We start from the raw sequence: 57,671 nt of genomic DNA, 5'->3' as shown, positions 1-57,671 counted from the left end.
TGTTAATGGCCTGCAGATCGTTGAGTTTGGTGACGGTAAAGGTGGTGCCCGGCTCCGCATTGATATCGCTGACCAGCATGCTCACATCGCCGTGTTTTTCGAACTGCCCCACTTTGCCTTTGAACAGCTCATCGCCATCGGCAGAAACGGTATAGCTGTCTTTACCCGTAACCTCGAGCTTAACGCTGCGTTTTTCAATCGTACGGGGAATTTCCAGGCGGGATACCGCAACCTCGCCGGGCTTGTTGCCCATCAGACGCGACAGACCTTTGCCGATAACCGGGAAATAGTTCTGTGAAACCACCGCATCCAGGCCAAGATCCTGAACGGTTTTTCCCAGCACCATGCGTGATTCAAGAATCTGGATTTCGGTATCCGATGCCGGCGTCGTGGGCATCAGCGTCTGTAACTCATTCAGGACGGTGCTGGTATTCTTCTGCTCCACCTGAACCATGGCATCGGCGCTGTAAATAGGCGTCGCAAACAGTGTGTAGAGCGTTGCTACCAGCATGAAAAAAGCGGTGACAGCGACGATAACCCAGCGGTGATCAATAAGCTGTCCCACAAGATGCGCCAGATCCCACCCATTCGATTCCTCGCGCGGCGCGGTCATGACTTTGTTTTTTATATTCATGGATAATCCCAACTATCGGCTTAGTACGCTGACCCATTTCTGAGTGGCGTGTTCCAGTAACCCGTAAACCTCTTCAAAGGCCTCACGGCTTTTTCTGTACGGATCCGCAATTTCCTTCTGATTGAGCCAGTGCCCAAGCAGCATCGTTTTGCCGCGTGCAGCCGGATCGATGCGGTTTACCTGTTCAATGTGGCGCTTTTCCATCACCAGAATCAGGTCATACTCCCGGCACAGACTGGCCGTTAGCTGCTGAGCCTCATGACCTTCCAGCGATAAGCCTTTTTCGGCTGCCACCTCTGTCGCCGTTTTATCGGCCGCGTGCCCAACCAGGGCGCCGAGTCCGGCGGAGGCCACAGGAAAGTGCGGCAGCGCGCGTTTGAACAGGCGCTCTCCCGTAGGAGAGCGGCAGATGTTGCCTACGCAGACGACTAACACGGACTTAATCATGGCGAAACCTTAGTTCGACCAGTTGCGGATGCGCTGTGCAGCCTGCGTCGCATCGTTAACACCGGCTATGGTTGGTATCAACTGCGATATCACGCGGTTCCAACGCGTCAGCGGCGTCGATGTCACGTAGACGATATCGTAAGGTTCAAGTTGGAATTCGGTACCCATCACCATGGATGCCGCATCTTTGGTATTCAGCTGGTAGATATTGGCGATTTTGCTGCGATCGGAGCCGCGCGTCGGTCGGATAACAAAGACCCCGGTCGCGTCGGACGTGGTTTGATCCATGCCTGCCGCATTACCCAGTGCTTCAGCCAGGGTCATACCGCTGCGATCCATTTTCAGGGTGGCCTGCTGTTTTACTTCGCCCATGACAAACACTTTAAGGTCGTCGTTACGCGGCACATACAGGATGTCACCCGGATAAAGCAGGTGGTTCTGGCTCAGATCGCCGTTCTGCATCAGGGCCTGCAGTGACACACGCTGCTCACGGCCGTTGTGGGTCAGGATAACGTTGCGCCAGTCTGCGTCCGCCGCTAAGCCACCCGCTGCGTTAATCGCATCCAGGATAGTCAGCGGTACGTTGGTGATAGGCTGCTGGCCTGAGGTCGTTACGGCACCGGTCACGTAGGTCTTCTGTGACTTAAACGAGGCAATGCTGACGTCAACCTGTGGGCTTTCGATGTACTGCGCCAGACGACGCGCCACTTCATTACGCACGTCACCTACGGTACGACCGGCAACACGAACGCGGCCGATGTAAGGATAGAAAATCGTGCCGTCGGAATGCACCCAGTTACCGGTGTCACTGGCGCTACGGTACTGACCGGCAGGCGTGGTAAGTTCGGGGTGATCCCACACGGTGACGGTGAGAACATCACCAATGCCGATCCGGTATTCGTAGTTCTGAATTTCGGTTTGTAACGACGGGTTAGCCTGCGCCACAAGTGGCTTAGGACGCATTTTCTCCACCAGGCCTGGCGTTAACGGATAAACGTTAACGTACTTGTCGATGTCAAAGTTGCTGTCCTGCTGCTCAATGACATCTTTTCCCGAAGTGGATAAATTTTGCCCCGGCACGACGGTACACCCGGCCATAAAAGTTGCAGATACCAGAACAGGTATCATCTTCATTTTCATTGTAATCATTTAGATCTTCGCTATCAGTTAATGTTTGATAGAGGCGAATACGCCGCTGTGTAAGCGCTCGAAAAAAAGTAAGCTATCCTGACTCAGGCCCTGAACATGTCGTTCATTATTCTTAGCTCCTGTCTTGTACCCATCACGCGCTTTACCCGGAACGGAATAAAGCAAAGCAGAACATTTCGGTTTATCAATGCCGTACCGCTTTTTTTTAGAGAAATCTGCCCGCCACAACCTTAAGAGGCACTTTGGCGCGCGGCTGACAGAGGCTCTTTTGCGGCTAGTAAGCACCATCACGTTTCAAAACCACACCCACGGTTTTGAACAAAATCGCAATGTCGTTCCACAACGACCAGTTTTTTACATACCATGAGTCGAAGTAGACGCGCGTTTCATAATCCACATCGTTACGACCGCTCACCTGCCACAATCCGGTCATACCCGGTTTTGCCATCAGGTAGTAATCGACATCGCCCGCATAACGCGCCAGTTCGTCTTCAATAACCGGGCGCGGCCCGACCAGGCTCATGTCGCCGCGTACGACGTTCCACAACTGCGGCAGCTCATCAAGGCTGGTTTTACGAATAAAGTGACCGACTTTAGTAATACGGGGATCGTTTTTGAGTTTAAAATCTTTATCCCATTCAGCACGGGCAACCGGATCGGTTCGCAAGACTTCCTCAAGCACTTCTTTCGAGTTGATCACCATTGAACGGAACTTAAGGCATTTAAATTTACGCCCGTTCAGGCCGACGCGTTCGTGACCATAAATCGGCGGCCCGCCGTCACGTCCCACCAGGAATCCCAGCACCAGCAGCGCCGGTAACAGCATCAAAATGATGGAGAGTGCCCCGAAGATATCGAACGTGCGCTTCAGGAAGCGTGAGGTGCGTTTGGCCAGGTTATTCTGAACACGCAGGATCATGACTTCATGGCTGAAGATATAAGCCATGTCCGTGCCGTACAACGGCACCCCACGTAAGGTAGGAATCACGGAAACTGAGCGGCAGTTATGCATCGCCAGCGATTTCAGCCACATGTCACGATACTGACTTTGCTCAAACTCAACCGCCACAATGAACTGGGTTTCACTGTTAGTGAGGCTCCACAGCGCCTCCTCGTCACGCAGCACCGGAATGCCTGAAATCAGCTCTTGCGGGCACGATCCGTCCACGTCATAGAAGGCAATAACCTCAAAGCCCATCACCTCTTCGCTTTGCAGAGCCTCCCACGCTTCCTGAGCATTTTTATTGCTGCCAATAATGACGGTCTGTTTCTTCCACAGGCCGTATTTATTCAGCAGGCGTTTGGACAGTGCGCGGCACACCGGCATTGCCACCAGGGTGATAAGCCACGTCAACAGCCAGACAAAGCGCGACATCTGCCATTGAGACAGAGCCGTAATCGACAGTTCAATGACGGAAAAAATGAGAATGGTACGAAAAATTTCTTTTAATTCGAACCAAAAGGGTTTGCGGTAGGTGTAATGGCGCAGTCTGACCCAAAACCAGCCCACGCAAATTACTGACAGACAGATGTGTGTAGCAACTTTTAAATTAAATTCCCGATCAGACATATCCGATAACAGTGATGGAGATGTCATATTAATTAGCATCATCGCGATAAATAATGCCGCGTTGAAACATATTAAATCAGAACAAGCCAATAATAATTTGGTGATAAGACTTTTAAACGTAAATTCATTATCGCGCATATTTAACTCTTTATTTTATTTCCTTAACCCACCACACCAGACGCTTAAGTGACCAGCATTGTCTCTTAAGCCCGAGCGTTTCTGAGGGGAGCTCCTGCGGCATTTACGCCATTGTCATTGACTATGAAACCAATAATACCCTGCACAATACCAACAGATTACTCTGACTTTATCAGCAATGTGCTGATTAAATATCAAACCGAAGCGGTGATGCAGACACGCTACCGCCCTTGGCTGTCGCTGCCAATACCGCCCTGATAACCTCTGTTCATCCTGCGCCGCGCGCGATTGCGCACAAAGCGTCCTGGTGCAGAATGCGTTGACATTCTGCCGCGTACCGAGGTGGTTGATTGCGCAAATTACAGATTCGGGCGCAGGCGTTGTCTAACTCGTTGCTATACTAGTTATTACTGGCATGTTTACAAGTAGACCCCGCCATCCCCGGACTATTTTAGGAAAAAGACTACCAGTAATAAGTATTGAAACCGCTCATTTTCAGCTTTCAGGTAGGAAAAAATCAGATTTATTCCATGTTCGCACCAGGAATAATCGCATAAGAAATTCCTCTGAATCAGAAATACGGTGACATTAATCTGCAACCTTTATGCGCTACCTTCACCGCCGCATTAATCAATCTGCTGAGGAATTATCCTGCAATTAATGTATGGAATATTCAATTAAATCGTAAAGACCCTGTAAGCTCGCTATTTGTCCCAAGGCCATCTCTCCACTATCATCAGACAAAGCTTATTTTTAGACATTCAGGTGAATAAAGCATGCTGGAGGTATTGGCCGATCCCTCGCTATGGGCGGGATTAGTAACGCTAATCGTTCTTGAACTGGTACTGGGTATCGATAACCTGGTCTTTATTGCTATTCTGGTCGAGAAGCTGCCGGCAGCCGCCCGCGACCGCGCGCGGGTGATTGGCCTGCTGATGGCACTGGTGTGCCGACTGCTGCTGTTAGCCTCTCTGTCCTGGCTGGTCACGCTGACGCAGCCATTGATTACGCTGGCTAATCACGCCTTCAGCGCGCGCGACCTGCTGCTGCTGTTTGGCGGACTGTTTTTGCTGTTCAAAGCGACAACTGAATTGAACGAACGGCTCGAAGGGCAGGACGAGGAAAACACTCAACAAAAAGGCGGCGCTAAATTCTGGCCTGTCGTGGCGCAAATCGTGGTGCTGGACGCGATTTTTTCGCTGGATGCGGTGATTACTGCCGTCGGTATGGTAAACGACCTGCCGGTCATGATGGCGGCGGTTACCGTAGCGATTTTATTGATGCTGCTCGCCAGTAAACCCCTTACCCGTTTCGTCAACAGTCACCCCACCATCGTTATCCTGTGCCTGAGCTTTTTACTGATGATTGGCTTTAGTCTGGTGGCTGAAGGCTTTGGCTTTGTTATTCCTAAAGGCTATCTCTATGCGGCGATCGGTTTTTCCGTGCTAATCGAAGCCCTGAACCAGCTGGCACAGTTTAACCGGCGCAAGGTGCTGTCGGCCGGTCGTCCACTACGCCAGCGCACCGCCGAAGCAGTATTACGTCTGTTACGCGGCGAAGCCGAACAGGCGGAACTGGATGCAAAAACCTCGTCAATGATTGCCGATGGAGACGCTGTCGCGCTGTTTAATCGCCAGGAGCGCGTGATGATCGCCAGAGTAATGGGGCTTGGACAGCGACATGTCAACACCATCATGACGACGCGTCACGATGTTCAGCACATTGATTTAAGCGAGGATCCCGCGGAGATCATGGCTAACCTTGATCGTAACCAGCATACTCGCATCGTTATTACGGACAACAGCAAAGAGCCGCTCGGCATTGTGCATGTTAACGATCTGCTTCATCAGTCACTGCATCACCACGCCCTTGATTTACGCAGCCTGATTCGTCAGCCCCTGGTGTTCCACGAGCACATCACCTTGTTACAGGCGCTGGAGCTGTTTCGTCAGGGTCACACACATTTTGCATTTGTGGTCGATGAGTTTGGTTCGGTAGAGGGCGTGGTCACGTTGAGCGACTTAATGGAAACCATCGCGGGAAATCTGCCGAATGAGGCAGGCGAAACCGATGCCCGCTATGATATCCAGCCTAACGGGTCGGGTGGCTGGATTGCCAATGGCCAAATGCCGCTGGAGGATCTGGCGATGTACGTGACGTTACCGCTGGATGAGAAGCGTAACTATCATACGCTTGCCGGATTAGTGATGGATCGCCTGCAGAATATTCCCCAGGAAGGCGAAGAGATCCTCCTGGGGGATTACCGCTTACGTACTTTGCAGGTTGAACAGCACCGGGTTCAGAAGGTTGAAATTTTGCCGCAGCCTGACATGCAACAGCATGCCGCGCCTTAAGGGCGCGCCGAATCTGGCTGCGTGGCGTTATTTCCTTTTGATTGCTGACGATCAAGCCACTGATTCAGGCGCGATTTCGCCTCATTCTGCAGCTTCTCGCGCAGCATATCGTCCACCGGCAGCGTATATTGCGGATTCTCCCAGCTGCCGTAGAGGCGAAACGGGATCGCCTGATCGGATAACGCCGCAACCAGTTTTTCATCCCCGTGCCATCCGCTCAGCGTCAGGCCCAATGTAACGTCTAACTGCTGCTGCACGATGTTGACGCTCCCATCGCCACGTAACGTCAGCTGCTTGCTTTCGCCGCTGAGATGGTTAAAGGACAGGAGACCGTTCTTCAGGGCAAGCTGGCCGCTAATGTGGTCAATTCCCTGTCCCAAAACCTGATCGTCACTGCTGACGCGATCGCTCACGCGCGCCACCGCGCGACGGACCATCTGCTGTAAGTCAATTTGCGCCAGTTTCAGATGGCTCACACGGACATCCGCCTTGCCCTGCCAGCTCTGTTTCGCGTCCTCGAGGGTGAGGTTATCACCGGCCAACTCGCCGTTAAGATCAAGGGTTCCCTGCAGCGACTGAGGCAGGGCCAACGCCTTGAGTAATGGCTGAAGATCAACCTGACTCAACACGGGTTTGAAACTGACGTGCGTCACTGGCTGACGAATATCAATGCTGCCGGGAACAGAGAAACGCCCCTGCCCCACCGTTCCTGACAAGGTATTAAAGGTCATCAGTCCCTGTTGGTTAACCGCATCCACAGCCAGTTTTGAGAGCGCAAGACCTCGCCAGACCGCGCTGTCCGCCTGCAGTTTTATGTCCAGATCGATATCGTTGAGCGGCGAGTCCGCATTGGTGAGTTCGCGCTGGTCTGCAATCACCGGCGCAGGGGCAATCGGGCTGTTTTGCCCACTCACCTGCTGCGTTAACGAAGAGATAAAAAGCAGGTTATCCATATCCAGTGATGTCGCATGAAGATCCAGAGACAGCTTTTGCGGAGCCGTAAGATCGCCCTGCGCGCTGCCGCTGAGAACACTGTCGTTGGCGTTAAGCTTAAGATCGGACAGGGCAACGGTATTTCTGTCGCTATTCCAGTTTCCCTGGAAGCTCAGCGTACCTTTGATGCCCTGCGGTGGCAGGCTGGCCCCGGACAACGCGTAATCCAGTTGTTCGAGCTGACCACGGAGCTGATGGGGATACTGCGATTTATCAAATTGCCCCTTCAGATTGATCATCGCCGTGCGCTGGTTGCGCGTCAGGCTGGTGCTGATATTGATTGTTGCCAGGCTCGACTGATCCTGCTCCATATTCAGGTTGAGATTACGAAAGGTGAACGCATCGCCGCCAGGCTGTTGCCAGATAAACAGGCTGTCTATCAGCTGGAGTTTGCCGATATCGAAAGACCATCGGTCTGAAGACGCAGGCTCGCTGTTATGCGGACCGCGCGGGGCATTTTGCGGTACCTGCGCCTCGCTGTCTGGCGTGACCCGCACCACCGCGTTTTTCAGCATCACCTGGCTCACGCTCAGCTGATGTGATAGCAAGGGCAGAAGGTTCACATCCAGCCGCATGTTGTCTGCAGAGACCACGGGCTGGGCGGCACCGGGCGCGGTCAGGCTCATGCGCCCGGCCAGAATGCTGAGTTTAGGCCAGACATGCCAACGCAAATCGCCATTGATAGTGAGTTGATAACCGCTGCGCTGTTCGACCTGTTGCACCATATAGCTGCGAAAGTCGTTGGGGTTGACCAGCATAACCAGGGCTGTTAATCCCGCTACGACCACCACCAGTAGGATGGCCAGCGTGGTTATCACTCTTCTCATCACATCCTCATGAATTAATCTTTGTCGATACGACTGGCATCAGCACCCTGCTGGCCACGATATTTAGCATTTTCACGGCGATTATAAGGACGCGCGGCAGGTCCCGAAAGCGGTTCAAAGCTTAGCGCACCAATCAGCATTCCCGGGCGCAGTGCCAGAGGCAGTTTGCCCGAATTATAAAACTCCAGCACGATACGGCCCTGCCAGCCCGGATCAATACGATGCGCGGTCACGTGAACCATCAGGCCCAGGCGGGCAAGCGAGGAGCGCCCGTCCAGCCAGCCAACCAGATCGTCGGGAATGGTCACAGATTCCAGCGTTACCGCCAGGGCCAGCTCGCCGGGATGCAGAAAGAATGCCTCGCCCTCGGGGAGAACGATCTCATCACTCATCACGCGATCCAGGGCCGCGCTCACTTCGTGCTTCGGCCCGCTCAGATCAATAAACGCGGCGGTATGTCCACTGAATGTCCGGAACTGATTGCCTAAACGGACGTCGACCGTTGCACCGTTGATCCGTTCCACCGGTGGCCGTGGCGTGATCGCCAGTTTCCCGCTATCCAGCCAGGCTTCAATATCGCGGTCGCATAATCTCATTACGGTAACTCCATGAAGTAAGTGTAGCGAACAGGGGGCATCTGTGCTGTTAACCTGCTCGCGTCACGTCCTTTGAGACGTCATCTACTCGAAGAACTGGTTAATTTTGGCTTTAAGAATATCAATAGCAATACGGTTTTTACCACCGCGCGGCACAATGATATCTGCGTACTGTTTAGAGGGTTCAATGAACTGCAAAAACATTGGGCGGACCGTTTTCTGATACTGACTCATGACCGAATCCATTGAACGCCCCCGTTCATTGACATCACGTTTCATTCGTCGCATCAGGCAAATGTCGAGCGGCGTGTCCACGAAGATGGAGAAGTTCAGCTCCTGGCGTAGACGCGCATCGGTTAACAGGAGAATGCCTTCAAGAATAATGACTTTTTTAGGCTTAATTTGCAGCGTTTCCTGAGTACGCGTGTGCTCAACATAGCTGTAAACGGGCAACTCAATGTCCTGCCCTGCCTTTACCGCACGTAAGTGCTGCAATAACAAATCATGATCCATCGCGCTGGGATGGTCATAATTGGTTTTAACCCTCTCTTCCATGGTGAGGTGACTTTGATCTTTGTAATAGGCATCTTCAGGGATAACGCCGATGTGCTCATCGCCGACCTGGTCGCGAATTTCACGATAGAGCGTACTGGCGATTAAACTTTTACCGGATGCAGATGCACCTGCAATGCCAACGATCACGCACTGATGGGACTTGTCAGTCATACTTTTAAAAACCTGATACTGGAGCCAGAAACTGTACGCAAACTGCGCACCCAGTTAATGGGGCTGAACGGAGAGGGTGAGTTGGCGCTCAGTATAGGGATTTCGGCCTTTTGATGCCAGAGAAATGGCACCGCCCCCCTTTTCAGACTTTCCCCTTTTATCCTGAAAGGTTTCACCGATAAACTAGTCGCTTCACACAGAACAACGCCGCACAGCACCTGTCGGGCTCGGTATGGCCGATGAATAAGGGCATTTTGCCCAAGAAGAAGAAAGGAAGATTATGCTCTGGAAGACCCTCACCTATTTTGGTGACAGCATGTTATTGATTCCCACGGCGGTGATTATTGCCCTGATTTTACCGTGGAAAAGCGATAACCGTCGCGCCCTATGGTACTGGCTTCTGGCCTTTGGCCTGGCCGGGCTGGTGGTCAGCGTGTCAAAAATACTGTTTCTTGGCTTTGGTATTGGCAGCGCACGCTTTAACTTCACGGGATTTAGCGGCCACAGCGCGATGTCAGCGACCCTGTGGCCGGTTATGCTTTGGTTAATTTCAGGGCGATGCTCAAGCCTGTGGCGCGGCTTTGCGATTGGCGTGGGCTATGTCATTCCCTTAATGGTTGGCGTTTCGCGCCTGGTTATCCATGCACACTCCGTCAGCGAGGTCATTACCGGTCTGCTGCTGGGCTTTACGCTGAGTACCGCGTTTCTGGTTTCCCAGCGCGAGACGGCACTTAAAGGGTTCAGCTTGCCGCAAATCGCCGCTGCGCTGCTGGTGCCGGTTCTGCTACTGGGTCACGGTCGGATTGCCACCACCCAACAGTTCCTGGCACAGTTTTCTGCCCGTCTGGCTGGCATGGAAAAACCTTACACCCGGGCCGATCTTTTCCGGGAATGATGCAGATGGTGGCTCGGGCTTCCGCGAGCCATTTAATTCAACGAATAACGCAATTTAATGATTTCCCCCCTGTTTTTTCTAACAGATGTGCTAGCATTCTTCGAATGACAATGGCGATGCAGCGCATGCCATTGCACTATTTTGCCTCCTGCTGGATCGATTAATGATCGTTGAGACACTGGCCTCGTCAGATAAATCACCTAAAAAGTGGCTAAACGCCTGCTGGCTTGGCCTGGCGTCCTTCGTCCTGACGCTATTTTGCCTTGAGCTGATTGTGGTTAGCGGTAAAATTTCGCCGCTCTGGTTCTCGACGGCACTGATGACCATCGTGGTGTTTCGCAGCACGTCTCGCCAGCTCCCCCTGTTACTCACCGCCTGCCTTATCGGTACAGCACTGGCGAATGCATTCATTATCGGTCCCGCCCTCTCTAATTTAAAATTTGCCCTGCTTAATCTGCTGCAGGCCATGCTGGGCGGGCTATTATTGCGCGCGTTGCTTGACCGTGAGGCGCCGCTGGTTTCGCTCAATGACTGGATCCGCTTTGTTATCGCTACCGGCCTGATTTCGCCCCTGGTTGGCGGCGTACTCGCGCTGTGGATACTGCAGGTTGGAGAGCAGGCCTCATTTGCTTTCTTTTACACCTGGGTCATTTCGGAAATTATCGGCATGTTAGCGCTCGGGCCGGTTTTACTGTTGCTGACTTGGCCGCTGTCGCAGAATGACCTGAAACGCGCGTCTCTGGCGGAGACACTCATCACGCTGGCACTGACGCTCACCGCCAGCTACCTGTCGCTGCGGTTTTTACCCTGGCCTTTTACTTTTATTTTAGTGGTGCTGTTCTGGTGTGCAGTGCGGTTGCCGAAGGTGGAAGCCTTTGTGCTGTTTTTTGTTAACGCCAGCTTTATGGCATTGCTGCTGTCACTGGGCTGGATTAACGTCACGCCAACGGCCGCCATCACCTATGCAGTGATAAGCAGCTGGCTTCCGTTTTTAATGGTTTTGATTCCCTGTCATATCATGGCATTAGTGATGGATGTCTTTCGGCATGAGAAACGCTATATCAGCGAGAGCGAAACCCGTTTCCGTCATGCCATGGAGTATTCCGCGATTGGCATGGCGCTGGTCTCTGCTGAAGGCCGATGGCTTCAGGTGAATAAATCCCTGTGTGACACCTTAGGCTATCCCGAACACGAACTGACTCAACTGACCTTCCAGCAAATCACCCATCCGGATGATCTTTACGACGTCCAGGGCCGGCTGGAAAAGCTGCTGCAGGGCGAGATTGACGCTTACACGCTGGAAAAACGCTATTTCCGCAAAGACGGCGAAATCGTCTGGGTGCGGCTGACGGTTTCCCTGGTGCGCGATCAGGCGCAGCAACCGCTCTATTTCATTGCGCAAATTGTTGATATTTCTGAGCTCAAACAGAGTGAACAGGTGAATAAACGCCTGATGGAACGCATCACCCTTGCGAATGAGGCGGGCGGTATCGGCGTATGGGAATGGAACCTGACCAGCGGCGAAGTTCTGTGGGATAAACGCATGTATGCGCTGTTTGGCATGAAGCCCTATGAAGTGCCCAGCTTCGATCTGTGGGTCACGCTGGTTCATCCCGACGATCGCGAACGTTGTGTGCTCACCATTCAGGGTGCCATTGAGAAAAGCAGTTCCTTCCAGATGGAGTACCGGGTGGTACGGGAGGACGGGCAGCACTGGATCCGTTCTCAGGCAAACCGCCTGCTTAGCAAAGAAGGCCGTATCGAACGCATTTTGGGTGTCTCTCAGGACATCACCTCATTACGGAACCTGAATGAGGCGCTGTTCCAGGAAAAAGAGCGCATGATGATCACGCTCGACTCGATCGGAGAGGCCGTTATCAGTACCGATCAGGACATGTGCGTGACCTTTATGAACCCGGTCGCGGAAAAAATGACAGGCTGGTCACAAGAGGCGGCGGCGGGCAAACCGGTAAACGAACTGCTGCATATCACGCACGGTCGTCATGGCCCTGAGGTCGATAATCTGCTGCTGTGCCATGTGCCGTCTGAAAAAACCGCGCCCTACCTCTCTGAGGAGTGGGTGCTGCACACGCCAAATGGCGAGCATATTGATATTCATTACAGTCTAACGCCGCTGAAATCTGAGTCAGGTACCGAGCGTGGTGCGGTGATGGTGATTCAGGACGTCAGTGAGTCACGTAAAGTGATGAAGCGTCTGAGCTACAGCGCACTGCACGATACGCTGACCCGGTTACCTAATCGTGCCAGCTTTGAACTGCAGCTTAAGCGGCTACTGTCCGACGCCGTCGAGCATCAGAATCAGCACGTTCTGGTCTTTATCGACCTGGATAAATTTAAGGCGGTGAACGACAGCGCTGGCCACGCAGCCGGGGACGCCCTGTTGAGCGAACTGTCGGATTTAATGCGCCATCGCCTGCGCGGGAGCGATTTCCTGGCCCGCCTGGGCGGGGATGAATTTGCCGTGTTGATGCCCGAATGTTCGTTGGATCAGGCTCGGGACGTGGTGCAGGACATCGTTCGCGCGGTCGGTGACTACTGTTTTGAATGGTTGGGGCGCGCCTATCAGGTCGGTGCCAGCGCAGGTATCACCCAAATCACCGCACAAAACTGTCAGAGTAGCGATGTGCTGTCTCAGGCAGATATTGCCTGTTACAACGCCAAGCGTAGTGGTCGGGGTCGGTCTAAGGTGTATGAGCAGCATGCGCTGGCGCTCATGGGAAGCCATCACTCCGTGGATCTCGCGACGCTGGATGCCTTACAAGTGGACTTGCAGGTATGGGCCGTTGCGCCGCCTGGCAAGCCGCATTCCGCCAGCGTCTGGCTGGTTGAGGTTCAGCTATTTTCGCCAGAAGGGTTGCTCATTGATGAGCATCTGCTACGTAATAACATGACTGACGATATGCTGAAACGCCGACTTGAAGACAATATTGTTAACGCCTTCTTCCGCCAGCAGATTGCAACGATGAGCCAAAAAGGCATCGCACTGATTTTGCCTCTCGATGTGAACGCACTGTTCGATCCGGCTTTCGTTGACAATCTCTGCCTGCGCTTTGCCGAATCCGGTCTTGCCCGCAGCCATAGCGGGATTGCGCTTAACGCCTCCAGCGTGCTTTCCAGCGGCGATGGCCTGATCGCTGCATTGATAAAACTGCGCCAGGCGGGCTGCCGCATCGTGTTGCAGCATTTCGGCCGCAATCTGGATGCCTTTAACCAGCTGACCGGTAAAGTGGTGGACTGCCTGATCCTGGCCCCGGAACTGGTGGCTAACCTGCACAACAATTTGATGGATGAGATGCTGATCTCCATTATTCAGAGCCAGACCAGCCAGCGTAATATCACCCTGCTTGCCGGCCCGGTGTCCGTTCCCGCGGTGCTCACCACGCTGACCAGCCTTGACGTGGACGGCGTTTGGGGCAGTGCCGTTGCGGAGCGCCAGCCAATGAGCAGGCTTGCCGAAGCCCCCCTTTTCACTATTCGCTAATTCTGCCGCTCACCGCTTGCCACGACCGATCAGCTGCGCTAAAGTCGCCCCCTTTTTTCCGGCCTGGGGGCGAAAAATGTTCATTGGATTTGATTACGGTACGGCTAACTGCTCAATTGCAGTCAGTGAAAAAGGCGCGCCACGTTTGTTAACGCTGGAGAATGGTCAACGCCTGCTGCCGTCCATGATTTGCTCCCCAACGCGTGAAGCGGTGTCGGAATGGCTTCACCGCCATCATCAGGTTGCCACACCGGAACAGGAAAGCACCGCGCTGCTGCAGCGGGCGCTGCGCTACAACCGTGAAGAAGATATTGATGTCTTACCTGACAGCGTGCAGTTCGGCCTGACCGCACTTCAGCATTACATGGTCGATCCAGAAGATGTCTGGTTTGTTAAATCCCCTAAATCCTTTCTGGGCGCAACCGGCCTGAAACCGCAGCAGATTGCCTTTTTTGAGGATCTGGTGTGCGCCATGATGCTGCACATTCGCCAGCAGGGCGAAGCACAGACCCAGCAGCCTATTGAGCAGGCGGTGATCGGCCGTCCGGTCAACTTTCAGGGATTAGGCAGCGAAGACGCGAATCAACAGGCACAGGGCATTCTGCTTCGTGCGGCCAAACGCGCCGGCTTTCGGGATGTTGAATTTCAGTTCGAGCCGGTCGCGGCGGGCCTGGACTTTGAAGCGACACTGGAAAAAGAAACCCGCGTACTGGTTGTCGATATTGGCGGGGGCACCACCGACTGCTCAATGCTGCTGATGGGCCCGCAATGGCGCAACCTGTCAGACCGGCGTGAAAGCCTGCTGGGTCACAGCGGCTGCCGCGTAGGCGGTAACGATTTAGATATTATGCTGGCGTTTAAAGCCCTGATGCCCCTGCTCGGCGCGGGCGGTAACACCCAAAAAGGCACCGCCCTGCCTGCCCTGCCCTGGTGGAATGCAGTGGCGGTGAACGACGTGCCGGCACAAAGCGATTTCTACAGCGCCGCCTGCGGCAAGCTGCTGCGTGATTTAGTGCGCGATGCAGAAAATCCTGCCGCCGTGGCGCACCTGCTTAAAGTCTGGCAACAGAAGCTGAGTTATCGCCTGGTCCGTACGGCGGAAGAGAGCAAGATCGCGCTGTCTGAGCGCCCTGCGTTTGCGGCGTCACTGGATTTTATTCGCGCCGGCTTACAGGCCGAGATCAGCGTAGCGACCCTGCAGGAGGCGATAGGCCAGCCGCTGGAGAAGATTCTGGAGCAGGTTCATCTGGCGCTGGCGACCAGCCATATCAAACCCGAGGTGATTTATCTCACCGGCGGCAGTGCCCGTTCACCACTTTTGCGCGCGGCACTCCAGCAGGCCCTGCCAGACACACCGATAGCGGGAGGCGACGACTTTGCCTCAGTGACCGCCGGCCTGGCACGCTGGGCAGAGGTTATGTTTGCCTGACCTACCGGCACAGGCGGAACCGTCCTGTGCCAGCCATGCCTTTTGCCCGCCGCCCGGCGGGCAACTGCCGGCGGATGCCCTCGCGCATCTCTAGCGCCTGGCGAACGGCGAACATTGCCTCTCTGGCTTTTACCCGTGTTGCCATTAATCAAATTTCAACGTGTTATTTCCTGACAACAGCGGCTCATCACCCGTTATTCTGTGGCAAACTTTATGAAACGCGTTCTGGTGACGGGCGGCAATTAAACGGCCACGTCTGTTCAGAAAAAGAACATCATTACGCTGTGCTGACAGATATCCTTAATTCCTTCAAATTTTTTTCGGCAGGGACGACTACAATTCGTGGTTTGCAGACTACCGTTTAAGCCTGCGCCCCGGAAAGACATGGCTGGAGAGCAACAACAACAATGAACAACCGATACCCTGGTATGAAAAAAGGTCTGATTGTGCTGGTGGTCATTGCCGTAGCCGCAGGCGGCTATTACTGGTGGAAACATCCGGCACAGCCCAGCAGCGACGGTGACCTGTCTGGTCAGTCAACACATGGCAAAAGAGGCAATGGCGCGCACAAACCGCTGGCTCCCGTTCAGGCGGCCAGCGCGGTGACAGAAAGTGTGCCGCAATACCTTAACGGGTTAGGCACCGTGACGGCCGCCAATACCGTGACGGTCCGCAGCAGGGTTGATGGAAACCTGATGTCTATCCACTTCACGGAAGGTCAGCAGGTCAAAGCCGGCGATCTGTTAGCCGAGATAGACCCCCGTCCTTATCAGGTTGCACTTATGCAGGCGCAGGGCCAGCTGGCACGCGATCAGGCAACCCTGGCTAACGCACGCCGCGATTTAGCCCGTTATCAAAAACTGGCGAAAACCTCGCTGGTGTCTCAGCAGGATCTGGACACGCAGAACGCCCTGGTCAGTGAAACCCTGGGCACCATTAAAGCCGACGAAGGCAGTGTTGCCAGCGCCCAACTGAATCTGACTTACAGCCGCATCACCTCGCCGATTGATGGACGTGTAGGCCTGAAGCAGGTTGATATTGGCAACTACATTACCAGCGGCGATACCAATGGCTTAGTGGTGATTACGCAAACGCATCCGGTGGACGTGGTGTTCAGCGTCGCAGAGAATAATATTAGTCAGATCATGCAGGCGCAGAAAAGTGGTGAACCCTTGCTGGTAGAAGCCTGGGATCGCAGCAATCAACATTTAATCACCCGCGGTAAGCTGCTCAGTCTGGATAACCAGATCGACGCCACGACCGGTACCATCAAAATCAAAGCGCGCTTTGATAATCAGGATGACCTGCTCTTCCCGAACCAGTTCGTCAACGCCCGGTTGAAGGTGAATACCTTGCAGGATGCCGTGGTTATTCCTGCCGCCGCGCTGCAAATGGGCAATGAAGGCCACTTTGTCTGGGTGATCAACAATGAAGACAAGGTCAGTAAGAAAAGCGTAACCGCCGGTCTGCAGGACAGCCAAAAAGTGGTGATCAGCGCCGGACTCAACGCAGGCGACCGCGTCGTTACCGACGGGCTGGACCGCCTGACGGAAGGGGCAAAAGTCGAAGTGGTTGCCGCGCAGAGTCGCGCCACAAAAGAGACCCGTGCCAGCTTGCCGTCAAAAGGGGAATCTGAGTAATGCAGGTTATGCCTCCTGACCACAGCGGAGGGCCGTCACGCCAGTTTATCCTGCGTCCGGTCGCAACGACCTTACTGATGATCGCCATTCTTCTGGCTGGAATTTTGGGTTACCGCTTTTTGCCGGTCTCCGCCCTGCCGGAAGTGGACTATCCCACTATTCAGGTCGTTACTCTCTATCCCGGAGCCAGCCCGGATGTGGTGACCTCTTCGATTACCGCGCCCCTTGAACGTCAGTTCGGCCAGATGTCCGGACTCAAGCAGATGGCATCACAAAGTTCTGGCGGCGCCTCCATCGTTACTCTGCAGTTTCAGCTGACCCTGCCGCTCGACGTGGCAGAGCAGGAAGTGCAGGCGGCGATCAACTCCGCCAGCAACCTGCTGCCCAACGATCTGCCTAACCCACCGGTTTACAGCAAAGTGAACCCGGCCGATCCGCCGATCATGACCCTGGCCGTCACCACCACCAGCATGCCGTTAACCCAGGTGCAGGATATGGTGGAAACGCGCGTGGCGCAGAAAATATCCCAGGTCACGGGCGTGGGTCTGGTCACGCTGACGGGCGGTCAACGTCCCGCCGTGCGTGTAAAAATGAACACCCAGGCGCTGGCCGCTATGGGGCTGACCAGCGAAGCGGTACGCACGGCCATCACGAATGCTAACGTTAACTCCGCGAAAGGCAGCCTGGATGGCCCTACCCGCTCGGTGACCCTTTCCGCCAATGATCAGATGAAATCCGTGGAGGATTATCGCCAGCTGATCGTCAGTTATAAAAATGGCGCTCCGGTGCGGCTGGCCGACGTGGCGACCATCGATCAGGGCGCAGAAAACAGTTGGCTGGGGGCCTGGTCTAATCGTGAACCGGCTATCGTGCTGAATGTGCAGCGCCAACCCGGCGCCAACATTATTGCCACGGCCGATAACATTCGTGCCATGCTGCCGTCGCTGATTGCCAGCCTGCCTAAGTCCGTTGACGTAAAGCTGGTGACAGACCGCACCACCAATATTCGCGCGTCGGTCACTGACACACAGCATGAACTGATGCTGGCGATGGGACTGGTGGTGATGATTATCTACCTGTTTCTTCGCAACGTCCCTGCAACCATTATTCCGGCCGTGGCGGTGCCGCTGTCGCTTGTCGGCACCTTCGCTGCGATGTACTTCCTGGGGTTTTCGATCAACAACCTGACGCTGATGGCGCTCACCATTGCCACAGGCTTTGTGGTGGATGATGCCATCGTCGTGATCGAGAACATTTCACGCTATATCGAGAAAGGCGAAAAACCCATGACCGCCGCCCTGAAGGGCGCCGGCGAAATCGGCTTTACCATTATCTCGCTGACCTTTTCACTGATTGCGGTATTGATCCCGTTACTGTTTATGGGCGATGTGATTGGTCGTCTGTTCCGGGAATTTGCAGTTACGCTGGCGGTGGCGATTCTGATTTCGGCCGTGGTGTCGCTCACCCTGACGCCAATGATGTGTGCACGCATGCTCAGCGCCGAATCACTGCGCAGGCAGAACCGCTTTTCCCGCGCCAGCGAAGCGATGTTTGATCGTATCATCGCGGTTTATGGCCGGGGGCTGAGCCGGGTGCTCAATCACCCCTGGCTGACGCTGTCCGTGGCGCTGGGAACCCTGCTGCTTACCGTGCTGTTATGGATCGCCATTCCCAAAGGATTTTTCCCGCAGCAGGATAACGGCATCATTCAGGGCACCCTGCAGGCCCCGCAGTCGGTGTCCTATGCCAGTATGGCGGAACGCACCCGCGACGTCGCCTCGGTGATCATGAAAGATCCGGCGGTGCAAAGTCTCACCTCGTTTGTAGGCGTAGACGGCACCAATCCATCCCTGAACAGTGCCCGGTTGCAAATAAACCTAAAACCGCTGGATGCGCGCAGCGAACGTATTCCTGAGATTCAGCAACGCCTGCAACAGCAAGTCAACAAGATCCCCGGCGTCACGTTATGGCTGCAGGCGGTTCAGGATTTGACAATTGATACCCAGGCCAGCCGGACACCCTATCAGTTCACGCTGCAGTCCGGGTCGCTGGACTCACTCAGCACCTGGGTGCCCGCGCTGGTAAGTGCCTTGCAGAAACTGCCCGCGCTGCGTGATGTCAGCAGCGACTGGCAGGATCAGGGACTGGAAGCCTATATCAAGGTCGATCGCGACAGCGCCAGCCGGTTGGGCATCAGCATGGCAGATGTGGACAATGCGCTCTACGACGCCTTTGGTCAGCGGCTGATCTCCACCATTTACACCCAGGCAAATCAGTACCGCGTGGTGCTGGAACAGGACAACAGCGCTGTCCAGGGCCTGCAAAGTCTGGATGGCATTCGCCTGACCAGTACCGATGGCGGCAGCGTTCCCCTTAATGCTATCGCCAGTATTGAGCAACGCCATGCGCCCTTAACGATCAACCACCTGAGCCAGTTTCCGTCTGCCACTTTCTCGTTTGATGTAGCAAAAGGCTACTCTCTGGAAGACGCAACAAAAGCCATCATCCAGGCAGAGGAACAGCTTGGCATGCCGTCAGAGGTCATGACCCAGTTCCAGGGCAGCACGCTGGCCTTTGAGGCCGCACTGACCAGCACGGTGTGGCTGATTGTGGCGGCGGTCGTGGCGATGTACATCGTCCTGGGCGTCCTGTATGAGAGTTTTATCCATCCCATTACCATTCTTTCAACGCTACCTACTGCGGGCGTAGGTGCGCTGCTGGCCCTGATGATAAGCGGTAACGAGCTGGATATTGTGGCGATCATCGGCATCATTTTGCTGATTGGTATTGTGAAAAAGAACGCCATCATGATGATTGACTTCGCCCTTGCCGCCGAGCGGGAACAGGGCATGAAGCCCTATGACGCCATTTACCAGGCCTGTTTGCTGCGCTTCCGCCCCATTCTGATGACCACCCTGGCGGCGCTGCTGGGGGCGTTACCGCTGATGCTCAGCACCGGCGTTGGCGCAGAATTACGGCAACCACTGGGGATTGCCATGGTCGGCGGCCTGATACTGAGCCAGGTTCTGACCCTGTTCACCACACCGGTGATTTATCTGCTGTTTGACCGTCTGGCGCACAATCTACGTCGCCGCATCGGTCACACGGAGGAACCGTCGTGAAGTTCTTTGCACTGTTCATCCATCGGCCAGTAGCCACCACGCTGCTGACGCTGGCGATTGCGCTGGCCGGGATACTGGGTTTCCGCCTGCTGCCGGTCGCGCCGCTGCCGCAGGTGGATTTTCCGGTCATAATGGTGTCGGCTTCTCTGCCCGGAGCCTCGCCGGAAACCATGGCCTCCTCGGTTGCCACGCCGCTGGAGCGCTCGCTGGGCCGCATCGCGGGCGTGAGTGAGATGACCTCCACCAGCTCTCTGGGATCGACCCGCATCATTATGGTTTTCGATTTTGATCGTGACATCAACGGCGCGGCGCGGGATGTGCAGGCGGCGATCAATGCTGCGCAGAGTCTGCTTCCCACGGGAATGCCTTCGCGCCCAACCTACCGTAAGGCTAACCCGTCTGATGCACCTATTATGATCATGACGCTGACCTCAGACCTGTACAGCCCGGCTCAGCTTTACGATTACGCGTCCACACAGCTGGCGCAGAAGCTGTCACAGATTAACGGTGTGGGCGACGTGACCGTGGGCGGCAGCTCTTTGCCCGCGGTGCGCGTGGCGTTGAATCCGCAGGCGCTTTTTAACCAGGGCGTTTCGCTGGATGCAGTACGGCAGACGATTGCCAACGCCAACCAGCGCCGCCCTCAGGGCGCGGTGGAAGACGGCCAGCAGCGCTGGCAGCTGCGCACCAACGATGCGCTACAAACTGCCAGTGAATATCAGCCGCTGGTGGTGCACTATAACAACGGCGCGGCGGTGCGCCTGTCGGATGTTGCCACGGTGCAGGATTCTGTCCAGGACGTGCGCAACGCCGGGATGTCGCGCGGTAAACCGGCCGTGTTACTGGTGATACGAAAAACCGCCGATGCGAACGTGATTGAAACGGTGGATCGCATTCGTGCCGAACTGCCCGAACTGCACGAGATCATTCCGGCTGCCATCAACCTTGAAGTGGCTCAGGACCGCTCCCCTACCATCCGTGCCTCTCTTGAGGAAGTGGAGCAGTCGCTGATGATTGCCGTTGCCCTGGTCATTCTGGTGGTGTTCGTGTTTTTACGCTCCGGCCGCGCCACGCTGATCCCCGCCGTTGCCGTGCCGGTATCCCTGATCGGCACCTTCGCCGCAATGTATTTGTGCGGCTTTAGCCTGAATAACCTGTCGCTGATGGCCCTGACGATCGCCACGGGTTTTGTGGTGGATGATGCGATTGTGGTGCTGGAAAACATCGCCCGCCATGTGGAAGCCGGGATGAAACCGATGGCGGCCGCACTAAAAGGGGTACGTGAAGTCGGCTTTACCGTGCTCTCGATGAGCCTCTCCTTAATCGCGGTCTTCCTGCCGCTGCTCATGACGGGCGGATTGATTGGTCGCTTTTTTGCCGAATTCTCAATCACCCTGTCGGTCGCCATTCTGATTTCCCTGTTTGTCTCGGTCACGCTCACGCCAATGATGTGTGCTTATCTCCTCAAACCCCATGCGCCGCGCAGTCAACCGCAGCGACGGGGCGTTGGACGGTTGCTGCTGGCGGTTCAGCGCGGTTATGCCCGCTCGCTGACCGTTGTGCTCAATCATGCCCGCTGGGTGCTGCTCCTGCTGCTGGGCACCGTGGCTCTGACGGTCTGGCTGTTTATCAGTATTCCCAAAACCTTCCTGCCCGAGCAGGACACCGGCCGCCTGTCTGGCTTTATTTCGGCCGACCAAAGTATTTCGTTCCAGGCGATGCGCGGCAAGCTGGAAGATTTCATGAAAATTGTTGGCGCCGATCCGGACGTTTCCAGCGTGGTGGGCTTTACCGGCGGCATGCGCACCAACATGGGATTGATGTTTATTTCTCTGAAACCCCTGTCTGAACGGCAAGACACGGCGCAGGCGGTGATTGCCCGCCTGCGTGCCAAACTGGCAAACGAACCCGGTGCTAATCTGTATCTTAATGCGGTGCAGGATATCCGGGTGGGCGGTCGCGAAGCCAATGCCAGCTATCAGTACTCGCTGCTGTCAGACGACCTTGCTGCGCTGCGCACCTGGGAACCTAAAATCCGTCAGGCCTTCACTGCCCTGCCGGAACTGGCTGACGTCAACTCCGACCAACAGGATAAGGGCAGTGAAATGGCCCTGACCTATGACCGCGCCAGCATGGCCCGGCTGGGGATCAACGTTTCAGAAGCCAACGCCTTGTTAAATGATGCCTTTGGGCAGCGGCAGATTTCCACTATTTATCAGCCGCTGAACCAGTACAAGGTTGTCATGGAAGTGGATCCCCGTTACACCCAGGACATTAGCGCCCTGAATCAGATGTTTGTGATCAACAGCGAGGGCAAACCGATTCCGCTCGCCTGGTTCGCCAAATGGCAACCGGCTAACGCACCGTTGTCGGTCAACCACCAGGGGCTGTCTGCCGCATCAACCATTTCCTTTAACCTGCCAGAAGGCGTGTCGCTGTCGCAGGCGTCGGAGGCCATTGAGCGCACTATGACCGCGCTGGGCGTCCCCTCCAGCGTGCGTGGCAGCTTCGCCGGTACCGCGCAGGCTTTCCAGCAGTCACAGAGCAGCCAGCTATGGCTGATGCTGGCCGCCATTGCGGCGGTCTACATTGTGCTGGGCATTCTTTATGAAAGCTATGTGCACCCGTTAACCATTCTTTCCACGCTGCCCTCGGCAGGCGTCGGTGCGCTGCTGGCGCTGGCGCTGTTTGATACGCCGTTCAGCCTGATTGCCCTGATCGGTATTCTGTTGTTAATCGGGATCGTGAAAAAGAACGCCATCATGATGGTGGACTTTGCTCTTGAGGCAGAGCGCAACGGTAACCTGAGTCCGCGCGATGCCATTTTTCAGGCCTGCCTGCTGCGTTTCCGCCCTATTTTAATGACCACCCTGGCAGCGTTGTTTGGCGCACTCCCGTTGGTGCTGACCAGCGGAGATGGCGCGGAACTGCGCCAGCCGTTAGGCATTACCATCGCGGGTGGCCTGATCATGAGTCAGTTGCTCACCCTGTATACCACGCCGGTGGTGTACTTAATGATGGATAAACTGCGCCGTAAAAAGCGCACCCAGACGATCAATGCCACTCAGCATTAAGGGGTTACTATCATGCAGAGCGTAACTGTCCGCTGGCAGTTATGGATTGTCGCCTTTGGCTTCTTTATGCAGGCGCTGGATACCACGATCGTCAACACGGCGATCCCGTCAATGGCTCAGGATCTGGGCGTGAGCCCGCTGCATATGCATTCGGTCATTGTCGCGTATGTGTTAACGGTGGCGGTGACGCTGCCGCTGAGCGGCTGGCTGGCCGATCGGTTTGGCGTCAGAAATATCTTCTTTAGCGCCATCGTTTTGTTTAGCCTGGGATCGCTGATGTGCGGGTTATCGAATACGCTGGATCAGCTGCTCGTCGCGCGGGTACTGCAGGGCATCGGCGGCGCCATGATGGTGCCGGTGGGTCGCCTGACGGTGATGCGCATTGTGCCGCGCGATCAGTATATGTCTGCAATGACATTCGTCACCCTGCCCGGCCAGGTGGGTCCGCTCCTGGGTCCGGCGCTTGGCGGAGTGCTGGTGGAATATGCCAGCTGGCACTGGATTTTCCTGATTAATATCCCGGTTGGTGTGATCGGCGCCATCGCCACCTTAAAGCTGTTACCCAACTACGCCATGCCGCCACGACGCTTCGATTTTCTGGGTTTTATCCTGCTGGCAGTCGGTATGGCAACCCTGACGCTGGCCCTGGATGGTCAGCGCAGCAGCGGCGGCTCTGCGTTGTTGCTGGCGGCGATGATTCTGACAGGGATGGGGTCACTGCTGTTTTACCTGTTACATGCGCGCCATAACGACGATGCGCTGTTTAGCCTGAAGCTGTTTGATAATCGGGTGTTCTCTATTGGCTTACTCGGTAGCCTGGCGGGCCGCATCGGCAGCGGAATGTTGCCGTTTATGACGCCGCTTTTTTTACAGATTGGCATGGGTTTCAGCCCATTTCATGCCGGTTTGATGATGATTGCGATGGTACTGGGGAATATGGGCATGAAACGCATCGTGGTCCGTATCGTTAACCTGTTTGGCTACCGCAACGTGCTGGTAGGATCGACGGTGGGCCTGGCGCTGGTGGTCTTACTGTTTCCGCTGGTGGCGATGCTGGGCTGGACAGCCATGTTGCCGCTGGTGTTGTTTCTGCAGGGCATGGTGAATGCCATTCGCTTCTCCTCAATGAATACGCTGACGCTAAAGGAGCTGCCGGATGAACTGGCCTCCAGCGGCAACAGTCTGTTATCCATGATCATGCAGCTATCCATGAGTATCGGCGTTACCGTTGCGGGCCTGCTGCTGGGCGCCTTCGGCCAGTCGGCGCTGGGGCACCACGGGCTAAGCCATCAGGCCTTTATCTACGTTTATCTCTGTATGGCCCTGATTATTATTCTGCCTGCGCTGGTGTTCTGGCGCGTTCCGAGAGAAGAGAGTAAAAGCGTCGATCTGCGGCGCCGGAGAAGTGAATGAGATCGTTTCTGCGCGTTGGCATTGGTGCCAAGCTGTTTATGGCTATTTTCTCCACCTGCATGCTGGTGCTGATCACCATGCACTGGGGCGTCAGGCTGAGTTTTGAGCATGGCTTCGTAGACTATATTAAACGTGGGAATGAACAGCGACTGAATTTGCTGGGTGCAGCGCTGGCCGATCAGTATGAGCAGCATGGCAACTGGGACTTTCTGCGTAATAATGACCGACTGATTTTTACTATGCTGCGATCGCTGGAACAAAATCCTGACAGCAGTAATCAGCTTCCGCCGCACGGCTGGCGAACCCAGTTCTGGGTGCTCGATCAGCAGTACAAAGTGATGGTAGGCCCACGTTCACAGGTGCCGCCAGAAGGCATACGTCACAACATCACCACCAGCAACGGCAAAATCGTGGGCTGGATAATCAGCTCCCCGCCTGAACGCCTGACGCGCAGTACCGATATTAATTTTGATCAGCAACAGCGACGAACCAGCTGGTATATCGTTGGCCTCTCTACCCTGCTTGCCGCGCTGGTGACCTGGCTGATGGCGCGGGGCCTGCTGGCGCCGGTCAAAAGGCTGGTGGACGGCACGCATCATCTTGCCGAAGGGAATTTAGCCACCCGGGTTGAGGTCAGCAGTCAGGATGAGCTGGGTCAGTTGGCCCATGACTTTAATCTGCTGGCCAGCTCACTGGAGAAAAATGAAAGTATGCGCCGGGCATTTATGGCCGATATCTCCCATGAGTTACGCACGCCGTTGGCAATTTTACGCGGTGAACTGGAAGCCATGCAGGATGGCGTTCGTAAGCTGACGCCCGACGCTATTACCTCACTGCAAAGTGAGGTTGCCCTGTTAACCAAGCTGGTTGACGATTTACATCAGCTTTCTCTTTCTGACGTCGGCGCGCTGGCCTACCGCAAGCAGGCGACGGATCTGGTGCAGCTTATTGAGGTCAGCGCAGGCAACTTTACTGAGCGCTACCGGGCTCATGATTTAAGGCTGCATCTGGACATGCCTGAAGAAGCCCCCTTCTTTGGCGATCCCGATCGCCTGATGCAACTGTTTATCAACCTGCTGGAAAACAGCCTGCGTTACACCGATGCCGGTGGCGAGGTCCGGGTACGTCTTTGGTATGACGCGCCCTACTGGCGAGTCATTATTGAAGACAGCGCACCCGGGGTGGATGGCGAGCAGCAGGCCAAAATTTTCGAGCGTTTTTTCCGTACCGAAGGCTCACGCAATCGCGCCAGCGGCGGCTCGGGGCTGGGCCTGGCTATCTGTAAAAACATCGTTGATGCGCATGGCGGCACGATAACCGCAACGCACGCTGATTTAGGTGGACTGAAAATCGCGCTACAATTGCGTTATGTTCCTCCCGTTTAGAAGACTATGAATCAGGAAAATGCTTATCCGCTGATCCTTGTGGTTGAAGATGAACCCAAGCTGGCACAACTGATGATTGATTATTTACAGGCATCTAACTACCGGACGCATCACCTGGCGCACGGCAATGAAGTACTGGATTATGTTAACCAGACGCCGCCCGATCTTATCCTGCTGGATTTGATGCTGCCAGGTAAAGACGGGCTGACGCTGTGCCGTGAAATCCTGCGCGACTCTGAACTGCCGATTATTATGGTGACCGCGCGTTCGGAAGAGATCGATCGCCTGCTCGGCCTTGAAATTGGCGCAGACGACTATGTCTGTAAGCCATTCAGTCCGCGGGAAGTGGTTGCGCGCGTCAAAACCATTTTGCGTCGCGTCAAACGCTCGCCAGAAGATGCGCCGGTCGCCTCGCTGCTGAAAGTGCACGAAAGCCGCTTTCAGGCCAGCTGGCGCGATGAGCCCCTCGATTTAACCCCCGCTGAATTTCGCTTGTTAAAAACGCTGTCCCTTGAGCCGGGGAAAGTCTTTTCCCGTGAGCAACTGTTAAACCATCTTTATGATGATTATCGCGTGGTCACCGACCGCACCATCGACAGCCATATCAAGAACCTGCGCAGGAAGCTGGAAAATCTGGACAGCGAGCAGCCCTTCATCCGCGCGGTGTACGGCATGGGCTATCGTTGGGAAGCCGATATCTGTCATTTGATTTAGATTGATTCAGATCAATTTACTTCCTTTTTCTCACTGCCTACAATTCCGCACCTTTTGCAGGGTTTAGCCCTGCACGTGCCGCCCAGGCGGCATGCTGACCTGATATCAGTGAGTTCATCATGAAACCAGAATTGCTTTCTCCAGCCGGGACGCTGAAGAATATGCGTTACGCCTTTGCCTACGGCGCGGACGCCGTGTATGCCGGCCAGCCGCGCTACAGCCTGCGCGTGCGTAACAACGAATTCAGCCATGAAAACCTGGCGAAGGGCATTAATGAAGCCCATGAACTGGGTAAAAAGTTTTACGTCGTTGTGAATATTGCCCCGCATAACGCCAAGCTGAAAACCTTTATCCGCGACTTAACGCCGGTGATTGAGATGCAGCCGGACGCGTTGATTATGTCCGATCCCGGATTAATCATGCTGGTGCGTGAGGCGTTTCCGTCCATGCCCATTCACTTATCCGTGCAGGCCAATGCCGTCAACTGGGCAACGGTGAAGTTCTGGCAGCAGATGGGGCTAAGTCGGGTGATTTTGTCACGTGAACTGTCGCTGGAAGAGATCGCCGAGATTCGCCAGCAGGTGCCTGAAATGGAGCTGGAAGTGTTCGTACACGGTGCGCTGTGTATGGCCTATTCCGGGCGCTGCCTGCTTTCCGGTTACATGAATAAGCGCGATCCTAACCAGGGAACCTGCACCAATGCCTGCCGCTGGGAATACCAGTTGCAGGAGGCTAAGCAGGACGAGGTGGGGAATATTGTTGAAATCCATCAGCCGGTTACCGTGCAGGACGTGACGCCAACCCTGGGCATCGGCCAACCCAGCGACAAGGTCTTTCTGCTGGAAGAGAAGATGAAACCCGGTGAGATGATGAGTGCCTTTGAGGATGAGCACGGCACCTACATTATGAATTCGAAAGACTTGCGTGCTGTGGCGCATGTTGAACGGCTCAGCCAGATGGGCGTTCACTCATTGAAAATTGAAGGCCGCACCAAATCCTACTATTACTGTGCTCGCACTGCTCAGGTCTATCGCAAAGCCATTGACGATGCCGCCGAGGGCAAACCTTTTAATCCCGCTCTGCTGGAAACGCTGGAGGGCCTGGCGCATCGCGGCTACACCGAAGGCTTTTTACGCCGTCATACCCATGACAGCTACCAGAATTACCAGAACGGCTATTCCATCTCGGAACGTCAGCAGTTTGTTGGCGAATTCAGCGGCGAGCTGCGTGATGGCTGGGCGGAAGTGGTGGTGAAAAATAAATTTGCCCTGCACGACAGCCTGGAGATCATGACGCCCGCCGGCAACCTGATTTGTACGCTGGATGCCCTGCAAAACAGCCGGGGCGAGCCGACGGAGGTGGCGCCAGGAGACGGACATCGCGTCTGGATGAAGGTGCCGCCTGATGTTGATCTGCAATTTGCGTTGCTGCTGCGCAACTTTACTGTGGGTCAGGATACTCGCGATCCGCACGCCACGCGCGTGCCAGCTTGACACGTTTTGACAAAAGCAAGAGTAGGATCACAGACGGCTTAATTTTGCTGTTCTATAGTGCTGCCTGCTACCAATGAGCAACAATTATCAGCAGCTGTAACTGGATCCACCTCATTCACCCGCCCGGCTCCCCCGTGCGGGTTTTCTTTTTCTCCTTTTCGCCAATCATTTTTCTTCTCCGGCTATGCTATAACCATTCACTACGCTTTAGATCTCCAAGGAACAGATAATGGACAAACAATCGCTTACGCTGCTGATCCTCAACGGTAAAGGCGCAGGCAATGATGATCTACGTGAAGCGGTCACTAAGCTGCGCGATGAGGGCTACAACATTGCCGTGCGCGTGACGTATGAAAAAGGCGACGGCGAGCGCTACGTCGAGGAAGCCCTGGAATTACAGGCTGAGACCGTGGTGGCAGGCGGCGGCGATGGCACCGTCAATGAAATCGCCACCGCCCTGGCGTCCGTCAACGTCGCCGACCGTCCTGTCTTAGGCATTATTCCCCTGGGGACGGCCAACGATTTTGCGACCAGCGTCGGCATTCCTGAAGAAATCGAGCCTGCGTTGCGTCTGGCGATTCAGGGCAAGGCCTACGATATCGACCTGGCCCGGGTGAATCAGCATCACTACTTTATTAACATGGCGACCGGCGGCTTCGGTACGCGTATCACCACTGAAACGCCGGAAAAACTCAAATCAGCCCTGGGTGGCGTGTCCTACTTCATTCACGGGCTGATGCGCATGGACACGCTCAAGCCGGACAGCTGTGAAATCACCGGACCTGATTTTAGCTGGCAGGGCGATGCGCTGGTCATTGGCATTGGTAACGGCCGTCAGGCTGGCGGCGGTCAGCGTTTGTGTCCCGCTGCGTTGATCAACGACGGCCTGCTCGACATCAGCGTGGTCACCGCGCAGGAGTTACTGCCTACTTTGCTGCACTCACTGACCGGCGGCGATGAGGACAATCCCAGCATTATTTCCACCCGTTTATCGTCCCTGACGATCCGCTCATCGCATGAGATGACGTTTAATCTGGATGGTGAACCGCTGTCCGGACAGGAATTTACGATTGATATTATGCCAGGTGCGCTAAGCTGTCGCCTGCCACCGCAGTGCGCGTTGCTGAGCTAAGTTAACCGGGAGTGAAGACTCCCGGCTTAGATGTAAACAGTTCGTGATTGCATTCACAAATTCATCACGCCAACTTGTATGGTAGTCGCGGGGCGCGTAATTTTTCATCCTTACCGCCGGAATGGCCTGTCGCTCCCTCCGCCACAAGGATGCATGATGCTGCAAACTGACCACCTTCCCGCTGATGTTAAGCGCCCCGTCTACGACCGTAGCCAGCTTAAAACCCGAATGATACACATCGGGTTTGGTGCCTTTCATCGCGCCCACCAGGCGTTATGCAGCGATAAACTGGCTGAGCTGGGCAGCGACTGGGGTTACTGCGAGGTAAATTTGAACAGCGGCGCTCTTATTCAGGCGCTGCGGGAACAGGACCTGCTCTACACGCTGACCGAGAAGAGCGACGATGCTGTAGAAACCCGCGTAATCGGCATTATCACCTCCGCATTGCACGGCAAAACGGACGGTATCGAGGCCGTCATTGAGGCGCTGTGTCAGCCTGACGTGGCGATTGTATCAATGACCGTGACAGAGAAAGGCTACTGTCACCTGCCCGCCAGCGGCGACCTTGACGTTCAGCACGCGGATATTCAGCACGATCTGGCACATCCGGACCAGCCGCACTCTCTGCCGGGTCTGATTGTCGCGGCAATCCGCCGCCGCCGTGAACGGGGAGTCGCGCCATTTAGCGTAATGTCCTGCGACAATATGCCCGAAAACGGCCGCGTGACCCGTAATGTCGTGATGCAGTTGGCCCGGCAGTACGATGCCACTCTGGCTGACTATATCCAACATAACCTCACCTTTCCCTCCACCATGGTGGATCGTATCGTGCCCGCCATGAATGACGCGGCATTCGACGCCCTGCGCCAGCGCATCGGTTCACAGGATCCGGTCGCCGTTGAAGCTGAACCTTTTTTCCAGTGGGTAATCGAGGACCATTTTGTCAGCGGCCGCCCGGACTGGGATAAAGCGGGCGCTCAACTGGTGCAGGATGTTCTGCCGTTTGAGCAGATGAAGTTGCGCATGCTCAATGGCAGCCATTCGTTTTTAGCTTACCTTGGCTATCTTGCCGGTTACGAACACATCAGCGACTGTATGGCTGATGATGCGTTTCGCGCAGCGGCACGGGCGCTGATGGTCAATGAGCAGGCACCCACACTGACCATTCAGGATGTCGATTTATCCGCCTATGCCGATGCGCTTATCGCCCGATTTGCCAATCGGGCGATTAAGCATCGGACTTATCAGATTGCGACCGACGGGACCCAGAAGCTCCCCCAGCGCTTTCTCGACAGCCTGCGTTGGCATCTGGACCACGGCACGCCATGTCCGTTGCTGCTGCTGGGCATCGCGGCCTGGATGCGCTATGTCAGCGCAGTGGATGAGAAAGGCGAGCCCATCGAGATCCGCGATCCGCTGAGCGCACAACTGGCCACTTGCGTGGCGGAAAGTGATGACGGTGAAGCTCGCGTGCGGGCGTTACTCAACATCAGCAGGGTATTTGGCGACGACCTTGCTCAAAACGATGCGCTGGTGAAACAGCTTACCGCCTGTTACCTGCAGCTTGCCGCTCAGGGAGCCCGTGCCAGCGTCCAGCGGGCGATAGCCGGTCCTGAGGTCTGATGCGATCGCCTGATGCCAGGCCGAAGATAAAACGGACAGCGATATGACACTCTCTTACACCATTACCACCAGCGAACCGGTGAATCAGCAGGTTTACCGCTATCTGCGCCGCGATATCGTGACGTGCGTCATTCAGCCTGGCGCGCTGCTCTCGGAAAAAGAGGTTTCTGCCCGATTTAACCTCTCACGTCAGCCGGTGCGGGAAGCCTTTATCAAGCTCGCGGAAGCCGGTCTGGTTCAGATCCTGCCGCAGCGCGGCACCTTTGTGCGCAGGATCTCAGCTAAACGGGTCGAAGATGGTCGTTTCATTCGTGAGGCCGTGGAGATTGCCGTGGTCCGTCGCGCTGCTGAGGAAATCGCAGAGTCAGGGCTGATGGCGCTGGAGCATAACCTGCAGCTGCAACGCATCACCGCTGCCCGTGGCGACAGCCAGATGTTCTTAAGACTGGACGATGAGTTTCATCGCCTCATCGCTGAGAGCATCGGCTGTCCACTGGCGTGGGAAACGGTTGAAAACATCAAAGCCACCATGGACCGGGTACGCTATTTAACCCTGAATGACGTTGCGCCCGCTGAAACCCTGATAGAACAGCATGATGCTATTTTTGCGGCGCTGAAGGCAAAGGATCCCGGCAAGGCTGAGGCGGCGTTGCGCCATCATTTGCAGGCCATGATGTTTTCGATCACCCCCGTCATCAGACAAAACAGCGCCTGGTTTGAAGAGGATTAACGCCTTGCCAGTCTGCAAGGCGAAACACGATGGGCTACCACCACTGATGGAAATGGTGCACCGGCCCAATTCCGTTGCCCACTTCCAGCGAATCTGCCGCCAGTAATGCCTGCTGCAGCCAGGCTTTCGCTTCACCGATCGTCGCTTCCCAGCTGTCATGCCGGGGACGTAAGGCCGCGAGCGCGGCGGACAGCGTACAGCCGGTGCCGTGCGTATGTCGCGTGTTTACCCGTACGCTGCTAAAGCGCTGGCGCCCTGCTCGTGTCAGCAGCCAGTCCGGGCTTTCATCACCCTCGAGATGACCGCCCTTCATCAGCACGGCCTGGCAACCCAGCGCCAGTAGCGCTTCGCCCTGGTTGAGCATCTCATCTTCATTGAGGGCAACCTGGCATCCCAGCAGTGCGGCGGCTTCGGGCAGGTTTGGCGTAATCAATGACACCTGTGGCAATAAGCGCTCTCGCACGCAGGCAATCGCATCCGGATTCAGCAGGGCATCGCCGCTTTTAGCCACCATCACCGTATCCAGCACCACAAAGGGAATTTTCCGCCGCTGAAGGCTATGAGCCACCCGCTCGACAATTTCTGTTTCAGACAGCATGCCAATCTTCGCACTGTCGATACGCACATCATCCAGCACCGAGTCCAGTTGGGCGGTCACAAACTCTGGCGCAACAGGGTATAGCGACTGCACGCCGCAGGTATTCTGCGCCACCAGCGCCGTAATCACACTGGTACCGTACGCGCCCAGTGCAGAGAAGGTTTTCAGATCGGCCTGGATACCGGCCCCGCCGCTGGGATCGGTCCCTGCAATCGTCAGGGCATTAATGCGTTTCATCAGGTGCCTCCAGCGTCCAGAGTGCATCCAGGAAAGCAGGCGCAAAGCTACCCGGCCCCTCTGCATCCTGCGCGGCCTTTTCTCCAGCCAGCGCCATCACCCGACAGGCGCAGGCGATGTTGATCAGTCGGTCACCTGGCAAACAGGCAAAGGCCGCAACCACCGCTGAAAGCGCACAGCCGGTGCCGACCACCCGCGTCATTAACGGCGAGCCGCCCGTGATCGACCATGTGCGCTGTCCATCGGTGACATAGTCGACTTCGCCGGTCACGACGACACAGGTATGAAAGGCTTTTGCCAGCTGTTGGGCAGCCTGCAGTGCGGCTTCGGCCGAGTGCAGGCTGTCAACACCGCGTCCGCCTTCTGCCTGCTGCGCCAGCGCCAGAATCTCTGAGGCATTGCCGCGTACCACTGCAGGCGACTGCGCGAGTAGCTGCTTACAAAACGCGGTGCGCAGCGTCAGCGCGCCGACCGCCACCGGATCCAGTGTCCAGGGCGTGCCCGCCTGGTTTGCTGCCCGCACCGCAGCCTGCATCGCCTGCTTACGATCGTGGGTTAGCGTGCCGACATTGATAAGCAGCGCATCGGCAACCGCGCTAAACTGCGCCGCTTCTTCAGCGTCGATGACCATGGCCGGAGAGGCATTAAGGGCGAGTAAAACGTTAGCCGTTAGCGTTTGCACCACATCGTTGGTCATACAGTGCACCAGCGGTGACTGACGGCGAAACTGTTGCAGAATGGGCGCGCATTGCGCATCAGAAAGGTGTTGCGGTTGATGTGTCATCAGAGCTCCCAACCGGCGGACAAGAAGGCGAATGCGGTCAGGCATCAGACTTCCCTACGCTGGCATTATCCAGATCAGGTAATACGGGTATTTCTCAGCCTTCACAAAGAAGGGCACCCCGAGTCGTGTTACGGACAAAAGCTTAAGTAAGCGCTCTGATTTAAGCAAGGCTCTTATTATTTTTTCGATTTGATATGCAAAGCTTTTGCATGATCTCGATCAACCACCAACTTCACAAAAAAAGGCTTAATGCTGCGGGCTCTACATTTACACGTGATAGCCGTGAAAGCCGTTTCGCTATTTAACAATAATATTCGCCCCAGTTACATCATCTATTAATAAATTAAACCTGCCAAAAACATCGCACCTTAAAAGTAAACGCATAAACGTAAAAAACAAATAAACAGAACACTTCATACTTTACAGGAAGCATGATGCGATTCTTAGCGCTTATACCTCATCGTCACCGATGGACCGACATTAGCATCACCCGTCAGGGTGCGGTTTCTCCTTCTGGCCGATATTATTATTCCACCTATCTTTCTGCCCGCTGCCAACGTTGCGATACGGTTATCCATCGGGTTTATTACCGCGATATCAGTGATGATCAGGCGCGTCGCTGGCTGGGATGATCTGGCTGACCGCGCGCCCTGTTTTGCCAGGTTACGTGGTTGAAGCAATTTGATAGTCTTGCGGTTACTGAGTCACTGGATTGCTTACACTTATGCCATTCCTGCTGGATACACTAGGACACCAGATCTACCTTTCCGCCCCGCTGTTTATCCTGATTTTTCTGGGATTCTGCCTAATACGGTTTGGCAGATGGCCCGTTACCGTCAGCGAAGGCTTGAACCGTTTTGTGTTCAATGTCGCCCTGCCCTGCATGCTGTTTCGCATCATGAGTGACTTTTATAACAGTCCACCGGTCGATGTGCGCCTGCTGCTGGCGTTTTTTGGCAGTTGCCTGTTGGTCTTCATTGTTGGACGGATTGTCGCATCGCGCCTGTTTCAGTTGGATGGCGTAGCCGGATCGGTTTTTGCCCTGGGCGGCGTGTTCTCGAACAACGTGATGCTGGGGATTCCGGTTGCTACCGTCCTGCTTGGTCAAGCGGCACTCCCCTCCGTCGCGCTGGTGCTGGTGTTTAACAGCCTGATTCTCTGGACCTTGCTGACAGTATCGGTGGAGTGGTCCAGACAGGGCAGTTTTTCACTTGGGGGCTTTAAACGAACCTTGATCAGCGTGCTGAAAAATCCATTGATTATCGGTATTTTGTCCGGCACGGCCTGGAGTCTGCTACAGCGGCCGCTTCCCGTTATTGCTGCTGAACCGCTACGCATGCTGGCATCGATTGCCGCGCCTCTGTCCCTGATTACCCTTGGCATGAGCCTGGCGCACTACCGGATTCGGGAAGGCTTAAAAGAGAGTTACACCATCTGTGCGTTGAAACTGATTTTGCAACCGCTGTGCGTCTGGGCTATTGCCTGGCTGACCGGGTTACCCGCGCTGGAAAGCAAAGTGGTGGTGCTGCTGGGATCCATGGCGGTGGGCGTGAACGTCTATCTGATGTCGCAGAAATTTAATGTGATAACCGGACCGACGGCCGCGAGCATGCTGTTTTCCACGCTTTTTGCTGCCATTACTACACCGTTATGGATGATGTTGATGACGCTGGCCGGATATTAAAAAGCCCCGTAACGCAGGTTACAGGGCTTTCGTCTCACGCGTAAAACTTAGTGCGCAGGCTGGGTGCGAATCAGGTAATCAAACGCGCTTAGTGAGGCTTTTGATCCTTCACCGCTGGCGATGATGATCTGCTTATAAGGAACGGTGGTGCAGTCCCCTGCGGCGAAAACGCCTTTCAGGCTGGTTTCGCATTTCGCATCGATCATGATTTCGCCCATCTTGTTGCGCTCAACCGCCCCTTCCAGCCAGTTGGTGTTAGGCAGCAGACCGATCTGCACGAAAATGCCCGACAGCGCCAGCTCATGCGTAGTCTGGTTAGTGCGATCCAGATATTGCAGACCCGTTACCTTACTGCCGTCGCCTTTCACTTCCGTGGTTTGTGCATTCAGAATCACATCCACGTTTTTCAGGCTACGCAGTTTGTCCTGCAGTACTTTATCTGCACGCATTTCACTGGCGAACTCCAGCAGCGTCACGTGTTCAACAATGCCCGCCAGATCGATTGCGGCTTCTACGCCAGAGTTACCGCCGCCAATGACCGCCGTGCGTTTGCCTTTAAACAGCGGGCCGTCGCAGTGTGGGCAGTACGTCACGCCTTTGGTACGGTATTGCTCTTCGCCAGGCACGCCCATGTTGCGCCAGCGCGCACCAGTGGCAAGGATGATACTGCGCGATTTCAGCACCGCACCTGAGGCCGTTTCAATAGCGTGCAGGCCGCCTTTCACCGCAGACGGAATCAGTTTAATCGCGCTCTGGCTGTCAATGATGTCAACGTTGTAATCATCCACGTGAGCGCGCAGGGCACCGGCCAGTTTGGCCCCTTCCGTTTTCTGCACGGAAATGTAGTTTTCAATATCGACGGTATCCAGTACCTGTCCACCAAAGCGCTCGCCCATTAACGCGGTGCGAATCCCTTTACGTGCGGAGTAAATAGCTGCGGCGGCGCCCGCCGGACCGCTGCCCACGATCAGAACCTCGTAAGCCTCACGCTTGTTCAGCTCTTCTGCGGCACGCTTATCTGCATTGGTGTCGACTTTACTGACAATCTCGGCGAGGCTCATGCGGCCCTGACCGAATTCTTTGCCATTCAGATAGACAGCGGGCACGCCCATCACATTGCGTTCCTGAATCTCATTCTGGAACAGGCCACCGTCAATGGCGGTGTGGCTGATGCGTGGGTTTAACACCGCCATCAGGTTTAATGCCTGCACCACATCCGGACAGTTGTGGCACGACAGTGAATAATAGGTTTCGAAATGGAAATCCCCATCCAGCGCCGCAATCTGGTCGAGCAGACTTTGCGCTTCTTTAGAGGGATGCCCACCGGTCTGTAGCAGTGCCAGGACCAGTGAGGTAAATTCATGACCCAGCGGCGAACCGGCAAAACGCGGCCCCTGATTAGCGCCTGGGTTAGTAATTAAAAACGAGGGCTTACGCACCTGACGATCGTTCTCTTCACGAAAGCTGACCTTGTCAGACAGGCTCGCGATATCGACCAACAGATTGCGAATCTCCGTTGATTTCGCGCCATCATCCAGCGTCGCAATCAACTCCACAGGCTTGGTGAGTTTCTCAAGATAGGCTTTGAGCTGTGTTTTTAAATTGGTATCAAGCATAGTGAGTTCCTGGTCAAAAAATCGGGTGCCGCAGCACCCGATGAGAAAATGATCGACGTATCGATGCGAAATTAGATTTTGCCAACCAGGTCCAGAGACGGTGCCAGAGTGGCATCACCTTCTTTCCATTTCGCCGGGCACACTTCACCTGGGTGAGACGCCACGTACTGTGCCGCTTTCACTTTGCGCAGCAGATCAGAGGCGTCACGGCCGATACCTTCAGCAGTGATTTCTACTGCCTGGATCACGCCCTGTGGATCAACGATAAACGTACCACGATCCGCCAGGCCTTCGTCTTCGCGCATGATGTCGAAGTTGCGGGTCAGCGCGCCAGTTGGGTCACCAATCATCGCATATTTGATTTTCGCGATGGTGTCGGAAGAACCGTGCCAGGCTTTGTGGGTAAAGTGGGTATCGGTAGACACGGAATAGATGTCCACGCCCATTTTCTGGAACTCTTCGTAGTGATCCGCTACGTCGCCCAGTTCGGTTGGGCACACGAAAGTGAAGTCAGCTGGATAGAAGAAGAAAACACTCCATTTACCTTCAACGTCTTTCTCGGTTACATCAATGAATTCGCCGTTTTTGAATGCGCTGTTTTTGAACGGCTTAATTTTGGTATTGATAATGGACATGTGATGGCCTCCTTTAGAATATGTGATGCAGATTACAAATTTTTCGGGCCAACATCTAATAAGCCCTCGTTATCAATAAAATAAACGAAAGCTATCAAACGCCGATCACCTTGATCTTTCAGGGAAAAACCCGACTTTACGGCGGTAATACTCGCTGTGACATCACGTTTCACTTGCTCGTGCGTGAAATCCAGCGGCTGAAATTCTCCACCCGTTCCTGCCTCCCCGAAAGGCACCGCCCAGCAGTGTACAGTGAAAGAGATGACATTTGTTCTGCTTTTGCTTTTTTGGCAATCCCTGCCATGTTTGTTAAAAAGGATTAATGGAGCGCGATGTGCATATTCGACTGTTTACTGAGGCCGACCGCCCTTTTTTGCGAACCCTGTATCTGGCGGCGCGCCGCCATAACTGGGACTGGATTGAAAACGAGGACTGGCAGCTTGAAGATTTCGATCAGATCATCCCCGGCGAGACAGTTTTGGTTGCAGAACTGGACGGTCATCGGGTGGGGTTTGCCGGGCTGATGGAAAACGATAATTTTCTGCACAGCCTGTATGTCGATCCGGCTTATCAGGGCCGTGGCGTGGGGAGCGCGCTGCTTAATGAGGTTCAGAGGCGCTTCACCTCGACGGGCGCGCTAAAGTGCCTGGAAATGAACAAAGCCGCACAAACATTTTATTTGCAGCGCGGCTGGAAAATCATTTCACAGGGTGAGAGCGAACAGGGGAAATATGTGCTGATGCACTATCCGCAGCCATCGCTCTACACCAGCGAGGCCAGCGGGCGTTAGAGCGCGCGAAACGCGATATCGCCCGGAATCACCTCGCCCTGCCAGTAGAGCTGAGCCGCCACCCGACCGGCAAGCTGGCGATAAAGTGCCGCGAACTCGCTGTGTGGACGACGGATCACGGTGGGTTCGCCATCGTCGAGGTCTTCACGCAGGTGAATATGCAACGGCAGCTGCGCCAGTAGCCGGGTACCATAGTCATCCACCAGCCGTTGCGCGCCGCCTGTGCCGAAGATGGGCTCGTGATGACCGCACTCGCTGCAAATATGAATACTCATATTTTCCACCACGCCCAGTACCGGCACGTTCACCTTCTCAAACATCACCATCCCCTTACGCGCATCGATAAGCGCAATGTCCTGCGGCGTGGTGACCACCAGCGCGCCGGTGACCGGTACGCTTTGCGCCAGCGTAAGCTGAATGTCGCCGGTGCCCGGCGGCATATCCAGCACCAGATAATCCAGTTCTGGCCACTGGGTTTCGGTAAGCAACTGCATAAGCGCTTTACTGGCCATCGGGCCGCGCCAGACCATGGCATTATCATCTGTTACCAGATAACCGATAGAGTTGGTTGCCAGACCGTGCGACATAACAGGGGCCATATGCTTACCGTCTGGCGACGTTGGCCGCTCTTTTTCACAACCCAGCATGTTGGGCACGGACGGGCCGTAAATGTCGGCGTCCAGAATGCCTACGCGTGCCCCTTCTGCGATTAACGCCAGGGCCAGATTAACTGCCGTGCTCGATTTACCCACGCCGCCTTTGCCAGAACTCACGGCAATAATGTTCTTCACGCCGTTAACGCCAGGATGATTTTTAACCCGCTTCAGGGTGGCAATATCATGACTGAGACGCCAGTCGATAGCCTGCGCGCCACTGAGGCGCAGCAGCTCAGCACTGGTTTCTGCTTTCACCTCTTCAAACGCCCCGTTCCAGGCGAACGGCATCAGCAGTTCAATGTGCAGCGTGCCGTCCAGCAGGGCCACGTGGTGTAACGCCTTGAGTGCAATGAGGTTACGTTGAAGCGTTGGATGTTCAAAGCCGCTCAGTACGCCGGCCACAACGGCGCGTAAGGCTTCTGGTGTATGCGGTTCCCGGGATTGCGCTGTCATCCCCACTCCTTTTTCTACTAGGCCTGCGCTGTGTTTCAGCGATGTACTAACAATACTATCAGATGCCGATCGTTTCGCGGGCTGTCACGCACGGGAAATCCCTTATGTTTACGCGGCTGTGCCCATCGGTTACCATCTAAGCCCGTTTTTTTACTTAACTGAAAGCTACGCAAACTATGACTCAAGTCGCTAAAAAAATTCTGGTAACCTGCGCCCTGCCTTACGCAAACGGCTCAATTCATCTCGGCCACATGCTCGAGCATATCCAGGCGGACATTTGGGTGCGTTATCAGCGAATGCGTGGCAATCAGGTTTATTTCATCTGCGCCGATGACGCTCACGGTACGCCGATCATGCTGAAAGCCCAGCAGCTGGGTATTGCGCCGGAGCAGATGATTGCTGAAATGAAGCAGGAGCATGAAACAGATTTCGCCGGTTTCAACATCAGCTATGACAATTACCATTCCACGCATGGCGATGAGAACCGTGAGCTCGCCGGGCTGATTTACGGCCGCCTGAAAGAGAACGGTTTCATTAAAAACCGGACTATCTCTCAGCTGTACGATCCGGAAAAAGGCATGTTCCTGCCTGACCGTTTTGTTAAGGGAACCTGCCCAAAATGTAAGTCACCTGACCAGTACGGCGATAACTGCGAAGTGTGCAGCGCGACCTACAGCCCGACGGAACTGATCGATCCAAAATCTGTGGTGTCGGGTGCAACACCCGTGCTGCGTGACTCGGAACACTTCTTCTTTGACCTGCCCTCATTTAGCGAAATGCTGCGTGCCTGGACCCGTTCAGGCGCCCTGCAGGAGCAGGTTGCGAATAAAATGCAAGAGTGGTTTGAGTCGGGACTGCAGCAGTGGGATATCTCGCGCGATGCGCCCTATTTTGGCTTCGAAATTCCTGGCGCGCCGGGCAAATATTTCTACGTCTGGCTGGATGCGCCTATCGGCTATATGGGGTCCTTTAAGAACCTGTGTGACAAGCGTGGTGATATCAACTTTGACGAATTCTGGCATCAGGATTCCACCACGGAGCTGTATCACTTCATCGGTAAAGACATTGTTTACTTCCACAGCCTGTTCTGGCCGGCCATGCTGGAAGGCAGCGGTTTCCGTAAGCCGACTAACCTGTTCGTGCACGGCTACGTCACCGTCAACGGTGCAAAAATGTCGAAGTCGCGTGGAACCTTTATCAAAGCCAGCACCTGGTTACAGCACCTGGATGCCGACAGCCTGCGCTACTACTATGCGGCCAAGCTCTCTTCACGCATAGACGATATCGACCTGAATCTGGAAGATTTTGTTCAGCGTGTTAATGCCGATATCGTTAACAAAGTCGTCAACCTGGCCTCACGTAATGCCGGTTTTATCACCAAACGCTTTGATGGCAAGCTCTCAGCCGAGCTGGCCGATCCGGCGCTGTATCAAACCTTCCTGGACGCATCTGAGAAGATTGGTGAGGCCTGGGCCAGCCGTGAATTTGGCCGTGCCATTCGTGAAATCATGGCACTGGCCGATCTGGCTAACCGCTATGTGGATGAGCAGGCGCCGTGGGTGGTGGCGAAGCAGGAAGGCCGCGATGCAGACCTGCAGGCCATTTGCTCAATGGGCATTAACCTGTTCCGGGTGCTGATGACCTGGCTGAAACCGGTCATGCCGTCGCTGAGCGCGCGCGCCGAAGCGTTCCTGAACACTGAACTGCACTGGGATGCCATTCAGCAACCGCTGCTGAGCCATCAGGTTGCGCCGTTCAAGGCCCTGTATGGCCGAATCGAAATGGCGAAGGTCGACGGCCTGATTGAGGCGTCAAAAGCGGATGCGGCAGACGCCAATAAACCCGCGGCGACCGGCCCGCTGGCCGATGCGCCGATTAGCGAGACGATTACCATTGATGATTTTGCTAAAGTCGATATGCGCGTGGCGCTGATTGAGAAAGCGGAATTCGTCGAAGGCTCGGACAAGCTGCTGCGTCTTGAGCTGGATCTGGGCGGCGAGAAGCGCCAGATTTTCTCCGGTATTCGTGCGGCCTATCCCGACCCGGCTGTGCTGGTTGGCAAAATGACCATCATTGTGGCGAACCTTGCGCCGCGTAAAATGCGGTTCGGCGTGTCAGAAGGCATGGTGCTGTCTGCCGGTCCCGGCGGCAAAGATCTGTTTGTCCTGTCCGTAGACAGCGGCGCGGTACCCGGCATGCCGGTGAAATAGTCCGTTGGCCATCCTCTGCGGTTTACCGCCGGGGATGGCGCTTCAGCCACACCGCTGATTACTGGCGGGCCTGGCCGTTAGTGCGTATGATAAACCCCGTTAAAAACAGGAGCCTGTCATGCACACCGTGCTAACGATGAGTTGGCGTTATCTGCGCGCTTTTATCATTATCTATCTTTGCTTATATGCCGGAAACGGCGTGGCCCGGCTGCTGCCCATCACCCTGCCCGGCAGCATTATTGGCATGCTGATTCTGTTTGCGCTGCTTGCATCGCAAATCCTGCCCGTGCGTTGGGTCAAACCGGGTTGCCATCTGATTATTCGCTATATGGCGCTGCTGTTTGTGCCCATCAGCGTTGGCGTCATGAATTACACCGATATTCTTACCGCGCAGTTCGGTCCTGTTGTGGTCTCCTGTCTTGTCAGTACCTTTGCTGTCCTGGCCATTGTAGGGTTAAGCGCGCATAAGCTGCATTCGCGCCCCGTGATCAAAGGGGGCAACGATGAGTGATATCTGGTGGTCGTTGCCACTCACTGTCGGGGCTTTTTTGCTGGCGCGCAAGCTGGCGGCAACGCTGAAAATTCCCCTGCTGAACCCGCTGCTGGTCTCCATGGCGGTGATTATTCCCCTTCTGCTGTTACTGCACATGCCTTATGCCCGCTACTTCGCAGGCAGCGAGATATTGAATCAACTGTTGCAGCCCGCCGTCGTGGCCCTGGCGCTGCCGCTGTATGAGCAGATGCATCAAATTCGCGCCCGCTGGAAATCCATTATTGGCGTCTGTGTGATTGGCAGCCTGACGGCGATGATTTCAGGCACCGCCATCGCGCTGTGGATGGGCGCCACACCAGAAATCGCCGCCACGATTTTGCCGAAATCGGTTACCACGCCGATCGCCATGGCGGTTTCAGCCTCACTGCACGGCATTCCCGCCATCAGCGCCATTTGTGTCCTGATTGCGGGCGTGCTGGGCGCCGTGTTTGGTCATATGTTGCTTAATCTGCTGGGCGTGAAAAGCAAAGCCGCACGAGGGCTGGCGATTGGCAATGCCTCGCATGCGTTGGGAACGGCCAGGGCAGCGGAACTTGATTTTCAGGAAGGTGCCTTCAGCTCGCTGGCGCTGGTGATCTGCGGCATCATCACCTCGTTGCTCGCCCCCTTTATTTTCCCGCTGCTGCTGCACTGGTTTGGCTAAAACTTTGGGAGAGATCTCGCAAAGTTGAAAACTGTAAGACATGTTGCATTGTCAGAGAGACAGAGATCACATATAAACCGATGTCTGGCACATTGCCCTGATGATTGAATGAGGCTTCCATGCATCCACGTTTCCACTCTGCCTTTGAAGTACTTCCAGCTACTCTGCAAACCGCGCTGCGTCCGGTATTGAGCGAGCCGGGATTTGACGCGATGCTGCGGGCCGATCAGGTCACCTTGTTGCAAGAGCAAACTCAACTGGATGCCGATGCGCTGGCACTGGCGCTGCTGCCGGTCGCCGCTGCCTGCGCGGTTGCCACGCTTTCACATTTTAACGTCGGCGCGATCGCGCGCGGCGTCAGCGGCAACTGGTATTTCGGCGCCAATATGGAATTTGCCGGCGCGACCATGCAGCAAACCGTTCATGCCGAACAGAGCGCCGTCACCCATGCCTGGCTGCGCGGTGAATCCCGTCTGGAGACCATTACAGTCAATTACACCCCCTGCGGTCACTGTCGCCAGTTTATGAATGAACTTAACAGCGGCACAGATATTCGCATTAGCCTGCCGCAGCGCGCGGTGCACACGTTGGCGCACTATCTGCCTGACGCATTCGGCCCAGGCGATCTGAATATCACCGAACGCCTGATGGATGATGTGGACCAGGGTTATGTTGCAACGGGCGATGCGCTGTCTCAGGCCGCCGTCAAGGCGGCTAATCGCAGCCATGCGCCTTACAGTCAGGCGTTCAGCGGCGTGGCGTTACAGACCGCCTCCGGCCGGATTTTCAGCGGACGCTATGCAGAAAACGCCGCCTTCAATCCCAGCCTGCCGCCTTTGCAGGCCGCGCTGATTCTACTGAATATGGCGGGAGAATCCTGCCAGGATATTCAGGCTGCCGCATTAGCCCAGACGCCGCAGCCAGCCCTGGACCAGTTCTCTGCAACTCAGGCCACCCTGCACGCCTTGGGTTGCGATAACCTCACGCACCTTACGCTGGCAAAAGCGTAAGATGAGGCACGGTTTTAAACAGTTTCTAAATCTTTTATTTACAAAAGCTGTACATCGGCCAGAAATTTCATAGGATCTGGCGCCAGGTCTTCGTCATCACAATAAAACTGGCGTCACCCTACTCTTTGATTATTGCGCCAGGAAAACTTGCAACCGGAGCATGACTGCATGGAACTCGAATACGAAAGTAAACGCCCGCTATATATTCCCTATGCTGGCCCTATATTGCTGGAATTTCCGCTGCTGAATAAAGGCAGTGCCTTCAGCATCGAAGAGCGTAATGAATTTAACCTCAATGGCTTACTGCCAGAAGCGGTAGAATCCATCGAAGAGCAGGCAAAACGCGCATGGCGTCAGTTTCAGGACTTCAAAAACAACAACGATAAACATGTCTACCTGCGCAACATTCAGGATACCAACGAAACGCTGTTTTATCGTCTGCTGGACAACCATCTCGAAGAGATGATGCCGATTATCTACACGCCAACCGTCGGGGCCGCCTGCGAACACTTCTCAGAAATTTACCGCCGGGCGCGTGGCGTGTTCATCTCCTATCCCAACCGTGCGCACATCGAAGACATGCTGCAAAACGCCACCAAACAAAATGTGAAAGTGATTGTGGTCACTGACGGTGAGCGCATCCTTGGTCTGGGCGATCAGGGCATCGGCGGCATGGGCATTCCAATCGGTAAGCTGTCCCTGTACACCGCCTGTGGCGGCATCAGCCCGGCTTATACCCTGCCGGTGGTGCTGGATGTGGGCACCAATAACCAGCAGCTGCTTAACGATCCGCTCTACATGGGCTGGCGCCATCCCCGTATCACGGGCGAAGAATATGACGAGTTTGTAAACGAGTTTATTCAGGCCGTTAAACGCCGCTGGCCAAAAGTGCTGTTGCAGTTCGAAGATTTTGCACAGAAAAACGCCATGCCGCTGCTAGAGCGCTATCGTGACGAAGTGTGCTGCTTCAATGATGATATTCAGGGTACCGCTGCGGTCACCGTTGGCACCCTGATTGCCGCGAGCCGTGCAGCAGGCAGCCGCCTGTGCGAGCAGAAGGTTGTCTTCCTGGGCGCGGGTTCAGCCGGTTGTGGTATTGCCGAACAGATCATCGCACAGATGAAATCGGAAGGTCTGAGCGACGACGAAGCCCGTGGTCGCGTCATGATGGTGGATCGCTTTGGTTTGCTGACCGACAAACTGCCTAACCTGCTCGATTTCCAGAGCAAGCTGGTGCAGAAAAGCGACAACCTGAAAGACTGGGATACCTCAAATGATGCGATCTCACTGCTGGACGTGGTGCGTAACGCACAGCCAGACATCTTAATCGGTGTGTCAGGTCAGCCTGGGCTGTTCACAGAAGAGATCATCCGTGAAATGCACAAGCACTGCAAACGTCCAATCGTGATGCCGCTTTCTAACCCAACGTCTCGCGTTGAGGCCACGCCGGCAGATATTATTGCCTGGACCGATGGCGCTGCACTGGTCGCGACAGGTAGTCCCTTCTCACCGGTTTCGTGGAACGGTAAGACCTACCCGATCGCCCAGTGTAATAACTCCTACATCTTCCCTGGCATTGGCCTGGGCGTGATTGCATCTGGCGCATCGCGTGTCACCGATACCATGCTGATGACGGCCAGCCGTGCTCTTGCGGATTGCTCACCGCTGGTGAACGACGGTGAAGGCCCGGTTCTGCCTGAAATTAAAGATATTCAGGGCGTGTCGAAGATTATCGCGATGGAAGTGGGCAAAGCTGCCCAGCTCGCGGGCGTCGCGGTGGTGACGTCAGAAGACGTGCTGTCACAGTCTATCGCCAATAATTTCTGGCTGCCTCAATACCGCCACTATCGCCGTACCTCTATCTAAAAACACAGCGCCGGATCCCTGCGGATCCGGCGCTGCTTAAATTTACACCAGCCAGACGGGGGAAACTTGCTTAGCGAGTGACGCTCAAGTAGCCTTGTCCCACCCAAACTCCGGATCTCGAGTGCTCAGGCGCATGTTGAAACGCGTTTTCATTGCTCTGCTTTTCATCATCATAACGATGGTGGCGACGGCGCTCGGCCTTGACCGCTGGATAAGCTGGAAAACGGCACCCTATATCTATGACAACCTTGCTTCCCTTCCCCACCGTCAGGTCGGGGTAGTACTGGGCACGGCCAAATATTATCGCACCGGCGTGATTAACCAGTATTACCTGTACCGCATGCAGGGCGCGCTTAACGCTTATAACAGTGGAAAGGTGAACTACCTGCTGCTGAGCGGGGACAATGCGCAACAAAGCTACAACGAACCCATGACTATGCGACGCGATCTCATCAAAGGTGGCGTCGATCCTGCGGATATTGTGCTGGACTATGCGGGCTTCCGTACGCTGGATTCTATCGTTCGTACGCGTAAGGTATTCGATACTAACGACTTTATTATCATTACCCAACGTTTTCACTGCGAACGAGCACTGTTTATTGCCCTGCATCTCGGAATTCAGGCGCAGTGCTATGCGGTTCCGTCTCCCAAAAATATGCTCAGCGTACGAATGCGTGAAGTCGGTGCGCGACTGGGTGCGCTGGCCGATCTGTTTTTACTGAAGCGCGAACCGCGTTTCCTTGGCCCGCTGGTGCCTATCCCGGCTGTACATGACGTCCCTGAAGATGCACAGAGCTATCCTGCCGTGACACCAGAACAGCTACTGGAACTGGAACAGAAACGCCGTCAGTAATTCCCCCCGTTTACCCGCGTTTAAGTTACAGATGAGCCCGGAATGGCTTATGGCTGCCCCACCTTGCCCGCCTGATGCGGCTGTCAGAAATGAAACAGGAACGCTGCGGCGACATCCGCCAGCCAATTCAGGGGGCGAACCCGTGACGTTGCGCCGGCGCCATAAAAGAAACAGCAATGAAAGAAACAGCGCCCCGACGATGAGCGAACCCCGCAGCACCGCGTAAAAGGACAAAAAAAAGCGGCCCTGAGGCCGCTTGCAACATTGCCACTGCTGTTATTTTTTACGCGAATACTTCAACGAGTCGAGCGCCACAGCGAAGATAATGATGCCGCCCTTGATGATGTACTGCCAGTAAGGGTTGATACCGATATAGGTCAAACCGTAGTTGATGACGGTGAAGATCAACACCCCGGTCACCACACCGGCCACCGTACCGACACCACCGGCAAAGGACACGCCACCGACGACGCAGGCTGCGATAGCATCCAGTTCATACATGAAACCGAGGTTGTTCGTGGCGGAGCCGATACGACCGGCTTCCAGCATACCGCCGAAGGCATAAAACACGCCTGACAAGGCATAAATCAGAATCAGGTTCAGGTTAACGTTCACACCTGACACTTTTGCCGCTTCCGGGTTACCCCCGATAGCAAAAATGTTTTTACCAAAGCGCGTTTTGTTCCACAGAATCCAGACAAACACGGTAGCAATCGCCGCATAGAAGGTGATGTAAGACAGTTTGAAATCACCTATACGCAGGAAGCCTTGTGTGAAAGTTGAGAAGCCATCATAGAAGCCCGCAATCGGTGAGGCCCCAACGAAATCGTAATACAGCGAGTTAATGCCATAAACGATGATCATGGTACCCAACGTCGTGATAAAAGGCGTCACTTTCAGATAGGCAATAATGACACCATTTACCAGACCGATAACGGCACCAATCGCACAAACAATCAGGATAACGACCGGAATCGGCACGGTTTCCAGATGCGGAAACACTTTGTTGACGTTATCCATGGATTGCAGCAATGAGGCGGCCACAATGGCGGCCAGACCCACCTGACGCCCGGCAGACAGGTCGGTACCCTGGGTCACAATCAGCCCCGCCACGCCCAGCGCGATAATGATACGCACCGAAGACTGAGTCAGAATGTTACTCAGGTTCATTAAACTTAAAAATGTCGGATCCTGGAAAATAATAATAGCCAGTAGTACCAGCAGTACGACATAAATGCCGCCCTCTTTCAGCCAGGTTAGCGCATTCTTTTTTGTAGTCGCTTTCATGTTAACAGCCCTTACTTCATTAAAGGTGTAATGACGCTAAACGCAATATTTCGTTCTGCGTGGTCGTTTTCGTATCAACAATGCCGGCGACCAGACCGTTACTCATTACCAGAATACGATCGGTGATGCCCAGCAGCTCTGGCATTTCGGAAGAGATAATAATGATGCCCTTTTCCTTCTTCGCCAGCTCAGCCATCAGCTGATAAATTTCGAATTTGGCCCCCACATCAATACCGCGCGTGGGTTCATCAAGCATTAAGATTTCAGGCTGAGTCAGCAACCAGCGACCAATAATGACCTTCTGTTGGTTACCACCAGAAAGTGAACCAATTTGCGTATGATGCCCTGGCGTTTTTACCCGCATAGCGTCGATAACCCATTGGGTATCGCTTTTCATGCGTTTATTATCCAGCAGACCAACACTGTTCTTATATTTTTTAATATTGGATATCAGGGAATTAAATCCAATATCCAGAAAAGCGTAAATACCGGTAGAACGACGCTCTTCAGTTACCAGCGCAAAACCATGGTTAATGGCTTCATTGGCGGTATGATTGTTAATCGTTTTACCGTGCAGTTTAATTGTGCCGCCCGATTTTTCGCGAATGCCAAACAGCGTTTCAACGATATCGGTACGTTTTGCACCCACTAACCCGGCAATGCCGAGTATCTCCCCTTTACGTAAATCAAAAGAAATATCGCGGATTGAGGGCTGACGCAGCGAGGTCAGATTGCGCACCTCCAGAATGGTTTCACCCGGAACATTGGTGCGATCCGGGAAGCGCTGACTGAGAGAGCGCCCGACCATCATGGAGATGATCTTATCCATGTCCAGCCCTTCAAGCGGCTGAGTCACAATCCACTGACCATCACGCAGGATGGTAATTTCATCGCACAGCTGGAAGATCTCTTCCATTTTATGCGAAATATAAACAATACCGCAGCCGCGATCTTTCAGCTTACGAATAATCGTGAACAGATGATTAACTTCTTTTTCCGTCAACGAGGATGTCGGTTCATCCATGATCACGATTTTGGCGTCATAGGAAAATGCTTTGGCAATCTCAATCATCTGCATTTGCGAGACGGAGAGATGGGCGACTTTATCACGCGGATCGATATTAATATCCAGCTCGTCAAAAATCGCTTTGGTATCACGGTACATTTTGTCCTGATCGACAAAAAGGCCTTTGCGTGGATAACGCCCAAGCCACATGTTGTCCATCACGGTACGCTGTAATACCAGGTTTAATTCCTGGTGCACCATCGACACGCCGTTTTCCAGCGCTTCTTTGGAGCTTTTGTAATCTATTTCCTGCCCTTGAAAAAGAATGCTGCCTGTATCTTTTTTATAGATACCAAATAAACACTTTAACAATGTCGATTTACCAGCGCCGTTTTCACCCATTAGTGCATGAACGGAGTGAGGCCGCACTTTTAAATTAACGTTGTCGAGAGCTTTCACGCCGGGAAATGATTTACTGACGTTGGTCATTTCCAGCAGATATTCGCGCTGCGCGGTCGTATTATCACTGGCCATAATTTACCTGGCTACAAAACGGTGATGACATAAAAAAGGCGCAGCAGCTGCCGCGCCCGTCTGCAAAGAGTTATTTCTGGAACTGAGACAGGTTTTCCTGATCAACCGGTACGTAAGGTACGCGAACAATCTTATCAACCATCTTGAAGTTGGTGCCTTCAGTTGCCGGTTTACCATCAGCAAGGTTCTTGGCCATATCGATGGTGGCTTTCGCCTGGTTTTCTGCATCGTTCAGCACAGTACCGGCCATCGCGCCAGATTTAACCAGCGCCAGTGCCTCAGGTAAGGCGTCAACACCGAAGACCGGAATAGAGGACATGTTGTGTGCTTTCAGCGCTTCAACGGCGCCCATTGCCATGGCATCGTTGTTAGCAATTACCACTTCGATTTTCTTGGCGTTAGGACCTGACAGCCAGGCATCCATCTTGTCTTTCGCCTGAGCGGTATCCCACATCGCCGTATCCATCGCTAACTGCTGGGTTTTCATGCCATCTTTGTTCAGCGTATCGATAACATATTTAGTACGCGCTTCGGCATCCGGATGGCCCGGCTCGCCTTTCAGCAGCACATACTGGATCACACCGTCTTTGTTCAGATCCCAGGCTGGGGTTGCTTTCCAGTGCTTCTCAATCAGTTTGCCCTGAATCACGCCAGACTCTTTTGAGTCGGTACCCACGTAGTAAGCTTTGTCATAGCTGGCCAGCACTTTCGCGTTTGGCTCTTTGTTGAAGAACACCACGGGAATGTCGTTAGCACGGGCTTTCTGAACAACCACCGCAGCCGCGGCCGGATCGACCAGGTTAATCGCCAGCGCTTTCACGCCTTTTGCCATCAGCACGTCAATTTGATCGTTCTGTTTAGACTGGTCGTTCTGCGAGTCATTCATCAGCAGCTGAATGCCGCCCAGCGTCTTGGCTTCTTTCTCGATATCTTTACGTACCATCGACATGAAGTTGTCGTCGTATTTGTAAATGGTTACGCCGATACGCGTGTCAGCGGCATGCGCCGTTGCACCAAACATCATGCTGGCAACCAGTGCTGTGAGCGTGAAAACCTTCTTATTCATGGTATCTCCGGTTTTTTTTGCAGGGTCTTTTTTTGTTCTGCCGCGCAGATGGCGTTAGAACATCAGGTAGAATTATTCGGCGAGGCAGGATGCGCTCACTATCAGGCTGAGCCACTGCTGTGCCATGCAAAACTCAACTTCCGTGACTTCCGTGTAGGCTACTGCATCCATAGTGCGTGTCATGAACCATGTAAACCGGCGACCAGGCCGGTGCCCTCAACAGGAGAGTGGCGTTACATAATGTTTCAGTACTGTAAGACGCTGCCATCATAGTGATAGCAATGTTAATTAACTGTGAATACAATCACAGATTGAAAACGGTTACATCGTGGAATCGCCTGAATTAGTGACGGACTCCACAATTTGCTTTTGCGCTACGGAATGGCGGCGTACCAGCGTCGGCATAAAGATGTGTTTTGCACTGCTGTCAATGCAGCCCGCGGCCCCCTGAAGCGCCAGTTCTGTGGCAAGTTTCGCCATTGAAACAATAGGATAGCGAACAGTGGTCAGTTGCGGATCGGTGTATCGTGAAATCGGAATATCGTCGAAGCCCACCACGGAAAAATGCTGAGGGACCTGGATTCCGTTGTCTTTGAGGGCCGTAAGCGCGCCTGCCGCCATGCTGTCGTTATAGGCGAATATGGCGCTCAGATTGAGATTGCGCCCCAGCAGTTCAACCATTGCGGCTTCGCCGCCCTGCATGTCGGGTTCGGCGCTGGCTATCCAGCTTTCCTGCGGACGAATCCCCTGCTCTGTCAGAGCCTGTAGCCAGCCTTCACGCCGCTGTGTCACGTCTTCAATGGGATGACTGGAACACAAATAGCCAATACGACAATGCCCCTGTTGCAGCAGCATTCTTGAAGCCATCAATGCGCCCGTTACATTATCAAGGCTGACACAGCGATGCTCGAAACCCGGCACGATACGGTTAATCACCACCATACCGGGCACCTGGCTCATAAAATCGGCTAATTCGGCGTCTGAAAGCGTTTTCGCGTGCACCACCAGCGCATTGCAGCGCTGGCGTATCAGCACTTCAATGGCGTGGCGTTCTTTTTCTTCATGGTGCCAGGAGTTACTGATCAGAACATGCTTGTGCACCCGCTGTGCCACGGTATCTACCGCCTTCACCAGCGCGCCGAAAAAGGGGTCGGAAACATCCATAACCACCACCCCGATGGTATCACTCACCTGGGTAGCCAGCGCCTGAGCGTTGGCGTTTGGGCGATAGCCCAGAGCGTCAACCGCCTGTAACACGACGTCACGTGTTTCAGCGGTGACCGCGCTGCTGTTATTTAGTACGCGCGAAACGGTGGCCACTGACACACCGGCCTGACGCGCAACATCACGAATTGTTATCATGCAGCACTTCCAGAGAGATAAGGCATTACGCCAGTTACAACACCGGCGCTATTTTGTCAGGGAAGATCGTCACACAGCGTGAATTACGTCACATCAATGAAAACGGTTACATACAATTCTGTAACCTTTGTGATGGCGGTCATCATCTTTCAGAGGGGGAGGCGGCCGGGGCACCTGCGGCAATCTGCGTCAGGCGACGCCAGATCCATTCGAGGGGGCCCTGCGGGAAGTAACGCAGCCACAGCACGGAAAACAGCAGATTAACGCACCAGATGACGGGCACCAGCATCACCAGCTGCAGGCGTGAGAAATGCATAAACTCGCCGAAGCGATAAAAGAGCGTGGTACAGATCAGGGATTGCAACAGGTAGTTGCTGAGCGCCATTCGACCTACGCAACAAATGGCATAGCTCAGCCGCCAGCGCTGGACAGAAGACCAAAAGCCGAAACACAATGCCGCATAGCCGAGGCTGATGAGCGGACTGGCCAGATCGCGCGGCAGTTGCAGATAAAACGCGCTCCAGCGGTAGTCCCAGTTAACCCACCACTGTGCGGCAACGCCCGCGGCCGCCATCAGCAAACCCAGCGGCAGCAACAGCGCGGCAACGCGTCGATAGTGCTGTAGCGGAAAGGTTCCTTTCAGCCAACCGCAGCGCACCAGCGCCGCCCCCAGCATCATCAGTCCCGCCAGTTGCCAGCCGTACTGGGCCACCAGCGCCATCAATCCCGACGAAAGGTGATCTAAACGAATCTGCACGGCGGCCAGACCGCCCGTGAGCTTCCAGAACTGCTCGTACTGGATCGCTGCAGCGCCCGGGAGCCATGAGGGCGACGGTTCAGGGCTGGAGATCAAGCCAAATACCAGCAACACGGCGCATCCCATCAGATAGAGCAGAATTCCGGTGTTAATTAACCCCCGGGTAGAGGGAACGTCGCGTAGCATACGCCAGATAACCAGCCCGATAATGCCGTAATCCAGCAAAATATCGCCTTCCCAGATAAATACGCTGTGAATCAATCCCAGCATCACTAACAGGGATAAACGGGCAGTCAGCCAGCGGCTACCGCGTGACAGCTGCATCTGCAGGCCTGCCCCAAACAGCAGGGCGAACAGCGTCAGGAATTTGAGCTGGGCAAAGACATCGGAAATAGCCCACGTCCAGGCATCAGAAAGGGTGATGCTGCCCTGCCAGGCAGGATTAAGATAGGCAGCAGAAGGTAAACCAAAGCCAATAATATTTAACAACAGAATGCCGAGGATGGCACAGCCCCGAATAAAATCCAGCACGAGGTAGCGTTGCATGTGGGATCCTGATGTCTCAGGCGGGCGACCGTCGCGCCCGCCCGTCAGCTTTAGTTATGACGCACCGCGCGCAGGAATTCCTGACGGGTATTTTGACTGGATTTAAACAGCCCACCCAGCGAGGTCGTGGTCGTCGCGCTGGTGGCATCCTTCACGCCGCGCGCTTTCACACAGTAGTGAACGGCATCGATCGAAACGGCAACGTTGTTCGTTCCCAACAGCGTTTGCAGCGCCAGCAGGACCTGCTGCGTTAAACGCTCCTGCACCTGAGGCCGCTGCGCAAAGAACTGCACGATGCGGTTGATTTTCGATAAGCCGATCACCTTATCTTTAGGGATATACGCGACGGTGGCTTTCCCGTCGATAATCACAAAGTGATGTTCGCAGGTGCTGGTCAGCGTAATGTCGCGAACCGTCACCATCTCATCCACTTTCATCTTGTTTTCGATGAGCGTGATTTTGGGGAAGTTGGCATAATCGAGACCGGAAAAGACTTCATCCACATACATTTTGGCGATGCGATGCGGGGTTTCCATCAGGCTGTCATCTTCAAGATCCAGATTCAGCAGCTGCATGATTTCCGTCATATGGCCAGCAATCAGGCTCTTACGCGTTTCATCGTCTATTTCACGCGTGGGTGCGCGCAGCGGCGTTTCCAGCCCACGCGCCAGCAGCGCTTCGTGGACCAGTGCCGCTTCCTGACTCAAGGTGCTCATCTTACTCTTCTCCGGCAGGTGTTGCGCCCGCCGTCTGTTGCCAGCGGGTCATATTTCTGAGTGCGTATTGTGAAACTTTCTGTGCAGGGAATCCAGCAATCAATCCGATTGGAGATGAAAGCTTTTCACGCGTCCCGCCGCCAGACCAGAAGCCCTGCGACGATCAGACTGCCCCCCGCCACCCACAGTGCGGGTTCGAGACGATGAAGAAACAGCGTTGACAGCGAGGAGAGCATGGGCCCTGCCAGTTGTCCAACCGCATAGCCGGTTGTCAGCAGGCCGGCCATATAACGTATATGCTGCGGTGCCAGTTCACGGGCACAGAGAAAAGACAGCTGTACCACACACAGAAAGCCGCCTCCTACCAGCAGCGCGCCGATAAGCAGCCCACTGAACCCCGGCAGCAATGCGGCCGCCAGCACACCCAGCGCCTGGGCCCACAGGGCCATCGCCAGGCGGGCATGACTGCTCCCCGAATTGCGCGTGACAATGCCCAGAACAATACCGATGACCGCCGCACCGCCGAATATCGGCCAGACAAATTGTGCCACAGCACTGCCTGGAAAACGCACGGCAGCCATTTGTGAAAGAAATGTCGCGGGGAGAATATAGCCAAAGCCCGCCAGGCTGTAACTCAGAACCAGCCGCCGGAGGTTGCGGGTCAGCACCAGCGACTGCGGTGCCTGCTCCGGACGATGCAGCTCACCCTTGCGCGGCAGATTTCGGCTAATGAGCGCCACCAATAGCGCCGCCAGCGCGGCATAAACCCACCAGGCCAGCGCCGCTGAAACCTGATAACTGTGCAAGCTCACCGCGAGCAGACCGCTGATAAAAATGCCAGCACCCGGTCCGGCAAAGACGGCTGCCGACAGCCCCGGACGACCATACTGATGCAACTGCTCGTTGCTCCACGCCGCCGCCAGCACCAGGGCGCATCCGCTGGCCCAGCCGATGGCAAAGCGAATAATGCCATGCCACCACGGCCCGTCGGCAAAGGCCGACAGTGCCGTCAGCACCACGGCGCCCCACGTTCCAAGTTGCAGTCGCAACGCGACCTTATGGCGTGCGCGCATGGCATCGACAGACCCGCACAGGTAGCCCAGATAGTTTAATGCTGCCACCAGGCTGGCGCTGGTCAGCGTTAGCTGGTGCGCCTGAATCATCAGGGGAACCTGCGGGGTAAAGGCAAAGCGCCCGATTCCCATTACAACAAACAACGTCAAAAATGCACTTATTGCCACGCGAAACGCCATCTGGCACCTCAGTTTTTTACACAGAAACTTGCTTATAGCATGAACGATGCTTACACTCACAAAAAGTGAATAATCTTAAGCAACTTGTTTACAGGAAGAGAACACTATGGATTTAGTTCAGTTACGTATGTTCTGTTCCGTGGCAGAAAGCGGTTCCCTGGCCCGTGCTGCGGAACAGCTGCATCGGGTTCCCTCCAACCTCACAACGCGTCTGCGTCAGCTGGAAGAGGAACTGGGTGTCGATCTGTTTATTCGCGAAAAACAGCGCATTCGCCTGTCGCCCATGGGCCATAATTTCCTTAACTACGCCCAGCGTATTCTGGCCCTGAGTGATGAAGCATTAAATATGACCCGAGCGGGTAAACCCGGCGGGAATTTTGCACTTGGCTCGATGGAGAGTACCGCCGCGACGCGCCTGCCTGGCCTTCTCGCTGCCTTCCATCAGCGTTTTCCTGCTGTCGCCTTATCGCTGATCACGGGCACCTCAGGGGAAATTATTGATCGAGTACGTGAAGGCACGCTGGCCGCGGCCCTGGTCGATGGCCCGGTTCAGCACGACGATCTGAACGGCTGTATTGCATTTCGTGAGGAAATGGTCCTGATCACCGATCTTGATCATATCCCGGTAACCTGCGCGCGCGACACGCAAGACGATACCCTGTTTGCCTTTCGCAACAGCTGTTCTTACCGGGTTAAACTTGAAGCCTGGTACCGCGACAGCCAGGCCGCGCCTGACAGCGTGATGGAGATTCAGTCTTACCATGCCATGCTGGCCTGTGTCGCAGGCGGCGCGGGCGTGGCTATGATTCCCGCGTCGGTGCTGAAACAGATGCCAGACCGCGCCCGTGTTCAGGTTCACAGCCTGCCGGCTGAATATCGCAACACCGCCACCTGGCTGATGTGGCGACGCGATGCCTTCACGCCCAACGTTGAGGCGCTGAAGTATCTTATTATTGAACAATTTCACGATCGTCCGCTCAATGACGAGCTGATGCATCCATTGCAGGCGGCGGAATAGAGTTTTCGCGCTATTTTTAACTTATCACGACCATCCAGACGCCACATCGCGTCACAATCTGACTGGAAGAGGGATTGCATGAACATGATCAAAACCCGTGCCGCCGTAGCCTGGGCCGCAGGCGAACCGCTTAAAATCGAAGAAGTGGATCTTATGCCGCCGCAGAAAGGGGAAGTGCTGGTACGTATCGTCGCCACCGGCGTCTGCCATACAGATGCGTATACGCTGTCCGGCAGCGATCCTGAAGGCGTGTTCCCGGCGATTCTGGGCCACGAAGGCGGTGGCATTGTTGAAGCGGTCGGCGAAGGCGTGACCAGCGTTGAAGTGGGCGATCACGTGATCCCGCTTTACACGCCAGAATGTGGTCAATGTAAATTCTGCCTGTCCGGTAAAACGAATCTGTGTCAGGCCATTCGCACCACGCAGGGCAAAGGTCTGATGCCTGACGGTACCACGCGTTTCTTTAAAGACGGCAAGCCGATTTTCCACTACATGGGCACGTCAACCTTCTCTGAATATACCGTCGTGCCTGAAATCTCCCTGGCGAAAATCAGTAAAGACGCGCCACTGGAAGAAGTGTGCCTGCTGGGTTGTGGCGTAACCACCGGTATGGGTGCAGTGATGAATACCGCCAAGGTTAAAGAAGGCGATACCGTTGCCATCTTTGGGCTGGGCGGCATTGGTCTGTCAGCGATTATCGGCGCAAAAATGGCCAAAGCGGGCCGCATTATTGGTATTGATATCAACACCAGTAAGTTTGATCTGGCGCGTAAGCTCGGTGCCACCGACCTGATTAACCCGAAAGACTATGACAAGCCTATTCAGGACGTGATTGTTGAACTCACCGACGGCGGCGTGGATTATTCCTTTGAATGTATCGGTAACGTCAATGTGATGCGCTCTGCTCTGGAGTGCTGCCACAAGGGCTGGGGCGAGTCAGTGATCATCGGCGTTGCAGGCGCAGGTCAGGAGATTTCAACGCGTCCATTCCAGCTGGTAACCGGCCGCGTCTGGCGCGGCTCTGCTTTCGGTGGCGTGAAAGGCCGTTCACAACTTCCCGGTATCGTGCAGGATTATCTTGATGGGAAATTTGCTCTGAACGATTTCATTACCCATACCATGCCGCTTGAAGAGATTAATGACGCCTTTGATTTAATGCATGAAGGGAAATCGATCCGCTCCGTCGTGCATTTTAACAAGTAACCGGGGGCGCTATCTATGACATCTACTCTGGAGCTGCTGGAAGAGCATCGTATTTTTGGCGGCTGGCAGCAGCGCTGGCGTCATCAGTCGCAGGTGCTTAGCTGCCCAATGACGTTCAGTATCTATTTGCCGAGTCCGCGCGGTGATTCCCCGCCGCCGGTGGTGTGGTTTTTGGCGGGGCTGACCTGCAACGACGAGAACTTCACCACCAAGGCTGGCGCACAGCGTGTCGCTGCCGAGCTGGGCCTGGTGTTAATTATGCCGGACACCAGCCCACGCGGTGAGCAGGTTGCAAATGATGAAGGCTATGACCTGGGTCAGGGCGCAGGTTTTTACCTGAACGCCACGCAACAGCCCTGGGCGGATCATTACCGTATGTTCGATTACCTGAGTGACGAGCTGCCTGAGCTGGTTGCCGATAACTTCAAGGTTAGCGAACGTCAGTCGATAATGGGCCACTCCATGGGCGGACACGGTGCGCTGATGCTGGCATTACGTCTGGGAAACCGCTTTGCGTCGGCTTCGGCCTTTGCGCCCATCGTTAACCCTTGTGAGGTTCCGTGGGGCCAGAAAGCATTCACGGCCTATCTGGGGGACGATCGCCAGGCCTGGCTCGCCTACGACAGCTGCCAGCTGATGCGGGAGGTTCAGCATCGTCTGCCGTTGTTGATCGATCAGGGCGACAGCGATCAGTTCCTGGCAGATCAGCTGCAGCCGGAGCGCTTAGAAGCGATCGCGCAGGAAATGGG

At 54.8% G+C, this 57,671-nt stretch carries 46 protein-coding genes and 1 riboswitch (2 of these 47 only partly in view); of the genes, 27 read left to right on the top strand and 19 right to left on the bottom strand.

Annotated features, from left to right (window positions below):
• From wzc to wbaP, 4 genes are all read right to left on the bottom strand, one after another.
• Window positions 1-634, bottom strand: partial view of a tyrosine-protein kinase Wzc gene (gene wzc, locus GKC68_RS08055; protein ID WP_028724880.1) — the start only. Its footprint begins 1,544 nt before the window's first position; the window shows 634 of its 2,178 coding nt (coding positions 1-634); the start codon lies at window positions 632-634; its stop codon lies beyond the left edge, outside the window.
• 12 nt (window positions 635-646) lie between these two features.
• Window positions 647-1,081: a protein-tyrosine-phosphatase gene (locus tag GKC68_RS08050; protein ID WP_028724881.1), complete on the bottom strand. Its 435-nt coding sequence runs from the start codon at window positions 1,079-1,081 to the stop codon at window positions 647-649.
• A gap of 9 nt (window positions 1,082-1,090) precedes the next feature.
• A complete protein-coding gene (locus GKC68_RS08045) occupies window positions 1,091-2,230 on the bottom strand; it encodes a polysaccharide export protein (protein ID WP_013026384.1) in 1,140 nt (379 codons plus the stop codon).
• A 274-nt stretch (window positions 2,231-2,504) separates the two neighbouring features.
• The gene (wbaP, locus tag GKC68_RS08040) at window positions 2,505-3,938 is read right to left on the bottom strand and encodes an undecaprenyl-phosphate galactose phosphotransferase WbaP (RefSeq protein WP_028724882.1); all 1,434 of its coding nucleotides are present in this window, start codon (window positions 3,936-3,938) and stop codon (window positions 2,505-2,507) included.
• Between the two features lie 776 nt (window positions 3,939-4,714).
• Between wbaP and GKC68_RS08035 the strand changes: the two genes are divergently transcribed.
• Window positions 4,715-6,292, top strand: a complete 1,578-nt coding sequence (locus GKC68_RS08035; RefSeq protein ID WP_058706233.1) for a TerC family protein — start codon at window positions 4,715-4,717, stop codon at window positions 6,290-6,292.
• Here the strand turns inward: GKC68_RS08035 and asmA are convergent.
• From asmA to udk, 3 genes are all read right to left on the bottom strand, one after another.
• Window positions 6,289-8,112 (bottom strand): outer membrane assembly protein AsmA, encoded by a 1,824-nt coding sequence (asmA, locus tag GKC68_RS08030; RefSeq protein WP_342656737.1) that lies wholly within the window; start codon window positions 8,110-8,112, stop codon window positions 6,289-6,291. The two genes, GKC68_RS08035 and asmA, sit on opposite strands and share 4 nt — an antisense overlap.
• Before the next feature lie 14 nt (window positions 8,113-8,126).
• Window positions 8,127-8,708 (bottom strand): dCTP deaminase, encoded by a 582-nt coding sequence (gene dcd / locus GKC68_RS08025; RefSeq protein ID WP_013026388.1) that lies wholly within the window; start codon window positions 8,706-8,708, stop codon window positions 8,127-8,129.
• Between the two features lie 84 nt (window positions 8,709-8,792).
• A complete protein-coding gene (gene udk, locus GKC68_RS08020; RefSeq protein WP_013026389.1) occupies window positions 8,793-9,434 on the bottom strand; it encodes a uridine kinase in 642 nt (213 codons plus the stop codon).
• Between the two features lie 280 nt (window positions 9,435-9,714).
• Here udk and GKC68_RS08015 point away from each other — a divergent pair, with 280 nt between their 5' ends.
• The 14 genes from GKC68_RS08015 to GKC68_RS07950 all read left to right on the top strand — a co-directional run bounded on the left by GKC68_RS08015 (window position 9,715) and on the right by GKC68_RS07950 (window position 31,586).
• On the top strand, window positions 9,715-10,329 hold the full coding sequence (locus GKC68_RS08015; RefSeq protein WP_028724885.1) for a phosphatase PAP2 family protein: 615 nt from the start codon (window positions 9,715-9,717) through the stop codon (window positions 10,327-10,329).
• A gap of 163 nt (window positions 10,330-10,492) precedes the next feature.
• A complete protein-coding gene (locus GKC68_RS08010) occupies window positions 10,493-13,831 on the top strand; it encodes a diguanylate cyclase (RefSeq protein WP_064365917.1) in 3,339 nt (1,112 codons plus the stop codon).
• Between the two features lie 76 nt (window positions 13,832-13,907).
• Window positions 13,908-15,260: a molecular chaperone gene (gene yegD, locus GKC68_RS08005; protein WP_028724886.1), complete on the top strand. Its 1,353-nt coding sequence runs from the start codon at window positions 13,908-13,910 to the stop codon at window positions 15,258-15,260.
• A gap of 35 nt (window positions 15,261-15,295) precedes the next feature.
• Complete coding sequence (locus GKC68_RS08000) at window positions 15,296-15,625, top strand: hypothetical protein (RefSeq protein WP_047714103.1); 330 nt, start codon at window positions 15,296-15,298, stop codon at window positions 15,623-15,625.
• 42 nt (window positions 15,626-15,667) lie between these two features.
• Window positions 15,668-16,900: an MdtA/MuxA family multidrug efflux RND transporter periplasmic adaptor subunit gene (locus GKC68_RS07995; protein ID WP_028724888.1), complete on the top strand. Its 1,233-nt coding sequence runs from the start codon at window positions 15,668-15,670 to the stop codon at window positions 16,898-16,900.
• Window positions 16,900-20,022, top strand: coding sequence for an MdtB/MuxB family multidrug efflux RND transporter permease subunit (locus GKC68_RS07990; protein ID WP_047714104.1), 3,123 nt, complete (start codon window positions 16,900-16,902; stop codon window positions 20,020-20,022). The genes GKC68_RS07995 and GKC68_RS07990 overlap by 1 nt, the downstream gene beginning before the upstream one ends.
• Window positions 20,019-23,096 (top strand): multidrug efflux RND transporter permease subunit MdtC, encoded by a 3,078-nt coding sequence (gene mdtC, locus GKC68_RS07985; RefSeq protein ID WP_028724890.1) that lies wholly within the window; start codon window positions 20,019-20,021, stop codon window positions 23,094-23,096. The genes GKC68_RS07990 and mdtC overlap by 4 nt, the downstream gene beginning before the upstream one ends.
• A gap of 12 nt (window positions 23,097-23,108) precedes the next feature.
• Complete coding sequence (locus GKC68_RS07980; RefSeq protein ID WP_342656736.1) at window positions 23,109-24,509, top strand: MFS transporter; 1,401 nt, start codon at window positions 23,109-23,111, stop codon at window positions 24,507-24,509.
• Window positions 24,506-25,894: a two-component system sensor histidine kinase BaeS gene (gene baeS, locus GKC68_RS07975; RefSeq protein WP_028724892.1), complete on the top strand. Its 1,389-nt coding sequence runs from the start codon at window positions 24,506-24,508 to the stop codon at window positions 25,892-25,894. Before GKC68_RS07980 ends, baeS begins: the two co-directional genes overlap by 4 nt.
• Before the next feature lie 6 nt (window positions 25,895-25,900).
• Window positions 25,901-26,608, top strand: a complete 708-nt coding sequence (gene baeR, locus GKC68_RS07970; RefSeq protein WP_342656735.1) for a two-component system response regulator BaeR — start codon at window positions 25,901-25,903, stop codon at window positions 26,606-26,608.
• A gap of 116 nt (window positions 26,609-26,724) precedes the next feature.
• Complete coding sequence (gene yegQ, locus GKC68_RS07965; RefSeq protein WP_064365921.1) at window positions 26,725-28,101, top strand: tRNA 5-hydroxyuridine modification protein YegQ; 1,377 nt, start codon at window positions 26,725-26,727, stop codon at window positions 28,099-28,101.
• A 229-nt stretch (window positions 28,102-28,330) separates the two neighbouring features.
• A complete protein-coding gene (gene yegS, locus GKC68_RS07960) occupies window positions 28,331-29,233 on the top strand; it encodes a lipid kinase YegS (protein ID WP_028724894.1) in 903 nt (300 codons plus the stop codon).
• Between the two features lie 156 nt (window positions 29,234-29,389).
• A complete protein-coding gene (locus GKC68_RS07955; RefSeq protein WP_342656880.1) occupies window positions 29,390-30,856 on the top strand; it encodes a mannitol dehydrogenase family protein in 1,467 nt (488 codons plus the stop codon).
• Window positions 30,857-30,899: 43 nt separating this feature from the next.
• Window positions 30,900-31,586 carry a GntR family transcriptional regulator gene (locus GKC68_RS07950; protein WP_110956632.1) on the top strand — a complete coding sequence of 229 codons (687 nt, stop codon included), beginning with the start codon at window positions 30,900-30,902 and terminating at the stop codon, window positions 31,584-31,586.
• Between the two features lie 34 nt (window positions 31,587-31,620).
• Here GKC68_RS07950 and thiD read toward each other — a convergent pair whose 3' ends face one another.
• Complete coding sequence (thiD, locus tag GKC68_RS07945) at window positions 31,621-32,421, bottom strand: bifunctional hydroxymethylpyrimidine kinase/phosphomethylpyrimidine kinase (RefSeq protein WP_028724897.1); 801 nt, start codon at window positions 32,419-32,421, stop codon at window positions 31,621-31,623.
• The gene (gene thiM, locus GKC68_RS07940) at window positions 32,408-33,205 is read right to left on the bottom strand and encodes a hydroxyethylthiazole kinase (protein WP_241492392.1); all 798 of its coding nucleotides are present in this window, start codon (window positions 33,203-33,205) and stop codon (window positions 32,408-32,410) included. Before thiM ends, thiD begins: the two co-directional genes overlap by 14 nt.
• A 34-nt stretch (window positions 33,206-33,239) precedes the next feature.
• A riboswitch (TPP riboswitch) is annotated at window positions 33,240-33,336 on the bottom strand.
• 303 nt (window positions 33,337-33,639) lie between these two features.
• On the opposite strand from thiM, the gene GKC68_RS07935 reads away from it, so the two are divergent.
• Window positions 33,640-33,837, top strand: coding sequence for a hypothetical protein (locus GKC68_RS07935; RefSeq protein ID WP_014605434.1), 198 nt, complete (start codon window positions 33,640-33,642; stop codon window positions 33,835-33,837).
• 92 nt (window positions 33,838-33,929) lie between these two features.
• On the top strand, window positions 33,930-34,889 hold the full coding sequence (locus tag GKC68_RS07930; RefSeq protein ID WP_028724899.1) for an AEC family transporter: 960 nt from the start codon (window positions 33,930-33,932) through the stop codon (window positions 34,887-34,889).
• A 47-nt stretch (window positions 34,890-34,936) separates the two neighbouring features.
• Here the strand turns inward: GKC68_RS07930 and ahpF are convergent, their stop codons facing one another.
• Together ahpF and ahpC are read right to left on the bottom strand one after the other, a co-directional pair.
• Window positions 34,937-36,505, bottom strand: a complete 1,569-nt coding sequence (gene ahpF / locus GKC68_RS07925) for an alkyl hydroperoxide reductase subunit F (RefSeq protein ID WP_047714112.1) — start codon at window positions 36,503-36,505, stop codon at window positions 34,937-34,939.
• A 71-nt stretch (window positions 36,506-36,576) separates the two neighbouring features.
• On the bottom strand, window positions 36,577-37,140 hold the full coding sequence (gene ahpC, locus GKC68_RS07920; RefSeq protein WP_013026408.1) for an alkyl hydroperoxide reductase subunit C: 564 nt from the start codon (window positions 37,138-37,140) through the stop codon (window positions 36,577-36,579).
• Window positions 37,141-37,474: 334 nt separating this feature from the next.
• On the opposite strand from ahpC, the gene GKC68_RS07915 reads away from it, so the two are divergent.
• Window positions 37,475-37,930, top strand: coding sequence for a GNAT family N-acetyltransferase (locus tag GKC68_RS07915; RefSeq protein WP_028724902.1), 456 nt, complete (start codon window positions 37,475-37,477; stop codon window positions 37,928-37,930).
• Here the strand turns inward: GKC68_RS07915 and apbC are convergent.
• Window positions 37,927-39,039 carry an iron-sulfur cluster carrier protein ApbC gene (gene apbC / locus GKC68_RS07910; RefSeq protein ID WP_014594102.1) on the bottom strand — a complete coding sequence of 371 codons (1,113 nt, stop codon included), beginning with the start codon at window positions 39,037-39,039 and terminating at the stop codon, window positions 37,927-37,929. The two genes, GKC68_RS07915 and apbC, sit on opposite strands and share 4 nt — an antisense overlap.
• Before the next feature lie 176 nt (window positions 39,040-39,215).
• On the opposite strand from apbC, the gene metG reads away from it, so the two are divergent.
• From metG to sanA, 6 genes are all read left to right on the top strand, one after another.
• A complete protein-coding gene (gene metG / locus GKC68_RS07905) occupies window positions 39,216-41,249 on the top strand; it encodes a methionine--tRNA ligase (protein ID WP_342656734.1) in 2,034 nt (677 codons plus the stop codon).
• 118 nt (window positions 41,250-41,367) lie between these two features.
• Window positions 41,368-41,760 (top strand): CidA/LrgA family protein, encoded by a 393-nt coding sequence (locus tag GKC68_RS07900; RefSeq protein ID WP_252294571.1) that lies wholly within the window; start codon window positions 41,368-41,370, stop codon window positions 41,758-41,760.
• Window positions 41,753-42,445, top strand: a complete 693-nt coding sequence (locus tag GKC68_RS07895; RefSeq protein ID WP_014594105.1) for a CidB/LrgB family autolysis modulator — start codon at window positions 41,753-41,755, stop codon at window positions 42,443-42,445. Before GKC68_RS07900 ends, GKC68_RS07895 begins: the two co-directional genes overlap by 8 nt.
• A 119-nt stretch (window positions 42,446-42,564) precedes the next feature.
• Window positions 42,565-43,455, top strand: a complete 891-nt coding sequence (gene cdd, locus GKC68_RS07890; protein ID WP_058706220.1) for a cytidine deaminase — start codon at window positions 42,565-42,567, stop codon at window positions 43,453-43,455.
• A gap of 168 nt (window positions 43,456-43,623) precedes the next feature.
• A complete protein-coding gene (locus tag GKC68_RS07885) occupies window positions 43,624-45,321 on the top strand; it encodes an NAD-dependent malic enzyme (protein ID WP_028724906.1) in 1,698 nt (565 codons plus the stop codon).
• Between the two features lie 133 nt (window positions 45,322-45,454).
• Window positions 45,455-46,174: an outer membrane permeability protein SanA gene (sanA, locus tag GKC68_RS07880; RefSeq protein ID WP_028724907.1), complete on the top strand. Its 720-nt coding sequence runs from the start codon at window positions 45,455-45,457 to the stop codon at window positions 46,172-46,174.
• Between the two features lie 276 nt (window positions 46,175-46,450).
• On the opposite strand, the gene mglC is transcribed toward sanA, so the two are convergent.
• The 7 genes from mglC to GKC68_RS07845 all read right to left on the bottom strand — a co-directional run bounded on the left by mglC (window position 46,451) and on the right by GKC68_RS07845 (window position 54,701).
• Complete coding sequence (gene mglC / locus GKC68_RS07875) at window positions 46,451-47,461, bottom strand: galactose/methyl galactoside ABC transporter permease MglC (protein WP_028724908.1); 1,011 nt, start codon at window positions 47,459-47,461, stop codon at window positions 46,451-46,453.
• A 19-nt stretch (window positions 47,462-47,480) separates the two neighbouring features.
• Window positions 47,481-49,001: a galactose/methyl galactoside ABC transporter ATP-binding protein MglA gene (gene mglA, locus GKC68_RS07870; protein WP_028724909.1), complete on the bottom strand. Its 1,521-nt coding sequence runs from the start codon at window positions 48,999-49,001 to the stop codon at window positions 47,481-47,483.
• Between the two features lie 70 nt (window positions 49,002-49,071).
• The gene (mglB, locus tag GKC68_RS07865; protein ID WP_028724910.1) at window positions 49,072-50,067 is read right to left on the bottom strand and encodes a galactose/glucose ABC transporter substrate-binding protein MglB; all 996 of its coding nucleotides are present in this window, start codon (window positions 50,065-50,067) and stop codon (window positions 49,072-49,074) included.
• A 321-nt stretch (window positions 50,068-50,388) separates the two neighbouring features.
• Window positions 50,389-51,429 carry an HTH-type transcriptional regulator GalS gene (gene galS, locus GKC68_RS07860; protein ID WP_028724911.1) on the bottom strand — a complete coding sequence of 347 codons (1,041 nt, stop codon included), beginning with the start codon at window positions 51,427-51,429 and terminating at the stop codon, window positions 50,389-50,391.
• Window positions 51,430-51,571: 142 nt separating this feature from the next.
• Window positions 51,572-52,732, bottom strand: coding sequence for a DUF418 domain-containing protein YeiB (gene yeiB, locus GKC68_RS07855; protein WP_110145386.1), 1,161 nt, complete (start codon window positions 52,730-52,732; stop codon window positions 51,572-51,574).
• Window positions 52,733-52,782: 50 nt separating this feature from the next.
• Window positions 52,783-53,448 (bottom strand): GTP cyclohydrolase I FolE, encoded by a 666-nt coding sequence (folE, locus tag GKC68_RS07850; RefSeq protein ID WP_014594111.1) that lies wholly within the window; start codon window positions 53,446-53,448, stop codon window positions 52,783-52,785.
• A gap of 125 nt (window positions 53,449-53,573) precedes the next feature.
• A complete protein-coding gene (locus GKC68_RS07845; protein ID WP_342656733.1) occupies window positions 53,574-54,701 on the bottom strand; it encodes a YbfB/YjiJ family MFS transporter in 1,128 nt (375 codons plus the stop codon).
• Window positions 54,702-54,807: 106 nt separating this feature from the next.
• Here GKC68_RS07845 and GKC68_RS07840 point away from each other — a divergent pair, with 106 nt between their 5' ends.
• The 3 genes from GKC68_RS07840 to fghA all read left to right on the top strand — a co-directional run.
• Window positions 54,808-55,719 carry a LysR family transcriptional regulator gene (locus tag GKC68_RS07840; RefSeq protein WP_047714119.1) on the top strand — a complete coding sequence of 304 codons (912 nt, stop codon included), beginning with the start codon at window positions 54,808-54,810 and terminating at the stop codon, window positions 55,717-55,719.
• A gap of 78 nt (window positions 55,720-55,797) precedes the next feature.
• A complete protein-coding gene (locus GKC68_RS07835; protein WP_028724915.1) occupies window positions 55,798-56,922 on the top strand; it encodes an S-(hydroxymethyl)glutathione dehydrogenase/class III alcohol dehydrogenase in 1,125 nt (374 codons plus the stop codon).
• A 15-nt stretch (window positions 56,923-56,937) separates the two neighbouring features.
• Window positions 56,938-57,671 carry the 5' portion of an S-formylglutathione hydrolase gene (gene fghA / locus GKC68_RS07830; protein WP_058706215.1) on the top strand. It continues 112 nt past the right edge of the window, so only the first 734 of its 846 coding nucleotides appear in the window; its start codon is at window positions 56,938-56,940; its stop codon lies off the right edge, out of view.

It is taken from the genome of Pantoea sp. RSPAM1, assembly GCF_038816185.1.
In the GTDB taxonomy this organism is placed as follows: Bacteria; Pseudomonadota; Gammaproteobacteria; order Enterobacterales; family Enterobacteriaceae; genus Pantoea; species Pantoea ananatis.
This window is presented reverse-complemented; position numbering and strand designations above follow the sequence as displayed.

Coding starts and splice junctions, on each gene's coding strand:
- GKC68_RS08000 (WP_047714103.1), top strand. CDS start 15,296: ATGCCTTTTGCCCGCCGCCCGGCGGGCAACTGCCGGCGGATGCCCTCG.
- GKC68_RS08050 (WP_028724881.1), bottom strand. CDS start 1,081: ATGATTAAGTCCGTGTTAGTCGTCTGCGTAGGCAACATCTGCCGCTCT.
- dcd (WP_013026388.1), bottom strand. CDS start 8,708: ATGAGATTATGCGACCGCGATATTGAAGCCTGGCTGGATAGCGGGAAA.
- GKC68_RS07950 (WP_110956632.1), top strand. CDS start 30,900: ATGACACTCTCTTACACCATTACCACCAGCGAACCGGTGAATCAGCAG.
- yegD (WP_028724886.1), top strand. CDS start 13,908: ATGTTCATTGGATTTGATTACGGTACGGCTAACTGCTCAATTGCAGTC.
- GKC68_RS07845 (WP_342656733.1), bottom strand. CDS start 54,701: ATGGCGTTTCGCGTGGCAATAAGTGCATTTTTGACGTTGTTTGTTGTA.
- udk (WP_013026389.1), bottom strand. CDS start 9,434: ATGACTGACAAGTCCCATCAGTGCGTGATCGTTGGCATTGCAGGTGCA.
- GKC68_RS07895 (WP_014594105.1), top strand. CDS start 41,753: ATGAGTGATATCTGGTGGTCGTTGCCACTCACTGTCGGGGCTTTTTTG.
- GKC68_RS07900 (WP_252294571.1), top strand. CDS start 41,368: ATGCACACCGTGCTAACGATGAGTTGGCGTTATCTGCGCGCTTTTATC.
- metG (WP_342656734.1), top strand. CDS start 39,216: ATGACTCAAGTCGCTAAAAAAATTCTGGTAACCTGCGCCCTGCCTTAC.
- apbC (WP_014594102.1), bottom strand. CDS start 39,039: ATGACAGCGCAATCCCGGGAACCGCATACACCAGAAGCCTTACGCGCC.
- GKC68_RS07840 (WP_047714119.1), top strand. CDS start 54,808: ATGGATTTAGTTCAGTTACGTATGTTCTGTTCCGTGGCAGAAAGCGGT.
- GKC68_RS07980 (WP_342656736.1), top strand. CDS start 23,109: ATGCAGAGCGTAACTGTCCGCTGGCAGTTATGGATTGTCGCCTTTGGC.
- GKC68_RS07990 (WP_047714104.1), top strand. CDS start 16,900: ATGCAGGTTATGCCTCCTGACCACAGCGGAGGGCCGTCACGCCAGTTT.
- mglA (WP_028724909.1), bottom strand. CDS start 49,001: ATGGCCAGTGATAATACGACCGCGCAGCGCGAATATCTGCTGGAAATG.
- wbaP (WP_028724882.1), bottom strand. CDS start 3,938: ATGCGCGATAATGAATTTACGTTTAAAAGTCTTATCACCAAATTATTA.
- GKC68_RS08010 (WP_064365917.1), top strand. CDS start 10,493: ATGATCGTTGAGACACTGGCCTCGTCAGATAAATCACCTAAAAAGTGG.
- GKC68_RS07885 (WP_028724906.1), top strand. CDS start 43,624: ATGGAACTCGAATACGAAAGTAAACGCCCGCTATATATTCCCTATGCT.
- GKC68_RS07995 (WP_028724888.1), top strand. CDS start 15,668: ATGAACAACCGATACCCTGGTATGAAAAAAGGTCTGATTGTGCTGGTG.
- GKC68_RS07835 (WP_028724915.1), top strand. CDS start 55,798: ATGAACATGATCAAAACCCGTGCCGCCGTAGCCTGGGCCGCAGGCGAA.
- GKC68_RS07955 (WP_342656880.1), top strand. CDS start 29,390: ATGCTGCAAACTGACCACCTTCCCGCTGATGTTAAGCGCCCCGTCTAC.
- GKC68_RS08035 (WP_058706233.1), top strand. CDS start 4,715: ATGCTGGAGGTATTGGCCGATCCCTCGCTATGGGCGGGATTAGTAACG.
- mglB (WP_028724910.1), bottom strand. CDS start 50,067: ATGAATAAGAAGGTTTTCACGCTCACAGCACTGGTTGCCAGCATGATG.
- GKC68_RS07935 (WP_014605434.1), top strand. CDS start 33,640: ATGCGATTCTTAGCGCTTATACCTCATCGTCACCGATGGACCGACATT.
- asmA (WP_342656737.1), bottom strand. CDS start 8,112: ATGAGAAGAGTGATAACCACGCTGGCCATCCTACTGGTGGTGGTCGTA.
- thiD (WP_028724897.1), bottom strand. CDS start 32,421: ATGAAACGCATTAATGCCCTGACGATTGCAGGGACCGATCCCAGCGGC.
- baeR (WP_342656735.1), top strand. CDS start 25,901: ATGAATCAGGAAAATGCTTATCCGCTGATCCTTGTGGTTGAAGATGAA.
- cdd (WP_058706220.1), top strand. CDS start 42,565: ATGCATCCACGTTTCCACTCTGCCTTTGAAGTACTTCCAGCTACTCTG.
- GKC68_RS07930 (WP_028724899.1), top strand. CDS start 33,930: ATGCCATTCCTGCTGGATACACTAGGACACCAGATCTACCTTTCCGCC.
- GKC68_RS08045 (WP_013026384.1), bottom strand. CDS start 2,230: ATGATTACAATGAAAATGAAGATGATACCTGTTCTGGTATCTGCAACT.
- galS (WP_028724911.1), bottom strand. CDS start 51,429: ATGATAACAATTCGTGATGTTGCGCGTCAGGCCGGTGTGTCAGTGGCC.
- thiM (WP_241492392.1), bottom strand. CDS start 33,205: ATGACACATCAACCGCAACACCTTTCTGATGCGCAATGCGCGCCCATT.
- ahpC (WP_013026408.1), bottom strand. CDS start 37,140: ATGTCCATTATCAATACCAAAATTAAGCCGTTCAAAAACAGCGCATTC.
- yegS (WP_028724894.1), top strand. CDS start 28,331: ATGGACAAACAATCGCTTACGCTGCTGATCCTCAACGGTAAAGGCGCA.
- sanA (WP_028724907.1), top strand. CDS start 45,455: ATGTTGAAACGCGTTTTCATTGCTCTGCTTTTCATCATCATAACGATG.
- yeiB (WP_110145386.1), bottom strand. CDS start 52,732: ATGCAACGCTACCTCGTGCTGGATTTTATTCGGGGCTGTGCCATCCTC.
- folE (WP_014594111.1), bottom strand. CDS start 53,448: ATGAGCACCTTGAGTCAGGAAGCGGCACTGGTCCACGAAGCGCTGCTG.
- baeS (WP_028724892.1), top strand. CDS start 24,506: ATGAGATCGTTTCTGCGCGTTGGCATTGGTGCCAAGCTGTTTATGGCT.
- mglC (WP_028724908.1), bottom strand. CDS start 47,461: ATGAAAGCGACTACAAAAAAGAATGCGCTAACCTGGCTGAAAGAGGGC.
- GKC68_RS08015 (WP_028724885.1), top strand. CDS start 9,715: ATGCTCTGGAAGACCCTCACCTATTTTGGTGACAGCATGTTATTGATT.
- ahpF (WP_047714112.1), bottom strand. CDS start 36,505: ATGCTTGATACCAATTTAAAAACACAGCTCAAAGCCTATCTTGAGAAA.